A 57,052-nucleotide genomic window follows, 5' to 3' on the forward strand; every position below is an offset into this window, starting at 1 on the left:
CAGTTCCTTGACCAGGGAAGCAGTGATTTCCACGGGATTACCTCACGAAAGAAAGGGGTTGGGCCGGCATGGTGGCCGGCCCGTGTGACACGGTCCTGTCACGCGCCAAGGGCTGCGTGCAGGAGGGTGGACGCCGGGCGTCCACCCTGTGGCCTGGATCAGGCCTGGGCGTCGTCGCCCTTCTTGGCAGCCTTCTTGGCCGGAGCGCGGCGGGCCGGCTTCTCTTCGCCTTCGGCAGCGGCTTCAGCGAACTCTTCCTCACGCACCGAAGCGGCGTGCGGAGCAGCAGCCTTGCCTTCCAGCACGGCGTCGGCAGCGGCGCGGGCGTACAGCTGCACAGCGCGGATGGCGTCGTCGTTGCCCGGGATGGCGTAATCAACCAGTTCCGGGTTGTAGTTGGTGTCGACCACGGCGATGACCGGGATGCCCAGCTTCTTGGCTTCCTTGATCGCGATGTCTTCGTGGCCGATGTCGATCACGAAGATCGCGTCCGGCAGGCGGTTCATGTCCTTGATGCCGCCCAGCGAGGCTTCCAGCTTGTCGCGCTCGCGACGCAGGCCCAGCACTTCGTGCTTGACCAGCTTCTCGAAGGTGCCGTCGGTTTCACCGGCTTCCAGTTCCTTCAGGCGGGCAACCGACTGCTTGACGGTACGGAAATTGGTCAGGGTGCCGCCCAGCCAGCGCTGGTTCATGAACGGCATGCCGCAACGCTCGGCTTCTTCCTTGATGGTTTCGCGGGCGCTGCGCTTGGTGCCCAGGAACAGGACGGTGCCGCGCTTCTGGGCAACCGACGAGATGAAGTTCATCGCGTCATTGAACAGCGGGACGGTCTTTTCCAGGTTGATGATGTGGATCTTGCCGCGGGCGCCGAAGATGTACGGAGCCATCTTGGGGTTCCAGTAGCGGGTCTGGTGGCCGAAGTGGACGCCGGCTTCCAGCATCTGACGCATGGTGACCTGGGGCATTGCAATACTCCTGATATGGAACCAGCGATTCCGCCCGCGGGAATAGGTATGCGGGACGCGTGGAAGCGCGATCGGTTCCGGGGTTGGGCTTCCCTGTTGCCTCCGTGGCCGAACTCCTTGCGGAGCACCCCGGCACGGATGGGGGCAGCAGGTGTGGATTCACCGGTGACGTCCGGTGTGGACGGGTTCCCGCGCACGCAGGCGGCAGGAATCCGGACGATTATAGCCCGCTGCGGGCGCTCGCTGCAATTGCGGGGTCAGATGCGGCCAGATCGACCTCGCGGCCGTCCTGCAGGCGTGCCCGGAAGCGGCCACCTGCGTAACTGTCCGCGCGGGCGGGCAGGGGCCAGCGTCGTTCATGGCCGGCGAGGATGTAGCCGGCCAGCCCGCCCACCAGCACTGTCGATTGGCCGTCCGCCGCGATGAAGCGCAGGTCGTGCAGGCGGCCGTGCAGCGTACCGCAGTTGCTGAGTCGCAACACAGGCTGCGACCCCAGGGCCTCGATCCGACCCTGCAGGCGGGCGTGCAGCACTGGCGCCGCGGCGCCCCGGAACAGCGGTAGCGAGTAGCGCGGCAGCCCTGCCAGCGCCGGCGTCAGCACGATCCTGTAGGCCTGTTCACCCATTGCCGCGGCCGGATCGCGTGGCAGCAGCCAGACGCGCTGCGTACCGCCCGGGGCGAGATCCAGCCGCGTCGGGCTGACCCGGATCTGGTCGCTGGGCTGCAGTCGTTCGGCGTCCAGCTGCTGATCCCAGGCCAGCACCTGCACGTGGCCCTGCCAGCGGCCGGGCCCGGGATTGCGTAGCCACAGCTCGGCGCGGCCGCCTTCGGCCGGCAGCTGCAGGGTGGTAGGCAACACCTCAAGCGCCGCAGCCGGCTGCGCCAGCAGTGCAAGCAGGATCAGCAGCGCGCGCATCAGTAGATGAGGGTCACGGCGGGTGTTGCGTTCTCGTCCGTCGCCGGTGGTGCGAGCTCGCGCACCTGGGATGGCAGCTGGGGTGTATCGCTGCGCTGGTGCGGCGCCGTACAGCGCGCGCCACCGGTGTCGTCGCTGCAGGAGTCGACCACGGTCAGCCGGATCTGCAGGGAGCTGCTGGGTTCGGCCAAGGCCGGCGTACTGGCGACCAGCATCGCCGCGATCGAAAATGTGCGAACCACCTGCCATCCACCATGCTGAAAGACTTGCTGCGCGGTATCGGCGGGATGTGCCGGAACTGTAGCGCCGAGCCGGCGCTCGGCACGGCCTTCGTCCGGTGGGTGCCGACCGTTGGTCGGCACGCCGGTCAATAGGTGATCGTCACCGTCACCAGGTCGTTGTAGGTACCAGCCGGGGGCTGGCCGGTGACCGGCGGCACCCGGCCGTAGATGGTCAGCTGCTGTGCGCTGCCGGTGCCGGTGCCGCTGGCCGTGTCGACAGTCAACGTATTGCCCCAGCGCAGGCTCCGAGCCGAGTCCCGGTACAGCTCGTAGGGAAGGTAGTAGGTACTGCCGCCGATGGTGGTGGCCATGCGCCGGATGCTGGTCGCGGCAGGGTTGTTCCGGCCGTTGTTGAGTCCGACCTGGAAGGCGGTGTTCTTCAGGCAGGTCAGTGTCAGCGTGGCGGTCCGGTCGATGTTGGCGGGAATGCCGCCGGTGACGTTGCCGAAGTTCATGTCGGTGGTGACGTAGCTGCCGCATTGCGGCAGCACATTGGCGGTGGCGGTGAAACTGAAGGCTGCGCTTGCGCTGTTGGTGCCGGTGGCGCCGCCGTTGCAGGTGGCGGGCACTGTGGCATTGCCGAGCAGGACCTCGTTCCAGGCCCAGGTCAACACCACGTCGGCGCCGCTGAAGGTGCTGCTGTAGGCCCCGGAGGCCAGGATCTGGTTGGCCGGAATCTGCCCGAACAGCTGCACGGACTGCGCACCGCTGCCGCCGGCGACCAGCGGCACGCTGTAGGTCATGGTCAGTTCCTGTGCCGGGGGCGTGCCGCGCGGGACCAACCCCGTCACCTGGCTGAAGTCCGAGGAGTTGTAGAGCTGGAAGTTAATGCTGTCGCTGCTGCTGGTCTTCATCGTCCGCCAGCTTGAACTGCTGCCGCCACCACTGCCTGCGCCGATGCCGACGCAGACGCGCACACCGGTTGTGGCCAGCGCGCTCAGCGCGGCGGTGGTGCATGTCACCGTGATGTTGAGGTTGGCCGTGCTCGGGCCAGGCGCATTGCTGTTGATGTTGCCGAACGGCAGCGTTGGATTGGCGATCGCGGTGCAGACCGCGACGGCGCGGGCCGGTGCTGCCGCCAGCAGGCCAGCGAACAGCAGCAGGCCGAGCAGCAACGTCCTCATGGCGCCACCTCCGGAATGCACTGCAGCGGCGCCGGTTTCGGCCGCGCGCCGGTCGCCACCACCCTGGGCGGGTCGGGGACCTTCACCCGGCAGGGGCCGCGGCTGGTGGTGACGTACAGCACGCTGCCGGCGGCAACGTCTTCCAGGTACAGCAGGCCGTCATAGCCGACCGTGGCCTGGCGGCCATCGGGCAGCTGCACCTCGCTGCCCACCTCCAGCGGCTGCCCGTCCATTGCCAGCAGGGTCAGGCTCAGCGACGGTCGCGAGCGCAGCTCGAAGGCAATCCGGGTGCCGGCGCGCTGGCGCGGGGTCACCCAATTCTCGATGCGGTCGGCACGCATGTCCTCGGGCAGGTCCAGGGTGTCGATCGAGACCCGGTTGCGCTGCCAGGACAGCAACGGGCTGACCAGCAGCAGGCCGCGATCATCGGTGACGCCGATCAGGCGGTTTTCCAGCCGCACCGGCACGCCGCCGACGCCACTGGTGCTGATCACCGCGAACGCGTCCGACACTTCGCGCGTGGCGAAGGTGTGGCCACCCATCCACACCACGCTGCCGCTGGCGCTGGCGTAGGCATAGTTCAGCCCGCCCTGGCGCGAGGCGCCGAACGAATAGCGGCCGGTATCGTTGAGGATGCCGACCTCGGCCAGGCCGCCATTGCCGTCCTCGCCATGGCGCAGCTGTGCGCGCCAGCCGACGCCGCCGGCACTGCCATCGCCGGGCACCGGCTGGGTCACGTCCGCGACCCAGCTCTGGCTGTCGCCGTTGCGTTGGCTCGAGAGGCTGGCCTGGCGGTTGTTGCCCAGACTGGCGGTCAGCGACAGGTAGATGCTGCGGTCGTCGCTCTGGTCCAGGTTCTGGTTCAGCGACAGGTAGGCCGACCAGCGCTGGCTCCAGCTGCGCGACCAGAACAGGCTGGCGTAGCGGTTGTCGTCGCCGTCGGGGTAGCGCAGGCGCAGGTAGCTTGCGCTGAGCGTGCCCAGCCGCAGCAGGTCCAGGCCGAGGGTGGCCTGCTCGCTGATGCTCGGTGGCAGGTTGCCCTGCAGTGCGCCCAGGTCGCGGTAGTCGCCGTGGCTGCGCACGCTGCGCAGATTGACGTTGAAGCGGCGGTTGTTCCAGCTGTAGCCCAGCGCCCATTGCCCGCCCTGCAGGCCGTGGTAATCACTGCGTGCATAGGCCGCATTGAACACGCCGGCAGCGCCGAGCAGCCACCAGCCGCCGATGCCGGCCTGGGCCAGGCCGCCGCCGCCTTCGGCATGCGCCTCGCCAGTGAAGGCATCGCTGATGCCGCCGCGCCAGCTGGCACTGGCCACCGTGCGATCGTCGTAGCCGAAGGAGCGCTGGCCGAAGTCCTCGCGCAGCTGGCCGACGCCGACCGACCAGTCCGAAAGGCCCTTGGCCAGCAGTTGCTGGGTGCCATAGAAACTGAAATCCAGTGTCTGCATGCGGCCGAACGCATCGGTTACCACCACCTGCGCATTGCCGGTGCCGCTGATACCAGGCTGTGCCGCCAGCTGGAAGGGACCGACCGGGACCTGTCCGCTGTACTGGCGCAGGCCATCCACGTACAGCTCGACCGTGGAGGGCACCACGGCCTGGCCGAGGAAGCTCGGCGTGGGCGTCAGTACGCGATAGGGCTGCAGCCCGTAGTTGCGACCGATCTGCACGCCACCCAGGCGCACTGGCCGGGTCCAGTCGACGAAGCCGCTGTAGAAGTCGCCGACCTCCAGCGTCGTTGCGCTGTCGGGGAAGTCCAGGCTCCAGCGGGTGTCCAGGCGCACGCTTTCGCCGCGCCAACGGCGATCACCGGGTTGCTGGTAGCGGCGGCTGATGGCGGTGTTCTCAAAAGTCCCGTTGCCGATGCCGAACACGCGCAGCTCCGAGCTCAGGCTGAGGTTGCCGAGCGTGTCCACCCGGCTGCCGTATACGTCGTAGTTGAGCAGCACGCCCGGCGAGGCAGTGCCAGTCGGCGCACGCGCCTGCGGCCGGCTGAGCACCGTGGTCGGCAGGGTCAGCTGGTCCAGCGGCACATCCAGCGCCAGGGTCTGCATGTGCGCGTCGTAGCGCACCACCGCGCCACTGATCTGGTCCAGGTAGACCGGTACCTCGCCGCTGGCATTGAAGCCGAGCTGGCGCAACACCTGGGGGCTGGCCTGAAGCCGGCCGCGGTTCTCGATGAACGGCAGCAGGCCGCGTGGCGTGCTGTTGAGCGACACATCCAGGTACAGCGTCTGGCTGGCGGTCAGTGGGGTCGGGGGCGGCAGGGTGGCATCGGCCGACACGCCGGAGACATCAACGGCCGCGCCGGACGCATCGGCGGCCTCGGTCGCCGCGGGAGCCAGGGCAGCCAGCAACGCGCCCATCAAGGCCTCAGCGAGCCGGTGGGGGCGACAGTGGCGTCTGTTCCGACTCGCCATTGAGCTTGGCCGTGATCTGGTCGTTGTCGCGGTCGATCGCCACGCGCTCGATCGGCCAGCGCATCACCTGGCCCGGCAGCACGTAGCCCAGCAATCCGGGATGGACGATGCGCGGACGCGTGGCGCTGCCCAGCGCAAGATCGGCGATCTGCGCGTAGCTGTCACCCGTATTGGCCACCTCCACGCCATTGCGGCCATCCGCCAGTGTCACCAGGCGAGCCTGCAACTGTGGGGCGAGGGCGCCGGCCGAAGGCTGCACGAACACGGGGATCGAATAGCGCAGGACGAACTGCATGCCCTCGGCACGCGTGGCCAGGTCCGGGATCTGGTCCACGATCAATCGGTAGTGCCGTTGTGCAGGCGGTGGCTCGTTGTCCGGACGCATCACCCGCACCAGTTGCTGCTGGCCCGCAGCCAGTTCCTGCATGGGCGGTGTGGCCATCAGCTCATCGGTGGGCAGCAGCCGTTCCTGGCCGTCCTGCTGCACCCAGCGGAACACGCGCACCTGCAGCTTCACCGGCGCGGTGCCGCTATTGGTCAGCCATAGCTCAGCCGCACGCTGGCGCGCCTCCAGCTGCAGGCTGGTCGGCGCGACCTGCAGGCTGGTGGCGCCGGCGGTGGCGGTGGCCAGCAGGCACAGGGCGAGCAGCGCCACGCCGGTGGCGCGCCACGGGCGGAGTCCGGCCATGCGGGCGTGCTCCATCAATAGGTGATCGTGGCGGTAACCGTATCCAGGTAGCTGCCGGTGGCCGGGTTGTTGGTGCTCAGGTTCAGGATCTGGCCGTAGACGACGTACGGCACGGCCAGGCCGGTGCCGATGCCGGCCTGGGTATTGGTGCCGGTTGTGGATCCCCAGACCAGGGTATGCGCGGCATCCTGGTAGAGCTGGTAGCCGACATAGTTGTTGGCGGTCACGGCGGCATTGGTGTTCTTCATGCGCCGCGTGGTGACGTCGTTGGCGGTGCCCGCGTTGGCGCCCGCATTCAGCGCGATCGTGTACGGCGTCAGCGCCGAACACTGCGCGGTGACCGTGCCCTGGCCGAGGGTGGGCGTGGCGGTGGTCGACGCCGCCGTGCCGAAGTCGACGTTGGTAGCGGCCGCGGCCGTGATGGTGCAGGCCTTGGTGACCACCAGCGTGACGTTGAAGGTGGTGGTATCTGCGGCCAGGGCCGGGCTGGACAGCAGGAGGCCGGCGAAGGCCCAGGCAAGCGGAGAACGAAGCGCGGATCGCATGGACAACCTCCCTGACCCGAAGGTCCGTTGAACAAGGCGAAGGCGGCACGATCGGCACCGCTTCGGCGACGGTGACCCCAGCTTAGGTGGCGTAAGTGTCTGTAATCCGTGATAAACAGGCGGGCGAAAGGGTGGAGGGCATCACGCTTTCATTTTCCTTGCCGAAAGCGTGCATGGCCCGGTGCATGGCCCGGAATGCCAGTTGGGTGGCGTTCGTTCAGATTGCGGCCGGATCGGCGATAATGGGTGCCATGAGCGTGAATCTGAAAACCCCGCAGGAAATCGAGATGATGCGCATCGCCGGCCGCTTGGCCAGCGAAGTGCTGGACATCGTCACCCCCCACGTCAAGCCCGGTGTCACCACCGAGGAGCTGGACCGCATCTGCCACGACCACATCGTCAACGTGCAGGGCGCCATTCCGGCCAACGTCGGCTACCGCGGCTTCCCGAAGACCGTGTGCACCTCGGTCAACAATGTCATCTGCCACGGCATCCCCAGTGAAGGGAAGGTGCTCAAGGATGGCGACATCATCAATATCGATGTCACCGTCATCAAGGACGGTTGGCACGGCGACACCAGTCGCATGTACTTCGTCGGCACGCCGTCGGTGATGGCCCGCCGCCTGGTGGAAACCACCTACGAAGCCATGTGGCGCGGCATCCGCGCCGTGCGTCCGGGCGCCACCCTGGGCGACATTGGCCATGCCATCCAGAGCTATGCCGAAGGCGAGCGTTTCAGCGTGGTGCGCGAGTACTGCGGCCACGGCATCGGCAAGGTCTACCACGATGAGCCGCAGGTGGTGCATTACGGCCGCCCGGGCCAGGGCCTGGTGCTGCAGCCGGGCATGACCTTCACCATCGAACCGATGATCAACGAGGGCACCCGCTACAACAAGGTGCTGCCGGATGGCTGGACCGTGGTGACCAAGGACCGCAAGCTGTCGGCGCAGTGGGAGCACATGGTCGCGGTCACCGAGACCGGCGTCGACGTGCTGACCCTGTCGCCGGGCGAGTCGCAGGTTTCCTGACGATGCTGCCGGCGAGTTCGCTGCTGGACACGCCGGCCGCGTCGCTCAACGACCCGGACTGGGCCGCTGCGGCGCGGCAGGCGCTGCAGCAGGCCGACGCACGCCTGTACCGCCGCTTCGACCAGGGCGACAACATCGAGCGCCTGCTGGCGTTGCGTGCGCGCGCTGCCGACCACTTGATCCGCCTGGCGTGGCAGCGTTGCCTGCCGGCCGGCAGCGGCCTGTCGCTGTTCGCGGTGGGCGGCTATGGCCGCGGTGAACTGTTCCCGCGATCGGACATCGACCTGCTGGTGTTCGGCGATCCGCCGGCGCAACTGGCGCACGAAGCGGCCCTGGCGCGGCTGTTCGCGCTGCTGTGGGACTGCGGGTTGGCGGTCAGCCATGCGGTGCGTTCTGCATTGCAGTGCCGCGAGGCGGCGGCTGACCAGACCGTGCTGACCGCGCTGATCGAGGCGCGTCCGATCCTGGCCGATGACGCCGCCCGCCGCGCGCTGCGCGAGGCCATCGACGATCGCGAACTGTGGCCGGCACGCACTTTCTTCCTGGCCAAGCTGGAAGAGCTGCGCAACCGTCACCAGCGCTTCGGTGATACCGCCGACAACCTGGAGCCGGACCTGAAGGATGGCCCCGGTGGCCTGCGCGATCTCAACACGCTGGGCTGGATGGCACTGCGCGCGTTCGGCGTGCGCGACCTGGAAGCCCTGGTCGGGCTCGGCCATCTGGGTGCCGACGAAGCCGCGGCGCTCAAGCGCGAACGTGCCGTGCTGGCGCGACTGAGGTTTGGCCTGCACCTGGTAGCACGTCGCCCGGAAGAGCGCCTGCGTTTCGATTACCAGAAGACCCTCGCCGCGCGCCTGGGCTTCGAAGACGACGCCGAGAGCCTCGGTGTCGAGAAAATGATGCAGGGCTTCTACCGCGCCGCGCTGGTGGTGCGGCGGATCAGCGACCGCCTGCTGCAGCGCTTCGAGGAGCAGTTCGACGGCGAGGCGCAGCCGGAGCCGCTGACCGTGGGCTTTTCCCTGCGTCGTGGCTACCTGGCCGCCAACGAGGCCGACTGGCCGCAGGGCGACATTGGCCAAGTGTTCGCGCTGTTTTCCAGCTGGGCCAACAACCCGCAGGTGCGCGGCCTGCACTCGCTGACCGCGCGTGCACTGGCCGAGTCGCTGCCGCTGCTGCCGGCCTATGACCAGGCCGACGCCGACGCACGCGAGCACTTCCTTGCCCTGCTGCGTGGCCAGCGCCCGGTCGACACGCTTTCGCGCATGGCGCGGCTGGGCGTGCTTGGCCAGTGGATTCCCGCGTTCGCCCAAGTCAGCGGGCGCATGCAGTTCGACCTGTTCCATGTCTACACCGTCGACCAGCACACGCTGATGGTCCTGCGCAACATCGGCCTGTTCGCCAGCAGCCGTGCCGACGAGCGCTTCTCGATCGCGCACGAAGTGTGGCCGCGCCTGCGCAAGCCGGAGCTGCTGCTGCTGGCCGGCCTGTTCCATGACATTGCCAAGGGCCGCGGCGGCGACCACTCCGAGCTGGGTGCGGTGGACGCGCGCGCGTTCTGCCAGGCACATGCGCTCAGTGGCACCGATACCGAACTGGTCGCCTGGCTGGTCGAACAGCACCTGCGCATGTCGGTGACCGCGCAGAAGCAGGACATTGCCGACCCGGTGGTGATCCATCGCTTCGCCACCCTGGTCGGCAGCCGCGACCGCCTGGACTACCTGTATCTGCTGACCTGTGCCGATATTGCCGGCACCAGCCCGAAACTGTGGAACGCCTGGAAGGATCGCCTGCTGGCCGACCTTTACTTCGCCACCCGGCGCGCGTTGCGCGAAGGGCTGGAGCATCCGGTGCCCGCCGCCGAGCGTGTGGCCGAGGCGCGTGACAGCGTGCGCGCACTGGTGCGCGAGCAGGGTTACGACGATGCCACCATCGACCGCCAGTTCGCGGTGATGCCCGATGAGGGCTTCATCCGCCTGCGCCCCGAGCAGCTGGCCTGGCAGGCCGCTGCGCTGGTGCCGGTGAAGCAGGGCCAGACCCTGGTCAAGGTCCGCCGGATCAGTGTCGACGACCCCGCGCTGGAAGTGTTCGTGCACTCGCCCGACCGCGACGGCCTGTTCGCCGCGATCGTGATGACCCTGGACCGCAAGGGCTACGGGATCCACCGTGCACGCGTGCTGGACGGCCCGGCCGACACCATCTTCGATACCTTCGAAGTGAACCCGGCCGACACGTTTGCCGATGGCAACAGTGCCAATCTGGAAGCGGCGCTGCGCGAGGCCCTGAGTGGCGACCTTGCGCGGCTTCGGCCGTCACGCCGGGTGGTGCCGCGGCAGCTGCGTCATTTCCGTTTTGCGCCGCGCATCGAATTCCGCGATGAACCGGGCGCAACCCGTTTTGCCCTGGTCGCCCCCGACCGTCCCGGCCTGCTGGCCGATGTGGCGTTCGTGCTGCGCAACCAGGGCCTGCGCGTGCATGATGCGCGCATTGCGACATTCGGCGAACGCGCCGAAGACACCTTCGTGATCAGTGACGAACACGACCTCCCCCTGACTGAACCTGCCCGGCAGCAGCTGCATGACGCGATGCTGGCCTGCCTGGACCCTGATCGAAACGCCGGAGACCCCGCCTGATGGCCACCAAGCCTGTTAAGAAGACTGCTGCCACCGCCAAGAGCGCAGCGGCCAAGAAAACTGCCGCCGTGCCGGCCGCGAAGAAGGCTGCCGCGCCGAAGAAAGCCGCGATGGTGAAGGCGCCGGCGAAGAAGGTGGCGGCACCGAAGAAGGCCCCGGCCAAGAGCGCAGAAGCCGCACGCGCCGAAACCATCGCCCGCAAGTCGCTGCGCAAGCCGGCCGCGCCGGGCGTGGAAGAACTGAAGTTCGGCATCGAAAGTGCCTTCGAACGCCGCGCCACGCTGACCCTGCACGAACTGGAAGGCTCGACCAGGCCGCTGGTCAACCGTGTGATCGACGGCCTGGAGAGCGGTGAATTCCGCGTCGCCGAGCCGGACGGCCAGGGCGGCTGGAAGGTCAACGAGTGGCTGAAGAAGGCGGTGCTGCTGTATTTCCGTGTCAACGACATGGCGGTGGTCGATGCACGCCCGGCACCGTTCTGGGACAAGGTCGAATCGCGCTTCGCCGGCTATGACGAAGCGAAGTTCCGCCGAGGCGGCGTGCGCGTGGTGCCGGGCGCGATTGCTCGCCGTGGCACGTATTTCGGCAAGGATGTGGTGCTGATGCCGAGCTTCACCAACATCGGCGCCTATGTCGGCGAAGGCACCATGGTGGACACCTGGGCCACGGTCGGTTCCTGCGCGCAGATCGGCCAGCACTGTCATCTGTCCGGCGGTGCCGGCATCGGTGGCGTGCTGGAGCCGCTGCAGGCCAGCCCGACCATCATCGAGGACCATTGCTTCATCGGTGCCCGCTCGGAAGTGGTTGAGGGTGTGGTGGTCGGCCACCACAGCGTGATCGGCATGGGCGTGTTCCTCAGCCAGAGCACCCGCATCTACAACCGCGCCACCGGTGAGATCAGCTACGGCTACATCCCGCCGTACAGCGTGGTGGTGTCCGGCTCGCTGCCGAGCAAGGACGGTACCCATTCGCTGTACTGCGCGGTGATCGTCAAGCAGGTCGATGCCAGGACCCGCAGCAAGACCAGCGTCAACGACCTGCTGCGCGGCCTGGCCGACTGAAGGTGACTGCGCCGGAGGATCCGGCGCAGTACGCGAGCTACCGGCATCCTCCCGACGTCCTGTTCGGGCGGATGCTGCCGCGCCTGCCGCGTGCGCCGCGCTGTGGCAGGCGACCCACCGTGCCGCGCCGTTCCGGGTCGTGTCCGAGCGCCTGTTGTGAGATTCTGGCCCTCTGTTTTCCAGCATCACAGATGGCCATGAGCACCACTGTCTACGGTTTGAAGAACTGCGATACCTGCAAGAAGGCGACCAAGTGGCTGGACCGCTTCGGCGTGCCGTACACCTTCGTCGACTACCGCGACAACAAGCCCAGCCCGGAAACGCTGCTGGAATGGGCCGCGCAGCTGGGGGGGCTGGCGGCGATGGTGAACAAGTCCTCCACCACCTGGCGGCAGCTGCCGGACAACCGCAAGGCCGCAGACTCCGAGGCCGAATGGAAGCTGCTGCTGCGCGAGTACCCGCAGCTGATCAAGCGCCCGCTGGTGGTCACGGCCGACGGCAAGGCCAGCCAGGGTTTCAGTGACAACGGCTTCAAGGCCCGCTTCGGCGTGGGCCAGTCATGAGTGCCGTCCTCGACCTGGCCTGCGAGCTGATCGCGCGCCCCTCGGTTACCCCGGACGACGCCGGCTGCCAGGCACTGCTGGCGGCGCGGTTGAAGCAGGCAGGGTTCCACTGTGACCAGCTGCGTCTGGGTGAGGTCGACAACCTGTGGGCGACCCACGGCCAGGGTGCGCCGGTGCTGGTGCTGCTGGGCCATACCGACGTGGTGCCCACCGGCCCGCGCGAGGCCTGGACCAGCGATCCGTTCACGCCGCAGATCCGCGATGGCGTGCTGTATGGCCGTGGCGCCGCCGACATGAAGGGCAGCGTGGCCGCGTTCGTGGTGGCCGCCGAGCAGTTCGTCGCCGCGCATCCCGATCACCCCGGCACGCTGGCGGTGCTGCTGACCAGCGACGAGGAAGGCGACGCGATCGATGGCGTGCGCCACGTCGCGCGCCTGTTCGCCGAGCGCGGCCAGCGCATCGACTGGTGCATTACCGGCGAGCCATCATCGACAGCAGCGCTGGGCGACCTGCTGCGCGTCGGGCGTCGTGGCAGCCTGTCGGCCAAGCTGCGCGTGCAGGGCGTGCAGGGCCACGTGGCGTATCCGGAAAAGGCACGCAACCCGATCCACCAGGCGGCTCCGGCCCTGGCCGAACTGAGTGCGCGGCGCTGGGACGAGGGGTACGAGAGTTTCCCGCCGACCAGCCTGCAGATCTCCAACATCCGTGCCGGCACCGGCGCCAACAACGTGATTCCCGGGGAGCTGGAGGTCGATTTCAACATCCGCTACAACCCGCACTGGGATGCGCCGAAGCTGGAAACGGAGATCACCGCGCTGCTGGACCGGCACGGCCTGCAGTACGCGCTGAAGTGGCATCGCAGTGGCGAGCCGTTCTACACCCCGGAAGGCACGCTGCGCGCCACCGCACGCGCGGTGCTGGCCGAGCACATCGGTCGTGCCCCTGAGGAAAGCACCGGTGGCGGCACCTCCGATGCACGCTTCATCGCGCCGCTGGGTGCGCAGTGCATCGAAGTGGGGCCAGTCAACGCCAGCATCCACCAGGTGGATGAGAACGTGCGCGTGGATGATCTGGAAGCGTTGCCGGGGCTTTACCAGCGCCTGGTGGAACGGCTGCTGGCGTGAGGCATGGCGCCGGGCACGGCCCGGCGCTCCCCCTGTGAGTGCCGACTGCTGGGTGCCGACCGTTGGTCGGCACACCTTCACCTGGTTGCCAATGCAACGGTTGCGCAGCGCCGGAATCCGGGGTAGGGTCGATGCCATGTCGATCCGCCTGGCCACCGCCGTCAATAGCAACAACCGCAATAATCTGCGCGCGAATAATCGTGCGCGGCCGATGCGGGACTGCGCCCTGGGTAGATAGACAGCAACACACGCCCGGACACCAGAAAACCCGCATCGGTCGATGCGGGTTTTTTTGTGCCCGGGCGCAGCCCCACCCGGGCCTGGATGGCCGGTCGAACACCCTCCCACCCGTGAAATTCCCCCAACAGGAGCTCCCCCCATGTGTTCGATATTCGGAATCTTCGGCCTGCAGGCCGGTGACGATCTTCCGGCTCTGCGCCGCCATGCGCTGGAACTGTCGCAGCGCCAGCGCCACCGCGGCCCGGACTGGAGCGGCGTGTATCTTGACGAAGGTGCGCTGCTGGTCCACGAGCGGCTGGCCATCGTCGACCCGGCCGGTGGCTCGCAGCCGCTGCTGTCGGCCGATGGCCAGCTGGCGCTGGCGGTGAACGGCGAGATCTACAACCACCAGCAGTTGAAGGCCACGCTGACCACCGCCTACGACTTCCAGACGGGTTCGGACTGCGAGGTGATCAACGCGCTTTACCGCCAAGGCGGATCGCCGGCGCAGTGGCTGGAGCAGCTCAACGGCATCTTCGCCTTCGCGCTGTGGGACCGTGATGCCGGCCGCGTGCTGGTGGCGCGCGATCCGATCGGCGTGGTGCCGTTGTACTGGGGCCACGATGCCCAGGGCCGCCTGCGCGTGGCCTCGGAAATGAAGGCGCTGGTCGATACCTGTGCCGATGTCGCGCAGTTCCCGCCGGGCCACTATTTCGACAGCGCCAGTGGCGAGCTGGTGCGCTACTACCAGCAGTCGTGGCGCGCCTACGCTGACGTGCAGGGGCGCCAGGCCGATCTGGCCGAACTGCGCCAGGCCTTCGAGCATGCGGTGGAACGCCAGTTGATGAGCGACGTGCCATACGGCGTGCTGCTGTCCGGTGGCCTGGACTCGTCGCTGGTGGCGGCGGTGGCTGCGCGCTATGCACGTCGCCGCATCGAGGATGGCGGGCAGACCGAAGCCTGGTGGCCGCGCCTGCATTCGTTCGCGATCGGCTTGAGGGGCTCGCCCGATCTGGCTGCCGCTGCCATTGCTGCCGAAGCGCTGGGTACCGTGCATCACGGCTTCGAGTACACCTTCGAGGAAGGCCTCGATGCGTTGCCGGAAGTGATCCGCCACATCGAAACCTACGACGTCACCACCATCCGCGCCTCGACGCCGATGTTCCTGCTGGCGCGGCGGATCAAGGCGATGGGGGTGAAGATGGTGCTCTCCGGCGAGGGCAGCGACGAGATCTTTGGTGGCTACCTGTATTTCCACAAGGCGCCGGATGCGCGTGAATTCCACGAGGAGCTGGTGCGCAAGCTCGACGCGCTGCACAACTACGACTGCCTGCGTGCCAACAAGTCGATGATGGCCTGGGGCGTGGAGCCACGCGTGCCGTTCCTCGACCGCGAATTCCTCGACGTGGCGATGCGCTTCGATGCCGCGCACAAGATGGTGGGCGCCGGCTTTGGCGGTCGCCGCATCGAAAAGGCGGTGCTGCGCGAGGCGTTCGACGGCTACCTGCCGGACAGCATCCTGTGGCGGCAGAAGGAACAGTTCAGCGATGGCGTCGGCTACGGCTGGATCGACGGGCTGAAGGCACATGCCGAGGCGCAGGTGAGCGACCGTGTACTGGCTGCGGCCGACAAGCGCTTCCCGCACAACCCGCCACAGACCAAGGAGGCGTACTACTACCGCCACCTGTTCGAGCAGTTCTTCCCCAGCCGCGCAGCCGCAGAGACCGTGCCGGGTGGCAAGTCCATCGCCTGTTCGTCGCCCGCGGCCATTGCCTGGGACGCCAGCTTCGCCGCGGCTGCAGATCCCTCGGGCCGCGCGATCGCCGGCGTGCACGAGCAGGCACTGGCGTAATGCTTCCGCCGGGCACGGCCCGGTGCTACCGAGCGATGGTAGCGCCGGGCCATGCCCGGCGGGCACAAACGACTTAATCCCCTCCGTCCCCTTTTTGTATGATCGCCCCCTGCGCATTGGGGAATGTTCATGGACGCACAGCGCGGGGGGCACCCGTCGCCGACGAAGTGGGGATGGCGCTACCTGGCCTGGGCTGGGGTGCCGTTGCTGGCCGGCGTGCTGCTGGCGCGCTATGCCGGGCCGGCCGCCCCCGAGGCGGTTGCGCGTACCACGGTCGCTGCCGAAGGCAGCTGGGCACGGCATCTGGCGTCACCGCTGGGCCTGTTCCTGCTGCAGCTGCTGGTGCTGTTGCTGGTAGCCAAGGGCGCCGGTGCGCTGCTGAAGCGGCTGGGGCAGCCGGCGGTGATCGGCGAGATGGCCGCCGGCCTGATGATGGGGCCGCTGGTGCTCGGCAGCCTGCTGCCGCAGCTGCAGGGTGCGCTGTTCCCGGCCAGTTCGCTGGGCCCTCTGGGCATGCTCAGCCAGCTGGGCGTGCTGATGTTTCTGCTGGTGGCCGGCGCCGAACTGGACCTGGCGGCACTGCGCGGCCGCCGGCGTTTCGCCTTCACGGTCAGCCATGCCGGCATCGCGGTGCCGTTCGTGCTCGGCGTCGCGTTGGCGATCTGGCTGTACCCGCAGCACGGCCCGCAGGGCGTGGGCTTCACCGCATTCGCGCTTTTCGTTGGCATATCGATGAGCATCACCGCGTTCCCGGTGCTGCTGCGCATCCTCGCCGACCGTGGCATCACGCAGACGCCGCTGGGCCAGACCGCCATCGCCTGCGCGGCTTTGGGCGATGCCACCGCATGGTGCCTGCTGGCACTGATCGTGGCGGCGGCACAGGCCAGCGGCTGGCTGCCGGCCAGTCTCAATCTGCTGTGCGTGGTCGCCTTCGTGGTGCTGATGCTGGGGCTGGTGAAGCCGTGGTTCGCTCGCCAGGAGATTGCGCCGGGCCGTGAGGGGCGCTGGCTGCTCGGCATCCTGCTGCTGTCGCTGGGTAGTGCCCTGATCACCGAAATGCTGGGCATCCACGCGCTGTTCGGTGCGTTCGCTGCGGGCGTGGCGGTGTCGTCCAACGCGCAGCTGCGCGGCCTGTTGATGGCCCGCGTCGAACCGTTCGCGGTGACCCTGCTGCTGCCGCTGTTCTTCGCCATGACTGGCCTTCGCATGCGCGCCGACGCGCTGCAGGCCAGCGACATCGTGCTGTGTGGTGTGGTGATCGCAGTGGCCGCGACCGGCAAGCTGCTGGGTACCTTCAGCGCCGCGCGCAGTGCCGGCATGCCCACCCGTGAGGCGTGGCGGCTGGGTGCACTGATGAACACCCGTGGCCTGATGGAGCTGATCGTGCTCAACCTGGGTTACGAACTTGGCCTGCTCGGTGACCGCCTGTTCGCGGTGCTGGTGATCATGGCGCTGGTGACAACGGCGATGACCGGGCCACTGCTGAACCTGATCGAGCGGCGCAGGGGCTGAGCGTCGAACGGTAGTGCCGGCACCAGCGTCATCGTGTGCTGCGGCTTGCCCGGCAGGAACGGCGTCGGCCGCCCATGCACCCAGTCTTCGTGGCCGGCGCCCCAGTACGGCGACAGCGGGTGCCCGCTCTGGCCGCCGGGCATATGCACGATGCCGTCGGCCTCGTGCCCGGGCGAAACCACCATGCGCTCGGAAGCACCGAAGCCCGGCGTCTGCACGCGCGGCATGTCGCGGTCGCCGGGCAGGCGGTCGGCCGGCATGCACAGCCAGTGTTTGGCGATGTCCGGCAGCGCCCGTGCGATGGGGTGGCAGATCGCCGCCGTATTGCGTTCGCCCCAGCTGCGCTTGGCCAGTGGGCCCTGCCTGGCCAGCTCGCTCTCGGTGCGGCGTGCGGCGTCGATCAGCAGCGCATCCCAGCTGTCGAAGGCCGGTGGCAGCAGATTGGCCGGACGCTGCTGCAGCATCGGCCAGGCCACGCCTTCCAGCTGCGCCAGGCGCGGCTCCAGATAGTCATCGCCCAGCTGCGCATTGGCCGGTGCCAGCAGTGCATTGGACAGTGTTGTCATCACCTGCGTACGGAACTCGCGCACCACCCGGTAGCTGACCGAGCTGGCCGAGGCACGGCCGTCCCATTGATGGCTGGCCTCCTTCAAACGCTTCAGTGCAGGGTCGTCACTGCGCTCGATGACGTCGTGCAGCAGGGCCCACCAGCGCTGCAGGAACACCGCGCGATCGTCGAGCTGGATCGCCAGCAGGTCGTGCTCGTCGAAGCGCTCCTGGATCGCCAGCAGGTCACGGATCTGCCGCGCCCGTGCTCCCAGGTCATAGCCACCGTTGCCGACGCTGGCCAGTGCCTCGCCGTCGAGGACGCGGCCGTTGGCGGTCCACAGGCGGTGGTTGGGAGGATCGATCAATGCCGGTGAAGCATCGCTGCGGATCGGCCACGGCGCACAGTCCTGGTTGTTGCCGGCACTGAAGCCGGCCGGCGCGCAGCCCGGACCGCGATCCGGGCGGGCGCCGATCAGCCGCCAGGCGATGCGTCCGCTGCGGTCGCCGACCACCAGGTTCTGCGCGGGGATGCCGGCGCGGTCGGCGAACTTCAGTGCAGCGTCCAGATCGCCAGCGCGGGCCAGGTCACCGAAGTCCAGCCGCACCGCGCCGGGCAGGTGGGCGACCCAACGCAGCGCGTCACCGCTGCCATCGGCATGGGCGTGCAGGATCGGGCCCCAGGCGGTTTCGCGTACCGGGAACAGCACGTCGGCCTGGCCGGCCACCGCAATCCGCTCTTCATGCACGGTCACCTCGGCATTGGCCGGTTCCGAGCGGTAATCGGCGGTGTCGATGTAGCTGTTGGTGAAGCCCCAGGCGACGTGCCCGTTGCTGCCGACGATCACCGCCGGCAGGCCGGGCAGCGAGAAGCCGGTGACGTCGACCTGGCCGCCGGCAGCTTGTGGGTCGGGGTAGCGCAGGCGCACGCGGAACCACAGGCCGGGTGCACGCAGGCCCAGGTGCATGTCGTCGGCAACGATGGCGCGGCCGTCGGCGGTGAGTGCACCGGCCACCGCGAAGTTGTTGCTGCCGATGACGTCGGCTTCTTCCTGTTCTGTGCCCGACTTTCCCTTCAGCGTGCGCAGGTCCAGCTGGCTGGCATCGGGCAGGGGGGCATTGCCGGTGGGTTCGCCGAACAGCGGGGCATCCCATTCGGTGCCATCGTGGGCAATCAACGCATACAGCGCCGGAGGTACCACTGCGCGGATGCGGCTGAGCGCAAGCTCGGTCTGGTTGCCGGGGTCCTGCAGGTCGGCGTACATGGCCAGCCCGGTCAGCACGCTGTCGCTGGCCTGCCACGGTTGCGGCGGTTGCCGCAGCAGCAGGTAGGCCCACGGGCGCACGGAGAGATCGGCCAGGCCTTCGTTGACGCCGTCCACGTAGGCACGCACGGCATCGCCGTTGTCGCCCAATGCAGCGTCCAGCTGCGCTTCGGTGCGTGCACGCAGGCGATGCACGCGCATGCGTTTGTCGGCGTCGATGGCCTTCGGCCCGAACAGCGCCGACAGTTCGCCGGCGGCGCTACGGCGCATCAGGTCCATCTCGAAATAGCGTTCCTGCGCATGCACGCGGCCCAATGCGCGCATCGCGTCGGCCTGGCTGCCGGCGGTGATGGTGACCACGCCCAGCGCATCGCGCTCGATGGTGACCGGCGCGGCCAGCCCCAGCAAGGCATGCTCGCCGTCCAGGTCGGCCAGGCTGCCCCGCAGCAGGAGCCACAGGACCAGTGCGGCGATCAGCACGATGGCGATCACTATGCCCAGCACCCAACGCCATGTACGTCGCATCGCACGTCCTTTCCGAACTCGTGGGCCGATTGTAGCCGCAGGCGCAACTGCGACTGATTCCGATTAGATCACCGTACTTTGAAATGCGGCACCCTATGCCGCATCGATTCACAGGAGCCCCCCATGAAAGGCAACCCGGACGTCATCGCCTGCCTGAAGGAACTGCTGCGCGGCGAGCTCGCTGCCCGCGACCAGTACTTCATCCATTCCCGCCGCTACGAGGACCAGGGCCTGTTCGCGCTGTACGAACGCCTGAACCACGAGATGGAAGAGGAAACCCAGCATGCCGATGCGCTGCTGCGCCGGATCCTGTTCCTGGGGGGCGACCCGGACATGCGCCCGCATGCCACCGAGCCGGGCAAGACCGTGGAGGAGATGCTGCAGAAGGATCTCGACACTGAATACGCGGTTCGGAACAATCTCGCCGCCGGCATGAAGCTATGCGAGGAGAAGGGCGATTACGTGAGCCGCGACATCCTGCTGGCGCAGCTGAAGGACACCGAGGAAGACCATGCCTGGTGGCTGGAACAGCAGCTGGGCCTGATCAAGCGCATCGGCCTGGAGCTGTACCAGCTGAGCAAGATCGACGGCAACGGCGCCCCGGCGCACTGACCGGCACCGCTTTTTGTAGAGCCGAGCCAATGCTCGGCTGCCTTCCGGTAGAGCCGACCGCTGGTCGGCCGCTTTTCGGTAAAGCAGCCGACTGACAGTCGGCTCTACCAAGAGCAAAGAGCAGCCGACCAGCAATCGGCTCTACCAGAAGCACGGCGTTCTGTCGCCCGCCAGCACCGGAGCATCGCCAGCCAGCCTTCGCCAGCCAGCTGCTCCACCGCCCGCCAGCCGACAACGAAAAAGCCGGGGAATGCCCCGGCTTTTTCGTGTCTGATCCCCGGCGAGGCGTGTCAACCAAGGTTGACACCCGCCAGGGGCAGGGCCCCAGCTCTCACTCCACCGACAGCCCTTCCACCTTCTGCCAGCCGCGCGGCAGCAGGTGGCCGCGGGTGGCGCGGGCGCCGAGGTAGGCATCCAGCTCGTTGAACTTCAGGCCCATGGTGCGCTGGCCGCTGCGCACCTGCAGGGTCTGCCCCGGGCTGATCGCCACGATGGCGACCACGCGTTCGGTGGCGAGCTTGGCCTTCGGGATCTCGATGATCTTGTTGCCCTTGCCCTTGTCCAGTTCCGGCAGGTCGTTGGCGGCGATCGCCAACAGGTTGCCCGAACTGGTCACCGCCACGATGCGGTCGGTGGCGACGTTGGCGACCACCGACGGGGTCAGCACCGACGAGCCCGCCGACAGGTTCAGCATCGCCTTGCCGGCCTTGTTGCGGCCGATCAGGTTCTCGAAGCGGGTGACGAAGCCATAGCCGTGGCTGGAAGCCAGCACGAAGCGGGTGTCCGGTTCGGCGCTGGCCAGGGTCACGAAGCTGGTGCCCGGTGCCGGCGAGAAGCGGCCGGTCAGCGGTTCGCCATTGCCACGCGCGGAGGGCAGGGTGTGCACCGGCGTCGAGTAGGCGCGGCCTTCGCTGTCGAGGAACGCGACCTGCTGGGTGCTGCGTGCGCGCACCGCGCCCTGCAGCCCGTCGCCTTCACGGTACGACAGTGCGGATGCATCGACGTCGTGGCCCTTGGCGGCGCGGATCCAGCCCTTCTCCGACAGCACCACGGTCATCGGTTCGCTCGGCACCAGCTCGGTCTCGTCGATGGCCTGCGCCGCCTGGCGCTGCACCAGCGGCGAACGGCGTGCGTCGCCGAACTTCCTGGCGTCGGCGGTCAGTTCATCGCGGATCAGCTTCTTCAGCTTGGCCTTGCTGTCCAGGATGCCGAGGATCTTCTCGCGCTCCTTGGCCAGTTCATCCTGCTCGCCGCGGATCTTCATTTCCTCCAGGCGGGCCAGCTGCTTCAGCTTGGTTTCCAGGATGTACTCGGCCTGTTCCTCGGACAGGCCGAAGCGCGCGATCAGCGCGGCCTTCGGCTCGTCTTCGGTACGGATGATATGGATCACCTCGTCCAGGTTGAGGAAGGCGACCAGCAGGCCTTCCAGCAGGTGCAGGCGATGCTCGACCTTCTGCAGGCGGTGCTGCAGGCGGCGGGTGACGGTGTTGCTGCGGAAGGTCAGCCATTCGCTGAGCAGCATCTTCAGGTTCTTCACCTGCGGACGGCCGTCCAGCCCGATCACGTTGAGGTTGACGCGGTAGCTGCGCTCCAGGTCCGTGGTGGCGAACAGGTGGCCCATCAACTGGTCGGCGTCGACGCGGTTGGAACGCGGCACCAGCACCACGCGCACCGGATTGGCGTGGTCGGATTCATCACGGATGTCCTCCAGCCACGGCAGCTTCTTGGCGCGCATCTGCGCGGCGATCTGCTCGATCACCTTCGACGGCGACACCTGGAACGGCAGCGCCGTGATCACGATGTTGCTGGCTTCCTTGGTGAAGGTCGCGCGTGCACGCACGCTGCCGTTGCCAGTCTCGTAGATGTTGCGCAGGTCATTGGCCGCGGTGATGATCTCGGCGCTGGACGGGTAGTCCGGGCCCTGCACGTGTTCGCACAGGTCGCGCACGGTGGCGTCGGGGTTGTCCAGCAGGTGCAGCAGCGCACTGACGATCTCGTTGAGATTGTGCGGCGGCACGTCGGTGGCCATGCCCACGGCGATGCCGGTGGTGCCGTTGAGCAGCAGGTGCGGGAGCCGCGCCGGCATCCAGGTCGGTTCCTGCAGGGTGCCGTCGAAGTTCGGTGCCCAGTCGGTGGTGCCCTGGCCCAGTTCGCCCAGCAGCACTTCGGCGATCGGGGTCAGCTTGGATTCGGTGTAACGCATCGCCGCGAACGACTTGGGGTCGTCGCTGGAGCCGAAGTTGCCCTGGCCCTCGATCAGCGGGTAGCGGTACGAGAACGGCTGTGCCATCAGCACCAGCGCCTCGTAGCACGCGCTGTCGCCGTGCGGGTGGTACTTGCCGATGACGTCGCCGACGGTGCGCGCGGACTTCTTCGGCTTGGACGCGGCATTCAGGCCCAGCTCGCTCATCGAATAGATGATGCGGCGCTGCACCGGCTTCAGGCCGTCGCCGATGAACGGCAGGGCGCGGTCCAGGACCACGTACATCGAGTAGTCGAGGTAGGCGCGTTCGGCGTACTCGCGCAGCGGCAGTTGTTCGAATCCGTGGAACACGGGACGGGCAAGTTCGGTCATGCGGCGTTGTTACCTATGTCGGGAGGCGGCGACGGCGGTCGCCGCTCGCAATCCTGTGATTATCCGGATGCGGCGGGGGATGCCAAGCCGCGCGCAGGGTCCAGCCCGGTTTCCAGGCCGTGGCCGGCCCGCGCCAGGTAGCGCCCCGGCGGCAGCCCGAAGTGGCGGCGGAACACGGTGACGAACGCGCTGGCGCTGCTGAAGCCCAGTGCGTGGGCGATGTCGGCCACGCTGCGGCCCTCGGTCAGCTGGCGCAACGCCTCGGACAGGCGGGCCTGTTGCCGCCACTGGGCGAAGCTGAGCGTGGTCTCGTCGCGGAAGTGACGGGTCAGGCTGCGCGGCGACAGGCCGGCCCAGTGGGCCCATTCGGCCAGGCTGCGCTCGTCGGACGGGTCGGCCAGCAGCTGCGAGGCGATCTTCAGCAGGCGCCGGTCGTGGGGCATCGGCAGATGCATGCGCTGACGCGGCGCGGTGCGGATCTCGTCCAGCAGCACCTCGATGATGTGCTGGCGCTCGGGCGTGGTGTCATAGCCCAGCGGCCATTCGCAGATGCGCTCGGCCAGCGCCTGCGCCAGCTTGGACAGGCCCAGCACGCAGGGGTCGGCGGGCAGGGTGGCACAGGCGGGTGCGGCCAGCGCCATGCCCCAGCCACGCAGCGGCCCGTCGAGGGTGACCGTGTGCGGCTCCAGCGGCGGCATCCAGCCGGCCGAACCCGGCGCCAGCGACCAGGTGCCGTGCGAGGTGCGGGTGGTCAGCAGGCCACGCTCCACGTAGATCAGTTGCGCGCGCTGGTGATGGTGCCAGTCCACCTCACGGACCAGTCCCTGCGGGCTGTCGAAGCGGTAGGCGACCACCGATGGGCCGTCGTTGCGCTCGAACCAGTCCAGCGCGTCGTCGCGCAGCAGGCGCTTGGGAGGGGGGATTTCTGCCTTGTTCATCATATCCGCTGGCTGAAATGTGTCATCCATTGGCTGAATTGTACTACCGGGCCAGCTGACCAGGTCATTAAGGTAGGCGCCTTCACCGATCCAGCCCATTGCTGCAACACAGCATTCGATGCCAGATCGAATATTTCCATTGAGAAATATTTTTTTTGGAAGAGAATGCTCCCCCATGATCTGTCCTGCAACCACTCCTCCCAGCTTCGGCCTGCTGCTGCGCCAGGTGCGCGACGGGCTGGTCCGCCAACTCGACGCGTCCATGGCGGAAGAAGACCTGGGCATCGGCTTCACCCACTACATCGGGTTGAAGGTGCTTTCCAACATGGCGCCGTGCACCGCCAACGAACTGGCCCAGGCCATCGACCAGGTGCCCAGCGCCGTGACCCGGCTGCTGGACAAGCTGGAGGCACTGGGCTGCGTCCGTCGCCAACCGCATGCCCAGGACCGTCGTGCGCTGCAGATCGTGCTGACCGATGAAGGCCGCGCGTTGTGGGCGCGGCTGAAGCTGCGCGGCGACGCGGTGATGGATTACGCCCTGCGTGATCTCTCAACCGACGAGCGCACGCTGCTGCTGTCCCTCCTTACCCGAATCCGCGATTCCTTGACGACCCCATGAACCCGATCCCGCATTTCACTTTCCGCCGGTCCGGGCGCACGCTGCTGGTGTCAGCGCTGGCCCTGGCCCTGGGCGCCTGTGCCAGCAGTCGTGGCCTCAATCCGCAGGGCCACGTGCTGGATGTGGACAGCCTGCACAGCGAACGCACCCTGGCCGACACCGACCTGAGCGCCACCGGCTTCCCGGCGCAGGACTGGTGGAAGGCGCTGGGCGATGCGCAGCTGGACGCGCTGGTCGCCGAGGGCCTGGCCGGCCACCCGAGCCTGGACGCCGCCGACGCGCGCCTGCGCCAGGCCCAGGCCCAGGTCGGCACTGCGCGTGCCGACGAACTGCCGAGCCTGTCGGTGTCCGGTGGCTACACCGGCCTGCGCCTGCCTGAGTCGATGGCAGGCAGCGAGATCGGTGGCCATTACGCCGGCAGCAGCCAGGTCGCCTTCGACTTCAGCTACGGCGTGGACCTGTGGGGCGGCAAGCGCGCCGCCTGGGAAGCCGCCGTGGACGGTGCGCACGCCGCCACCGTTGAAGCGCAGGCCGCCCGCCTGAACCTGTCCACTGGCATCACCCAGGCCTATGCCGACCTGGCCTACGCGTGGCAGCTCAACGACGTGGCCGAGGAAGAGCTGAGCCGTTCGCAGAAGTCACTTGAGCTGACCCGCCAGCGCCGCCGCGCCGGCATCGACAGTGATCTGCAGGTGCGCCAGGCCGAGGCCCGCGTGCCGGCCGCGCAGCAGCAGGTGCAGGCCGCCCAGCAGCGTATCGACGCCGCCCGCACCGCACTGGCCGCGCTGGTCGGCAAGGGCCCGGACCGTGGCCTGTCGATCCAGCGCCCGCAGCCGCTGAATCCGGTGGCACTGCAGCTGCCGGGCGTGCTGCCCAGCGAACTGCTTGGCCGCCGCCCCGACATCGTGGCCGCACGCTGGCGCGTTGAAGCGGCCGACAAGCAGATCAAGGTTGCCAAGACCAGGTTCTACCCGAGCTTCAACCTGACCGCGCTGGCCGGCGTGGTCGCCCCGAATGTGGGCGACCTGCTGAAGAGCAGTTCCACCTTCGCCTATATCGGCCCGGCGCTGAGCCTGCCGATCTTCGAGGGCGGCAAGCTGCGCGCCAACCTGGCCAATACCGATGCGCAGTACGACCTGGCGGTGGCCAACTACAACCAGACCGTGCTCGATGCGCTGCGTGATGTGGCCGACCAGGTCAACGCGGTGCGCTCGCTGGCACAGCAGGCGCAGTCGCAGCAGCAGGCGGTGGACACCGCACGCGCTGCCTTCGACCTGGCCCAGCAGCGCTACCGCGCCGGCATCGGCAGCTACCTGGACGTGCTGACCGCGCAGTCCACCCTGCTGCAGTCGCAGCAGCAGCTGGCCGGCCTGCAGTCGCAGCAGGTGCAGTCCTCGGTGCGCCTGAGCAAGGCGCTGGGCGGTGGTTTCCAGCCCACTGACGCCGACCGCGCACCGATCGCCTCCCATTCCGATTCCTCGCATTCCTGAAGATCTCCGACATGAGCCAGACCCAAGACACCGCGGCCCCGGCCGCCCCCAACCGCCGCGGCAACCTGCTGCGCGGCCTGTTCGTGATCGTCGTGCTGCTGCTTGCCGCACTGGCGCTGTGGTACTTCATGTTCGGCCGTTGGTTCGAAGAGACCGACGACGCCTACGTGCAGGGCAACCAGGTACAGATCACCCCGCTGGTGGCCGGTACCGTGGTCGCCATCAACGCCGATGACGGCATGCGCGTGGAGCGCGGCCAGCTGCTGGTGCAGCTGGACCCGTCCGACACCGCAGTGGCGCTGCAGCAGGCCGAAGCCAACCTGGCCAAGACCGTGCGCCAGACCCGCGGCCTGTACCGCAGCGTGGAAGGCGCGCAGGCGGACCTGAACGCCCGCCAGGTGACCCTGAAGCGCGTGCGCGAAGACTACGCCCGCCGCAAGGACCTGGCCGCCACCGGCGCCATCTCCAACGAAGAACTGGCCCACGCCCGCGACGAGCTGGCCGCGGCCGAAGCGGCCGTGGCCGGTTCGCGCGAGACCGTCGAGCGCAACCGCGCGCTGGTCGACGACACCGTGATCGCCACCCAGCCGGACGTGCAGGCCGCCGCCGCACAGCTGCGCCAGGCCTTCCTCAACAACGCCCGCGCCGGCATCGTCGCGCCGGTCTCCGGCTACGTCGCCCGTCGTTCGGTGCAGGTCGGCCAGCGCGTGCAGCCGGGCAATGCCCTGATGGCCGTGGTGCCGACCGAACAGATGTGGGTCGAGGCCAACTTCAAGGAAACCCAGCTGCGCCACATGCGCCTGGGCCAGGAAGTGGAGCTGAAGTCGGACCTGTACGCCGGCGACGTGAAGTACAAGGGCCGCATCCAGAGCCTGGGCCTGGGCACCGGCTCGGCGTTCTCGCTGCTGCCGGCGCAGAACGCCAGTGGCAACTGGATCAAGATCGTGCAGCGCGTGCCGGTGCGCATCGCCATCGATGCCAAGCAGCTGGCCGAACACCCGCTGCGCATCGGCCTGTCGATGAAGGCTGAAGTGAGCCTGCGCGACCAGAAGGGCGAAGTGCTGCCGAGCACTCCGGCCAAGGGCACGGTGTTCGACACCGACGTGTATGCCAAGCAGCTGCATGATGCCGACGAGGTGATCCACACGATCATCCAGGGCAACCTGCCGCAGCAGCAGGCGAAGGTGGGCTGAGGTCGCCATGTCCGCACAAGCTCCAGCCGCGCCCGGCGCTCCGGGCGCACCGGCGGCGCCAGGTGCGGCCTCCGGGTTCCTGCCGCCCAGCGTCGCACTGTGCACTGTCGGCCTGGCGATGGCCTCGTTCATGCAGGTGCTCGACACCACCATCGCCAACGTCTCGCTGCCGACCATCGCGGGCAATCTCGGCGCCAGTTCGCAGCAGGCGACCTGGGTCATCACCTCGTTCGCGGTCAGCACGGCCATCGCGCTGCCGCTGACCGGCTGGCTCAGCCGCCGCTTCGGCGAACGCAAGCTGTTCGTCTGGGCCACGCTGGCCTTCGTCATCACCTCGCTGCTGTGCGGCCTGGCGCAGAGCATGGGCATGTTGGTCGTGTCGCGTGCACTGCAGGGCTTCGTGGCCGGCCCGATGTACCCGATCACGCAGTCGCTGCTGGTTTCGATCTACCCGCGCGAGAAACGCGGGCAGGCATTGGCGCTGCTGGCGATGATCACGGTGGTTGCGCCGATCTGCGGGCCGATCCTCGGTGGCTGGATCACCGACAACTACAGCTGGGAATGGATCTTCCTGATCAACGTGCCGCTGGGCATCTTCGCTGCGCTGGTGGTGGGCAACCAGCTGAAGGGGCGGCCGGAGCAGATCGAGAAGCCGAAGATGGACTACGTCGGCCTGATCACCCTCGTGATCGGCGTCGGTGCGCTGCAGCTGGTGCTCGACCTGGGCAACGACGAGGACTGGTTCGCGTCGATGAAGATCGTGGTGCTGGCCTGCGTGGCCGTGGTGACGCTGACGGTGTTCCTGATCTGGGAGCTGACCGACAAGGATCCGATTGTCGACCTGAAGCTGTTCCGGCACCGCAACTTCCGCGCCGGCACGCTGGCGATGGTGGTGGCCTACGCAGCGTTCTTCAGCGTGGCGCTGCTGATCCCGCAGTGGCTGCAGCGTGACATGGGCTACACCGCGATCTGGGCGGGCCTGGCAACGGCGCCAATCGGCATCCTGCCGGTGATCATGACCCCGTTCGTGGGCAAGTATGCATCGCGCTTCGACATGCGCATGCTGGCCACGATCGCCTTCATCGTGCTGTCGATGACCAGTTTCCTGCGCTCGAACTTCAACCTGCAGGTGGACTACATGCACGTGGCCGGCGTACAGCTGATCATGGGCATCGGCGTCGCGCTGTTCTTCATGCCGGTGCTGCAGATCCTGCTGTCGGACCTGGATGGGCGCGAGATCGCGGCGGGCTCCGGCCTGGCCACGTTCCTGCGTACGCTGGGCGGCAGCTTCGCGGCGTCGCTGACGACGTGGCTGTGGGCGCGGCGCACCCAGGTGCACCATGCCGACCTGACCGAGCATATCTCGGCCTATCAGCCGGGCATGCAGGACCAGGTCACGGCGATGGGGCAGGGCGACCTGCAGCACGGCGCAGCGGTACTGAACAACATGATCAACCACCAGGCATCGCAGATGGGCTTCAACGACATCTTCTTCCTGCTGGGCTGGATCTTCCTGGCGATCATTACGTTCCTGTGGCTGGCCAAGCCGCCATTCGGCGCAGGTGCGGGTGCGGCCGCCGGTGGTGGGCACTGAAAACTCCCTGGAAACACGTGCTGTATTTTGACCCCGCCGCAAGGCGGGGTTTTTGTTTGTGCAACGTGGGTCGCACGGGCCCTGCCGTTGGGGGAGTGCAGCGGCGCAGGTTCAGCGCGTGCGATAGACGCGCTTGAACACCACCCGATCACGGAACAATCGGGAAATGGCCCACATTCCCGCCACAAGTACGGCGCCGCACGTGATCCAGCCGGCAGTGGCCTGCAATCGGCTGCCGACCAGTGCGCCGCAGATGATGGCGGCGACAAAGACGAACATTACGGCCTCCTTCGATGCGCCGTAGTGGACCTCGGCCTGGCATCCCACGCATACGCGTACGCCGTGGTTCGAGCCGGTGTGGCAGTGAGGGCAGATGATGCTGCGCTGCATTGGGGCGTCCTTTGGGGAAAGGGGGGGGCGCTGGTCCGGTCGTGTCGATAGACCTGCAACCGGCTCCGGTAAATCTGCCTCCCACCGAAAAGGAATCGGGTGGATCTCGACTAGGAAAAGTACGAATTGAACGGGGAACGTGAAATGCGCCCCAAAAGGGGGGCGTTCAAGGTCTGGTGACGGCGCGCCGGGAGGAGGTATACACCCGCAGGCGACGCCCGGGTGGTGCGAGATACGACAGTCCGAGTGGCGGTTGCGATGCCACGCTCGCCAGGCCCCGGAAACGAAAAAACCCGCTTTCGCGGGTTTGATCATCTTGAGTCGTGGTGCCCAGGAGAGGACTCGAACCTCCACGGTTTTACCCGCTAGTACCTGAAACTAGTGCGTCTACCAATTCCGCCACCTGGGCGACTCAGGAGATGAATTGTGCGGGACGGCAGAGGATGTGTCAACAACATTTCACAGCTTTTTCTGTGGCTGTACGCCCAGGTGAAGCAGCAGGCTGCGCATTGCCGATGACAACTGCGCCCACTCGGCAAAACAGGCGCACAGGCGACGCTGTGCCCACGCATCGGCGAGCGGTACGGCGACGGTATGCGTGCTGCGCCGGTGCTGGCGGGCGATGGTCCGCGGCACGATGCCGATACCAATGTCGTGGCCGACCATGATGCACACCCCTTCGAAGGTCTTCATGCGGATGCGCACGTCCAGGCGCCGCCCGATGTCGCGCGCCTGGTCTTCGATGTAGGCCTGCAGTGCATTGCCGTCGGCCAGCGCGACGAAGGTCTCGCCGGCAACATCGGCGAAGGCCAGGCTGCGCCGCGATGCGAGGCGATGGTCTGCGGGCAGCAGCATCACCAGTGGATCTTCGGCGACCACGTGCTGCTGCAGGCCGGCAGCGTCGACCGCATCACTGATGATGCCGGCCTCGGCCTGGCCAGCGTTGATCGCACGCACTACTTCGGGGCTGGTGCGCTCCAGCAGTTCCACGTGCAGGCGCGGGCGTTCGGCCAGCCACGGTGCCAGCCGCGAAGGCAGGTAGTTGGTCAGTGCTGCGGTGTTGGCATACAGATGCAGTGTGCCGCGCGCGCCGTGCGCGAACGCCTGCAGTTCACCGCGCAGCTGCGCCTGCTGCTGCAGGATCAATCGTGCATGGTGGGCGAGGGCGGCGCCGGCTTCGGTCAGGCTGACGCCGCGGGGGGGCCGGTTCAACAACGCGGTGCCGGCATCGGCTTCGATCGTGCGCAGGCGTTCGCTGGCCGACGCCAGTGCCAGGTTTGCCTGCGCTGCGCCGGCCGTGATGCTGCCCGCCTCGGCAATCGCCAGGAACAGGCGCAGGTCGGCGATATCCATCCGCATGTGATGCCCTCATCGCAACGGCTGCGCCTTCGGATCAGCCGAAGGCAAGGCCGGAAACACCGCATTGTGCGCCGAGCGGCCGGCCGATCCAATGAAGGCATGAATGAATCGATGTACTTCTACGTGCTGCTGGTGGTGGTGTTCGTGCTGGCCGGTGTGGTCAAGGGCGTGACCGGCATGGGGTTGCCGACGGTGGCGATGGGGCTGCTGGGCAGCACGCTGTCGCCGGTGTCGGCGGCGTCGATGCTGTTCATTCCCACCTTCGTCACCAATGCGTGGCAGCTGTTGTCCGGGCCGTCACTGGACCGCATCGTGCGGCGCCTGTGGCCGATGATGCTGGCCGTGGTGGTGGTGACGCTGGGCTCGGCGGCGCTGCTGGTGCGGGTCGATCGCACTTGGTCGCGCGTTGCGCTGGGCGTGGCATTGGTGGTCTATGCCGCCTATGCGTTGCTTGCGCCGGTGTTCCGCGTGCAGCAGCGGCGCGAGCGTTGGCTGGGGCCGCTGGTGGGGGCGTTGTCGGGCGTGGTGACCGGCGCCACCGGCGTGTTCGTGATGCCGGCGGTGCCATACCTGCAGTCGCTGGGGTTGCAGCGCGAGGAGCTGGTGCAGGCGCTGGGGCTGGCGTTCACGGTGTCAACGATTTCGCTGACCGCCGGCCTGGTGCTGCACGGCGCATTCGGCATCCAGCAGCTGGGGCTGAGTGCGCTGGCGGTGCTGCCGGCATTGCTGGGCATGTGGCTGGGGCAGGTGATCCGGCAGCGCATCAGTGCGCGGGTGTTCCGGGGCTGCTTCCTGGGTTTCCTGCTGTTGCTCGGGCTGGAGCTGGTGCTGCGGCCGCTGCTCTGATGCCGGATTCCGGGCATGAAAAAACCCGCTCTCGCGGGTTTTTCTCATTCTCGACGTGGTGCCCAGGAGAGGACTCGAACCTCCACGGTTTTACCCGCTAGTACCTGAAACTAGTGCGTCTACCAATTCCGCCACCTGGGCGTCGAGGAGCGAGATTATGGGGCGTTGTTATGGGGGTGTCAACACTTTTTCTGGATCCGGTGTCGGACCCCGTTTCGCGTGCGGAGCGGGCTCTGACTCCATCTCAATCGCTTGGGTCGGAGCCCTTTCCTTCGGAAAGGAATTCGGCCCCGCTGCTGGATTGCAGGCAAAAAAAATCCCCGCCGAAGCGAGGAGTTTTTTCGTTGGTGCCCAGGAGAGGACTCGAACCTCCACGGTTTTACCCGCTAGTACCTGAAACTAGTGCGTCTACCAATTCCGCCACCTGGGCGTTCCAGAGGCGCAATTGTGAAGATGAATCCGCAGGCTGTCAACGACTTCCTGAATATTTTTCACGCAAGGCCTTCAAGACGGCCACTGACCCGTTCTGCACGCCGTCAACGGCTACCATGTAGGGCGATGACTACCAAAAAACCAAGCAAGGGCGGGAGCACCTCCCGCGGCCAGGCCCCGAAGAAGGGCGCCAAGGCGGGCACGGCCCGCACCACCAAGCCGGGCAAGCCGTTGCCGGGCTGGTTCCCCGAATTGAATGAAGGCGGCGCACCGCCGCGTGGCCGCAAGGTCCGCAGCAGCGACGCACCGGGCCCGGCGCCGGGCCGCAAGTTGCCGCCGACCGGCAAGGTGATCGACGATCCCTATGCCGCCCGCGAAGCCGAGAAGTACGAACAGCCCATCGCCAGCCGCGAAGCCATCCTGGCCCTGCTGGAGCGTTGCGAAGGGCCGCAGACGGCAGAGGAACTGGGCGCACGCTTGGGCCTGACCGCACCGGACCGGGCCGAGGCGCTGTCGCGCCGGCTCGGTGCCATGGTCCGTGATGGCCAGCTGGTGCAGAACCGCCGTGGCGGTTTCGCCCCGATCCAGACCCTGAACCTGGTCACCGGCGTGGTGATCGCCAACCCGGAAGGATTTGGCTTCCTGCGCCCGGTCGAGGGTGGCGACGACCTGTTCCTGCCACCGTATGAAATGCGCAAGGTCATGCATGGTGACAAGGTGCTGGCCCGTGTGACCGGCATCGACCACCGTGGCCGCCGCGAGGGCAGCATCGCTCGCGTGCTTGAGCGCGGCATGACCCGCCTGATCGGCCGTTTCAGTGTCGAGATGGGCATCAACTACGTGGTGCCCGATGACAAGCGCGTGCAGCGCAACGTACAGGTGCCGCCGGACCAGATCGGTGGCGCGCGCGACGGCCAGCTGGTGGTCTGCGAACTGACCCAGGCGCCGGACAGCCGCCGTCCGCCGATCGGCCGCATCATTGCCGTGCTCGGCGACAAGCTGACCGCCTCGCTGGTGGTGGAGACCGCCATCCACGGCCATGAACTGCCGTTCGAATTCCCGCAGGAAGTGCTGGATGAAGCGGCCTCGGTGCCGCTGGTGGTCGAACCGGCGATGATCGGCGACCGCGTCGATCTGCGCAGCATGCCGCTGGTCACCATCGACGGTGAAGATGCCAAGGACTTCGACGACGCGGTGTACTGCGAGCCGAACGTCGATGGCTTCCGGCTGGTTGTGGCGATTGCCGATGTCTCCAACTACGTCCGGCCCGGCACGCCACTGGATGAAGAAGCGCAGAAGCGCGCCACCTCGGTGTACTTCCCGGGCTTCGTGGTGCCGATGCTGCCGGAGACGCTGTCCAACGGCATCTGTTCGCTGATGCCGAAGGTCGACCGCATGTGCTTCGTCTGCGACATGCAGATCGACCGCGACGGCCTGGTCACGCATTCGCGCTTCTACGAAGCGGTGATGAACTCGCATGCGCGCCTGACCTACACCCAGGTGTGGAAGGCGGTGGGCGAGGACGATGCCGATACCAAGGCCTGGATGGGTGACCTGCTGCCGCAGGTGCAGCGCCTGCACCAGCTGTACAAGGTCCTGTCCAAGGCGCGTGCCAAGCGTGGCGCCATCGAGTTCGAGAGCAGCGAAGTGCGCTTCGTGCTGGACAACCGCGGTGAAGTGACCCAGGCCGGCATGCTGGTGCGCAACGACGCGCACAAGCTGATCGAGGAATGCATGATCGCGGCCAATGTGGAGGCGGCGAAGTACCTGCTGTCGCGCCATGTGCCGGCCCCGTACCGCATCCACGAGAAGCCGCCGGAAACCAAGTACGCCGACCTGCTCGAATTCCTCAAGGAGTTCAAGCTGAGCCTGCCGCCGTGGTCGAAGGTGCGCCCGGGCGATTACACCAAGCTGCTGAAGAAGATCCGCGACCGCCCCGATGCCACGCTGCTGGAATCGGTGCTGCTGCGCAGCCAGAGCCTGGCGATCTACAGCCCGGAAAACCACGGTCATTTCGGCCTGGCACTGGAGGCGTACGCGCACTTCACCTCGCCGATCCGCCGTTACCCCGACCTGCTGGTACACCGCGCGATCAAGCACGCGTTGTCCGGCAAGCCGCTGGACAAGTTCACCTACAACGCGCGCGAAATGGCTGCGCTGGCGCTGCAGTGTTCCGAGCGTGAGCGCCGTGCCGACGAGGCCGAGCGCGAGGTCGACGAGCGTTACCGCGCGGCGTGGATGGAAAAGCACGTGGGCGGCCAGTTCGACGGCGTGATCAGCGGCGTGACCAGCTTCGGCCTGTTCGTCGAGCTGGATGAGTCGAAGGTGCAGGGCCTGGTGCACGTGACCCAGCTGCCGCAGGACTATTACAAGTTCGACGCGACCCGCAAGACGTTGACCGGCGAGCGCCGCGGCGGCAGCTACCGGTTGGGCGACCGCGTGCGCATCCTGGTGCTGAAGGCCAGCATGGAAGAGCGCAAGATCGACTTCCGCCTGGTCGAGCACAAGGGTGAGGACGAGGGCGATGGCCTGCCGCCGCTGCCGGAGCGTGGCAAGCCGGCCAAGCGTACGAAAAAGCAGTATTGAGAGACGTGCCGACCAACGGTCGGCACTCCACGTTACCTGGTAGGTGCCAACCGTTGGTTGGCACGACGCTTTGGAGGAACGCACCATGCAGGGCCAACCCGAATACAGCGGCGGCTGCCAGTGCGGCGCGATCCGCTTCCAGGCCCGTGGCGAGCTGACCCACAGCTCGATCTGCCACTGCCGCATGTGCCAGAAGGCCTTTGGTGCGTACTACGCGCCCTTGGTGTCGGTGCGGGGCGTGCAGTTCAGCTGGACCCGCGGCCAGCCGCGCTATTTCCAGTCCTCCAACGTGGTGCGGCGCGGGTTCTGCGCCGACTGCGGCACGCCGTTGACCTACGAAGCGCCCGATGGCGTGGCGGTGGCTGCCGGTGCGTTTGACGAACCCGAACGCCTGCCGCCGACGATCCAGTACGGAGTGGAGCGCAAGCTGCCCTTCGTCGACAGCCTGGCCAGCCTGCCGGCGCGACGTACCGAGGAAGACATCGCCGCGCTGGATTTCCTGGCCAAGATCGTGTCCCACCAGCACCCCGACCACGACACCCCGCACTGGCCGCCGCGCAGCCGTTCAGCCGGGGGATGAACGGCCGGTAGCGCCGGGCCATGCCCGGCGAGCGCGAAGCGCGGCCGCCGCCGATGCTCTACCATAGCCACCCCCTTTCCGGTCCCCGCCCGCATGAGCAAGAACAGCCAGTGGATTGTCGGCGTCAACGCCGTCGCCTCCTCCATCGAGAACGACGCCGAGAACGTCCGCGAAGTGCTGGTCGAGGCCGGTGCGAAGAACCCGCGCCTGACCGAGATCGAGGAAAACGCCCGCCGCAAGGGCATCGACGTGCGCAAGGTGAACAGCCAGGCGCTGGACGGTGTCGGCGGTTCGGTACGCCACCAGGGCGTGGCCGCGCGCTATGCCGCCGCCCGCACTTACAGCGAGAACGAGCTGGAAGGCCTGGTCACCGCAGCCGAGGGCAAGGCCCTGCTGCTGGTGCTGGACGAAGTGCAGGACCCGCACAACCTTGGCGCCTGCCTGCGCTCGGCCGCTGCGGCCGGTGCAACCGCAGTGATCATCCCCAAGGACAAGTCGGCCACGGTGAACGCGACCGTACGCAAGACTTCGGCCGGTGCCGCCGATCTGATCCCGGTGGTGGCGGTGACCAACCTGTCGCGCTGCCTGAAGGACCTGCAGAGGCAGGGCGTGTGGATCTATGGCCTGGCCGGCGAAGCCACCGCTTCGCTGTACCAGCTGGACCTGAAGGGCAACATCGCCCTGGTGCTGGGGGGCGAGGCCGATGGCCTGCGCCGCCTGACCCGCGAGAACTGCGATGGCCTGGTCAAGATCCCGATGCCGGGTGAGATCGAGAGCCTGAATGTCTCCGTCGCCGCCGGCGTCAGCCTGTTCGAGGCCGTGCGCCAGCGCGGCTGATCTGTAGAGCCGAGCCCACGCTCGGCGATCGCATACCCGATCAAGGAAGCAGCCGAGCATGGGCTCGGCTCCACAGTAGCCGCTACCCCGCGCTGCCGCCCAGCGCCTTGAACAGGGTCACATCGTTGTTCAGCTGGCCCTGCCGCGCGCGCGCCAGTGACAGCTCGGCATCGCGCCGGGTCTGCTGCGCTTCCAGCCAGGTGCGCAGGTCGGTCGCGCCCACGCGGTAACGCACTTCCTGCGCGCGTTCCACTTCCACCGCTTCGTCATACGACGCCTGCGAGGCCGCCACCTGCCGCGCCAGCTGCTCGCGTGCCGACAGCGCGTTGTCCACTTCCGAGAGCGCGGTGTACAGCGTCTTGCGGAAGTTGGCCGCGGCGATCTGGTAGGCGGTGCCGGCGATGTCGGTATCCAGCTGCGTGCGCTGCAGGTTGAGGAACGGCAGTGACAGGCCCGCGCCCAGCGTGGCCACCGGATTGCGCAGCACATTGCCTAGCGAGGTGGCGCTGGAACCGAGGCTGCCGGTCAGGCTCAACGCCGGGTAATACTGGGTTGCCGTGACCTTGATCGTCTTCAGGCTGTTGCGCAGGCGCAGCTCGGCCGCGCGCAGGTCGGGACGGCGGCCCAGCAGGTCGGCCGGCAACCCCTCGACGATGTCCGGGCTGCGTGCGCCCAGCAGGTCCTGCGGTTCGTCCTGCTGCGGCCAGGGCGTGCCATCCAGCAGTACGGTCAGTGCATTGCGCACTTCCACCCGCTGCTGTTCCAGCGCGCTCTGCGCCGAGCGCTGCGACTGCAGGTTCTGCAGCGCCTGGCGCACTTCCAGGCGCGATACCGCGCCGGCGTCGAAGCGGGCCTGCACCAGTTCGCGGGTACGTTCCAACCGCTCCAGGTTGGCCTGGCCGGTGGCGATGGACTGGTTGAGATAGGCCAGGTTCCAGTACTGGGTGATGGTGTCGCCGATCACCAGCAGCGCGGTGTTCTGCCGGTCTTCCTCGCTGGCTTCGGCTTCCCAGCGGGCGATGTCGCGCTGGGTGCGCAGGCGCCCCCACAGGTCCACTTCCCAGCCCAGCGAGACGCCGGTGGAATAGCTGCGGCGCCAGTCATCGGCCTGGTCGGTGGCGCGGCTGGCACTGCCGCTGACGCCCGATGACGAAGGCTGCGGCCACAGCGCATTGCTGGCCAGGCCGGCCTGCAGGCGTGAACGCTGCACGGCCAGGCCGGCGGCGGCCAGATCGCTGTTGGCGGCCAGCGCCTGCGCCACCAGACGGTCGAGGCGTTCATCGCCGAAGCCGGTCCACCAGGTGTCCTGCCGGATGTCGCGGCCGGGTGTATCCAGGCTGCTGCGCGGGCCGTCGGCCGGTGCATTGAGGGTGGCATCGCCACGCCCATACTGCGCCGCCACGGCCGGGTCATGCACCGGATAGCGGCCGACGGAGGCGCAGCCGGACAGGGCGAGTACAACCGCACCGGCCGGCAGCAGGTGCCGGGGAGCGGGGAAGGGCAGTCGGATCATCTTCTTCATTCGCGGGCCAGGGCCTCCACCGGATCGAGTTGCGCGGCGTTGCGTGCGGGCAGGAAGCCGAACGCCACGCCGATCAAGGTCGAGCAGGCGAACGCGGCAACGATCGAGGCGGTGGAGAACAGCACCTGGAAATCGCTGGCGAAGCGGCCGATCATCGAGCCCAGCAGCAGCGCCAGGCCGATGCCGAGCACGCCGCCGAGCAGGCACACCAGCACCGCCTCGATCAGGAACTGCTGGCGGATATCACTCTGCCGTGCACCCACCGCCATGCGCACCCCGATCTCACGGGTGCGCTCGGTCACCGACACCAGCATGATGTTCATCACGCCGATGCCACCGACCAGCAGTGCGATGGCGGCGATGGCACCGATCAGCAGGGTCATCGTGCGCGTGGTCTGCTCGATGGTCTGGCGGATCTCCGCGCTGTTGCTGAGGAAGAAGTCCTCGGTGCCATGGCGCAGGGTCAGCAGGCGGGTGATTGCTTCCTGCGCCGCATCCATCGGTGTGTCGTCGTCCACGCGTACGGTGATGCTGGAGACGTGGCTCTGGCCGAGCATGCGCGACATCACCGTGGTGTACGGCACCCACACGCTGAGGCTGGTACTGCCACCGAAGCCGAAACTCTGGCGCTTGGCCACGCCGACCACGCGTGCCGGCACGTTGCCGAGCAGGATCACCTGTCCGACCGGGTCGACATCGGGGAAGAACTGGGCCTGGGTGTTCTCGTCGATCACCGCCACCTGGCCCAGGCCCTTGACTGCATCGGCATCGAAGAAGCTGCCGCTGAGCAGAGTCACGCCCTTGACCCGGAAGAACTGCTCGCCGACGCCGCTGACCTGGGCGGTCGACGACTGGTTGCGATAACGCGCGGTGACCGAGGTCGATACGCTGGGAGTGGCGCTGTCCACGTAGCTCTGCTTTGCCAGTGCATCGGCATCGCTGGCCTTGAGCGTCTGCACCCGGGCCGAGCGCATGTCGCCGAAACCACGGCCGGGATAGACGTCGATGGTGTTGGTGCCGAGCGCGCTGATGTTCTGCAGGATCTGCTGCTGCGAGCCGTTGCCCAGCGCCACCACCGACACTACCGAGGCGATGCCGATGATGATGCCGAGCATGGTCAGGAAGGTCCGTAGCCGATGGGCGTTCATCGCCAGCAGCGCCATGCGGAACGCTTCGGTGAAGCGGTCTCGGGCCGCCCGCCAGCTGTTGCCGTGGGCGGCCCCGGTACTGGCTTCGCGCTGCGCACGGTAGGCCGGCGCATTCCGGTTGGCGCGGTCGGCGATGATCTCGCCATCGCGGATCTCGATGATGCGCTGTGCGTGCTGGGCCACGCTCATGTCGTGGGTGACGATGATGATGGTGTGGCCTTCGGCATGCAGTTCGCCGAGGATCGCCATCACTTCCTCACCGGATTTCGTATCGAGCGCGCCTGTGGGTTCGTCGGCCAGGATCACCTCGCCGCCGTTCATCAGCGCGCGTGCGATCGACACGCGCTGCTGCTGGCCACCTGACAGCTGGCCGGGCTTGTGATGCATGCGGTCGCCCAGGCCCAGGCGTTGCAGCAGCTGCTCGGCACGCGCATTGCGCACTGCGCCCGGGCTGCCGGCGTACACCGCCGGCACTTCCACATTGCCGCGTGCGTCGAGGTCGCCGAGCAGGTGATAGCGCTGGAAGATGAAACCGAAATATTCGCGGCGCAGTTCGGCCAGTTCGTCCGGCGCCATCTTTCCGGTCTCGCGGCCGGCCACCTGGTAGCTGCCGCGGGTGGGGCGGTCGAGGCAGCCGAGGATGTTCATCAGTGTCGACTTGCCCGAGCCGGACTGGCCGACGATGGCCACCATCTCGCCAGCATGGATGTCGAGATTGACGTCGCGCAGCACGGCGATCACATCATCACCGGCCGGGAACTCGCGTCGCAGGTCGCGCAGGCGCAGCAGCGGCGCCGTCGTGCTCATCGGCGCGGCCCCATGCCCGGGCCGCCGACCCGCATCTGCATGCCGCCTCGGTTACCGCCACCGGCACCGGCACCGGCGGCGCTGGCTTCGCCGACCACCACGCGCTCGCCTTCCTTCAACCCGGACAGGATCTCGGCGGAGGCGCCATTGTTGATGCCCACCGTGACCTTGCGCGGCTGCGGCTGGCCCTTGTCGTCCAGCACCCGCACCATGCGCTCGTCGCCACGGCGCTTCGGCCCCAGCGCCACCGCCGGCACCATCAGCACGCCCTTGGCCTGCTTGAGCAGTACCGAGACCTGCGCGGTCATGTCGATGCGCAACGTGCCGTCCGGATTCTCCACGTCGAACAGCGCGTTGTAGTAGACCGCGCTGCTGGAACTGGAACTGGACGAACTGCTGGAGCTGGAGGAGCTTTCGTTGGCGATCGAGGCCGGCGCCGGATTGATCTGGCGCAGCGTGGCGTGGTACTTGCGGTCCGGGTCACCCAGCGTGGTGAAGTACACCGGCATGCCGGGCTTGATCTTGACCACGTCGGCCTCGGAGATCTCGGCATTGACGGTGACCACGTCCAGCCGCGCCAGCATCACGATGGTCGGTGCGGTCTGGTTGGCGTTCACGGTGCGGCCTTCCTCCGCCACCACCGCCACCACGGTGCCGTCCATCGGCGCGGTGATGCGGGTGTAGGCCAGGTTGGCGCGGGCGGTGCCCAGTTTTGTTTCGCGGCCCTTGATCTGCGCCTCGTAGGACTGCAGCTGGGCACGGGCGGTCTTCAACTGCGCCTCGGCGGCATCATATTCCTGGCGCGAGGTGGCTTCGGCAGCCAGCATCTGCTGCTGCCGCGCGAATTCCAGTTCGGCCTGGCGCAGGGTGGCCTGCTGCACGGCGCGCTGCGCGGTGACCTGGTCCAGCGAGGCCTGCGCGTTGAGCACCTGGTTCTGCTGGGTGGTGGCATCGATCTCGGCGATCAGGTCGCCTTCCTTCACGGTGTCGCCCAGCTGTACCTTCAGCGACTTGATCTGGCCCGAGGCCTGGGCGCCGACGCTGACCAGCTTGTAGGCGTCGATCACACCGGTGGCCTCCACTGTCTGCTCGATGTCACCACGGCTGACGGGCGCGGTCGCCACCGCCGGGACGGCCGGCTTGCGCAGCAGCCACCAGGCGGCTGCAACGACGGCAAGGGCAAGCAGGGCGACCAGTATCAGGCGACCCCGGCGGGTCGCGGGCAGCAGGCGGAACATCACGTCGTGGCTTCACTCTCGGGGCCGCGTGGGCGGCGTTGGCGGGCATTGTGAAGACCGGGCGACAGGCGGCTCAATCCTCGGGGTATGTCTCTATGTAACACTGTCGGCAAATAGGCGTAACCACAGGTATCCCGACCATCGGTGGATACACTGGTACGCATTGCCCCGGATGCGGTTCAGCTGCCGACACGGGATGATCGCGACATGGAGACTGAAAACACGATGCATCGACTGCTGATCGTCGACGACGACAATGACATCCGCACCCTGCTGGCCGAGCAGCTCGGCCGCGCCGGCTACCAGGTGAGCACGGCGGCTGATGGCACCGCCATGCGCCAGCTGCTGGACCGTGAGCACGTGGACCTGATCGTGCTCGACCTCAACCTGCCGCGTGAGGATGGCTTGACCCTGTGCCGCGACCTGCGCGCGCGCTCGAACACGCCGGTGATCATGCTGACGGCTCGTGCCGAGCCGATTGACCGCGTGCTGGGCCTGGAGATGGGCGCCGATGACTACCTGGCCAAGCCGTTCGAGCCGCGCGAGCTGCTGGCGCGCATCCGCAATGTGCTGCGCCGGACCGAGGCGCTGCCGGCCAACCTGGAGCCATTGGCGATTCGCCGTGCGCGCTTCTCGCGCTGGGTGTTCGACCTGGAACACCGCCATCTGGTTGACCCGGACAACCGCGTGGTGGTGCTGTCCGGCGCCGAGTTCCGGCTGCTGCGGGTGTTCATTGCCCATGCCAACAAAGTGCTGTCGCGCGAGCAGCTGGTCGCGCTCAGCAGCGGGCGCAATTACGAGGCACAGGACCGTGCCATCGATCTGCAGGTCAGCCGGCTGCGCAACAAGCTGGGCGACGACGGTGGCCCGGATGGGCTGATCAAGACCGTTCGCAACGAAGGCTATGTACTGGCCTCCTCGGTGAACCTGGAATAGGCCGCGATGAAACGCCTGCGCCATTTCCTGTCCTCGATGGTCGGGCGGTTGTTCGTGATCCTGCTGCTGGGCATGAGCGTGGCCGCGATCGGCGCGACCATGCTCGCCACCTCCAAGCGGCAGCAGGAGTTCGAGCGGCAGAACCTGAACCGCATCGCCGACCGCCTGCAGGGTTACGTCAACCTGCTGGACGGCAATCCGGAACTGCGCGAGCGCCTGCTCGAGATCGGTGGGCCCAGCGTCCGCGCCCTGCAACCCGGCGCGCGCCTGGGGCGGGCCGATACAGCTCTGATGGAAGTGCTGGATGACCGGCCAGGCCCGGTCGCACGCGCGCACGTGCACTTCGCTTCATTCCGCTCCTGCATCCCCAAGCTGCAGGAACTGCTGCCGCCGCCGCCGCCCGGGCATCGCAAGCACCCGCGCGAGCGTGATCCGGCGTTCATTCCGCCCAAGTGCCGCGCGGTGGACGTAACGCTCACCGATGGCACGCTGCTGAAGCTGGCGCTGGATTCGCCGGCGGTAGCGCACAACGGCATCCTCGCCGTTGACCCGTGGTTCCTGACCCTGCTGGTGTTGGCGATCGCGGTGCTGGCCTATATCGTCGCGCGCATTGCAAGCGCGCCGCTGCAGGAGTTGGCCGCTGCCGCCGAAGACCTGGGCGACGACCTGCAGCGCGATCCCTTGCCGCTGCGCGGGCCGCGCGAAGTGCAGCGCGCCGCCGAAGCCTTCAACGCCATGCAGCACCGGCTGCAGCGGCACCTGGCCGAGCGCACGCAGATGCTGGCAGCGATCACCCACGATCTGCAGACGCCGCTGACGCGGCTGCAGCTGCGGCTGGAGAATGTCAGCGACGAGGCCCTGCGTGAGCGCCTGATTGGCGATCTGGCCGCGATGCAGGCACTGGTGCGCGAGGGCCTGGAGCTGGCCCGCAGTGCCGAGAGTGCCGAGCAGCGTGCAGCACTGGACCTGGATTCGCTGCTGGAGAGCATTGTCGAGGACACCGCCGAAGGCGGCGCCGATGTGGTCTTCGAAGGCGGCAGCGGGGCGGTGCTGATGCTGCGCCCGCTGGCCATGCACCGCCTGTTCTCCAACCTGGTGGACAATGCGGTGATGTATGCGCAACGGGCGCGGGTACGGGTCGAGCGCAGTGGGGGTGCGATCACCGTGGTGGTGGCCGATGATGGCCCGGGCCTGGCCGAGGAGCAGCTGGAGGCGGTGTTTGATCCCTTCGTGCGGGTGGAAACCTCGCGTTCGCGCCAGACCGGCGGGGCCGGGCTGGGCTTGACCATCGCCCGCGCCCTGGCCGAGAAGGATGGGGCGCGGCTGTGGCTGCGCAACCGTGCCGAAGGCGGGCTGGAGGCGGTGGTGCAGTGGCCGGCCAGCGCCCAGGTGACGCCGCCGGGGCGCGCCGGCTGAGCCTTCGCAGCTGGCGATGGTGACGCGGTGGGCCGGCTTTGGCCTATCATCTGCCCAACTTCCCAGTACCCCCCCGATGAGCCAGCCCGTTCCCGCCGGCATGCCGCTCCGCGCTGCCCGGCCGTTCCCGCACGCTGCCAGGCACGGCAGCCCTGCCTGGCCGCCGCCGCTGCACTGATGGCCGCACAGGGGGACATCCGGCGCTGGGCGGAGCGCCGCGGATCAGATATCGGTCGATGGCTGCGACAGGGCCTGCTGTGCCTGCTGCTGGCCCTCGCGCTGCCGGTGGCTGCGCAGGAAGGGGCGCCGCCGCTGCGCGACTATGCCATTGATGTATGGACCTCGCGCAATGGCCTGCCGCACAACTCGCTGCGTGACATCGCGCAGACCCCCGAAGGCCACCTGTGGTTCGCGACCTGGGAAGGCCTGGTGCGCTACAACGGCCTGGATTTCACCGTGTTCGACCGCAGCACCCGCCCGGGCCTGCGCGACAACGGCATCGGCGCGCTGTTCGTCGACCGCCAGGGTGGCTTGTGGATCAGTGATTCGCGCGGCAACGTCAGCCACCGTGGCAGCGATGGCCAGTGGCGCGTCTGGGAGCACCAGGCCGATACGCCGCAGGTGCTGATACAGTCCATGCAGATGGACAGCCAGGGCCGGCTGTGGCTGCTGTACGAGGGCAAGGGCATCGGCTATCTGACACCGGACAATGGCATCGTCTACCAGGCGCCGGCGGCGGACCTTCCGATGGCGATGAGTTTCACCAAGCTGGTGGTCGATGCGCAGGACCGGGTCTGGGTCGGTACGCTGGACGGGCTGGTGCTGCGCGACAACGACGGCGTGCTCAAACGCGCGCCCGCAGCCTGGGGACTGGGGGCCGGCAGTGGTCTTTCATGGCCCTACCGTGCGCCGGATGGTGCGCTGTGGATCGTCGCCGGCGAGCGCCTGTACCGGGTGGAAGATGACCAGCTGGTGCTGATGCACCGTCTGCCGGGACAGCTGCACATGACCTCGATGCTGCAGGATCGCCATGGTGACCTGTGGCTGGGCACCGAGAACCAAGGCCTGCTGCGCATCTCCGCACATGGCCTGGAGCGGCTGCCGGCGGGCCTGAACCTGCCGGGCGGACGCGTGGTCAGCCTGCGCGAGGACGCCGAGGGCAGCATCTGGGTGGGCGCCAACGGCGGGCTGTACCGCCTGCGCGAAACGCTGTTCAGCAGTTACACCGAGCGCGATGGGCTCAGTGGCGACTATGTGCGCACCGTGTTCGAGGACCGCGACCGCCAGCTCTGGGTGGGCAGCGCCAGCGGCCTCGATCTGCAGACGGCCGACGGCCGCTTCCGTGCGATGCCCCTGCACAACCGCGGTGGCAAGGCACCTTCGGTGCTCAGCCTGGCGCAGGGACCGGACGGTGACCTGTGGGTCGGCACGTTCGGCGATGGCGTCTACCGTCTTGGTCCCGACGGCCGGCTGCGGCACAACTACGCCGCTGCCGATGGCATGCCGGGCGGCAACATCCGCGCGATCAGCGTAGACCCGCAGGGCGTGGTCTGGGCCGGCACGCAGAAGGGCGTGGTCCGCATCGACGGCGACCGTGTGCAGGTATCAAGCATGGCGGGCATGCCCGGCGGCCTGATCACCGCGCTTGAGCACGATCATCAGGGCAACCTGTGGATCGGCACCATCGAGGGAATCCGCGTGCTGCGCGGCGACCACGTGCAGTCGATCGACCTCGCGCCGATGGGCGGTGGCCGCAGCGTGTTCGGCTTCCACCAGCTGGGCGACGCGATGTGGATCAGCAGCGACCGTGGCCTGTACCGCTGGCGGAACGGGATGCTGGCGCGGGTGGGGCTCGAGCAGGGTATGCCGGTGGACGCGGTGTTCCAGCTGGTGCCTGATCGTCTTGGCAACGTGTGGGTCAGCAGCAACCGAGGCGTGCTGCGCACCGACATGGCTACCCTGAACGCGGTGGCCGATGGCCGAGCACCCCGGGTGATGGTGGAGCGCTACAACGAGATCGACGGCATGGCCAATGCGCAGGCCAACGGCAGCTCTGGGCCTTCGGCGATCCTGCGCCAGGACGGCACGTTCTGGGTGGTGACTGCCGGTGGCCTGAGCACGGTTGATCCGCAGCGCCTGCAGCGCTTCCGCGAGCGGCCATCGCCGCCCGCCGCGATCGAGAGCGTGCAGGTGGATGGCGCGCCGGTGCATTGGGAAGGACCGGATCGCAACGCCATTCCCGGTGGCCGCCGCCTGGCGGTCAGCTATGTCGGCCTGAGCTACCTGATGTCTGACCGGATCCGTTACCGCACGCGGTTGGATGGGCTTGATGCCGGCTGGGTCGAGCGCGGCCCGCAGCGCAGCGTGGAGTTCGTCGGCCTGCCGCCGGGCGAATACACCCTGCACGTGGCGGCGGCACATCCCGGTGGCAGCTGGGGCCAGCAGGAGGCGGTGTGGAGCTTCACCGTGGAGCCGTTCTGGTGGCAGCGACGCAGCGTGCAGGTGCTGGGGGCACTGGTGCTGCTGACCGGGCTGGTGGCGCTGTACCGCTTGCTGCTGCAGCAGTTGAAGGCCAGCAACCTGCGCCTGGCCCGTCGGGTGGACGAAGCAACTTTCGACCTGCAGGCCAAGACCGTGCACCTGCAGGCGTTGAACCAGGAAAAGACCGAACTGGCCGAGCGCCTGGCACGCCAGGCTGAGGCATTTGAACGGCAGGCCCGCGAGGATGCACTGACCGGCCTGCCCAATCGCCGCGCCTTCGACGAAACCCTTGCCCGCGACTTCGCCCGTTCGCAGCGCAGTGGTCATCCACTGTGCCTGGTGGTGCTGGATATCGACCACTTCAAGGACGTCAACGACCGCCACAGCCACAGCATCGGCGATGCCGTGCTGGTGCAGGTGGCGCGCTTGATCGCTGCGGCCTGCCGCGATTCGGACCTGCCGGCGCGCACCGGCGGTGAAGAGTTCGCGCTGCTGCTCAACGACACCCGCCTGGAAGAGGCCGCACAGCTGTGCGCACGCCTGCGCGGCCTGTTCCATGACCACCCGGACTGGGCCGGTGTGGAAGGCCTGCGCGTGACCTTCAGCGCGGGCCTGGTGGAGCTGGATGCCGACGACCGCACCCCGGCGCTGCTGTACCAGCGCGCAGACCGCGCACTGTACCGCGCCAAGAGCGATGGCCGCGATCGTACGAGTATTGGTTGATCGCATCCAGGCGTGGCGTGGATCTACCGTGCGGTGAGTGGTGGGTGCGGACCGTTGGTCCGCACTGCGTGGATGCGGTTGCGCCGTTGGCTGCCTTACCGCGGCCAGGCGTTGGCGATGGTGCAGAACAGCCGCGCGGTCTGTTCGGTGTCATACACCGCGCTGTGTGCCTCGTTGGCATCCCAGCCCAGCCCGGCGGCCGTGGCGGCGCGCGCCAGCACGGTCTGCCCGTAGGCGATGCCGGCCAGGGTGACCGTGTCGAACACGCTGAACGGATGGAACGGGTTGCGCTTGTGACCGGTGCGGGCCACGGCGGCGTTGACGAAGCCAAGGTCGAAATGGGCGTTGTGGCCGACCAGGATCGCGCGCTGGCAGCCGTATTTCTTCATTGCTGCGCGCACCGGGGTGAAGATGTGGTCCAGTGCGGCCTTTTCTTCCTTGGCCAGCCGGAACGGATGGTCGAGGATGATGCCGGTCACTTCCAGCGACTTCGGGTCGATCTCCAGGCCTTCGGCCGGCACTACATGGGCGCTGGCGGTCTGGCCCGGGTACAGCAGGCCGTTCTCGTCCATCTCGATCGGCACTGCGGCTATTTCCAGCAGCGCGTTGCGCTGGCTGTCGAAGCCGCCGGTTTCCACATCCACCACCACCGGCAGGAAACCGCGGAAGCGTTGTGACATCGCGCGCTGCGCCTGGGATACTGCGGAATCGGGAGCGGCGGCAGGTGCGGGAATGGGGTCGGTCATGCGTGAATTCTAGCAGAGCGACCCTGAGCGCCCGGCCACGCAGCCCATGCCCGCCACCGTGGCAGAACCCGGTAGGTGCCAGCCTTGGTTGGCACGCGATGCGCCGACCAAGGTCGGATCTACCGGACCGCGGGACGTGCCGTCGTACCCGACGGATGCCACGGCCACAGCAACGCATCCACGCTCAGCCTGCCTGCGCCGGTGAAGACCAGCGGCAGCAGCATCGCCATGAACAGCACCGGCAGCTTGAAGTTGCCGTAGCCCTGGTCGCTGATCGCATACCCCATCGCGAGGTCGCCCAGCGAGTTCCATTGCATCGGCCAGTGCACGGCGTAGGTGGCCACCACGGTCAGCACCAGCAGGCTGGCAGCGGCAAAACGGGTACCAAAACCGAACAGCAGGCAGGCTGCGCCGAGCAGTTCAAACCAGGTGGCCAGTTGCCAGTTCAGGGCAGCGGGCAGCTGGTTGAACGGAAACGGGAAGGCGTCCTGCAGATCGGCGAACCAGTTCTGGCCTTGCAGTTTCTCGCGGCCGGATTCGAAGTATTCCCAGGCCAGCAGCAGCCGCAGGCCGAGCGGGGCCAACCAGGGGGCGAGACGGTCCAGCTGGCCACGCGCGGTGGCCAGGGGCGGGAGCTTCATCGGTGCATCTCCGGGGCGGGGAAGGGAGGTGTCAGGCAGGTGCGGTCAAAGGGCCGATCACGCCGGCCCGCAGGAACTGCTGCAGCAGCGCGGCACCGGGTTCGGCCAGCGCCTGTTCGGCCAGGTCATGCGCGGCGGCCAGTTGCTTCAGATAGGCATGTCCATCGAGGCCGGGCTGCTCCCCGATGCTGGACAGCAGGTACACCGCCAGCGGGCTGAGTACGGCGAAGCGCACCTCGCCATCGGCCTCGCGACGCACCAGCAGGCCGGTCGGCTCGGCCGGCAACTGGGTAGGTGCGTCCTCGGCGCCGAGGCGGTGCACCGGCCATTGGTACAGCAGCGGCCACGCCAGCAGTGAGCGCTGCAGCGGCACCCGCAGCGGGTCGATGTCCGCTACGACCGGCAGCGGTTCGGCGTCCAGTTGGTACAGCGCGGTTTCCACCCACTCGTAGTGGGCCAGTTCGGCCAGCGCAGGGTGTGGCAGCTGCGGCTGTGCCTGCAGCCACTGCACGAATTCGGCGGCCAGTTCGGTGAACAGCGGCGTCTGGCAGCGATGGGTTGCGAAGTAGTGGCGCACCAGTCCGCTCCAGGCTGATACGCCGAGCAGGCGCACGCAGACCGGAAAGCCGTTGCTCAACAGGCCGAGCAGGTTGTTGAACAGCAGCCGCTGGTAGACCGCGACGCGCCGTGGCTCCAGCCCGCCCGGTGGCGGCACGCCCTGGGGATCTCGCAGAAAGGCGGTGAATGCGTGCTGCTGCGCACGCAGCGTGGCGGGGGTATCAGCCATATGCCGCCTCCGCGTGTACGGCCTGCAGGCGGCGGATGGTCTGCAGTTCGCCGCGCAGTTCGGCATAGGGCGGGAAATTGAAATCGCGTTCGAGCAGGGTGGGGCGAGCGCCGATGCGCGCATAGGTGCGTGCCAGCAGCTCCCAGACCGGGTCGATCACCGCGCTGCCGTGGGTATCGATCTTCAGGTCCGGTGCCTCGTCCAGGTGCCCGGCCACGTGCAGGCAGACGATGCGGTCTGCGGGCAGGCCAGCGATGAACGCGTCGGCGTCGTAACCGTGGTTGCAGGCGTTGACGAAGACGTTGTTGACGTCCAGCAGCAGGTCGCAGTCGGCTTCGGCAAGCACGGCGTTGGTGAAGGCCAGTTCGTCCATCGCCGGTTCCGGTGCCAGGTAGTAGGACACGTTTTCCACTGCGATGCGGCGACCCAGCACGTCCTGCACGCGGGCGATGCGTGCGGCGGTATGGCGCACCGCTTCATCGGTGAAGGGGATCGGCAGCAGGTCGTACAGGTGGCCGTCGTCGCTGCAGTAGCTCAGGTGTTCGCTGTACAGCGGCACGCGGTGTTTTTCCAGGAACTGGCCAACCTGCTCCAACAGCTGCGTATCCAGTGGCGCAGTGCCGCCCAGCGACAGGGACAGGCCGTGGCAGCTCAGCGGATGGCGCTGTGCCAGCTCGGCCAGTGCGTCACCGGCGGGGCCGCCGACATGGATCCAGTTCTCCGGCGCGCATTCGAGGAAATCGAAATCGCTAGCCGGTGCATCGCGCAGCTCCTGCAACAGCGCCCGGCGCAGCCCCAACCCGACGGCCGCCGCACGAAGCGGCGACCGCAGGTTGGCGACGCTGGCGCGGACCTCAGTGCTTGCCACCGCACTTGCCTTCGCCACACTTGCCTTCGGCGGCCTTCTTGTCGCCGGCCTGAGCCTTGGCGCCTGCTGCCGCACCGGCAGCCTTGCCCTTGTCGGCGCCGCACTTGCCTTCGGCGGACTTGCCATCTGCGCCACACCTGCCTTCGGCATGCTTGGCGGCCTCTGCGGAGGTCTTGGCTTCGGCGCCCTTGGCATCGGTGCTGGCCTTGGCAGCCTGGCCAGCCACCAGATAGCCCTGGGCCAGGTCGCTCATGCTCAGCGCCGAGGCATTGGCGGTGATGCCAAGGCCGGCGGCCAGGGCGGTAGCAGTCAGCAGGGACAGGGTCTTGTTGGAACTGCTCATCGGTCGTGCTCCTGGGTGGTGTGGGCGGGTGCCCGGGTGGCCGGCAGGGATGCCGGTGGAAACGATGGTGCAGCGATCCTACTCAACGAATCCTCGCCAAGACCTCAAATTTTCGTGAGGTTTGTTACAGAAGGGGAACACGGTTCCCGGTGGATCCACGCCATGCGTGGATGAATCGCCGGAACGCCCAGAAACCAGGTGGCCGCTGTCACCAGGACAGCGGCCACCTTGGAGTCGACTCCGGTGTTGCAGTGCAGCGTCAGGGCTGGCCGGTGCTGGAGGTCTCGTCGCGCTTCTCGCGCGGCGGCAGCGGCTGCTCCCCGTGCACCAGGAACCATACGTTCTCGGCGATGTTGGTGGCGTGGTCGCCCACGCGCTCCAGGTTCTTGGCCATGAACAGCAGGTGCGTGCACGGGGTGATGTTGCGCGGGTCTTCCATCATGTAGGTCAGCAGCTCGCGGAACAGCGCGGTGTACTGTGCGTCCAGGCGGGCGTCGTCCTCGCGCAGTTCCAGTGCGGCGTCGGCGTCATTGTCGCGGTAGGCGGCAATGGCACGACGGACCTGCTGCGCGGCCAGGCGGCCCAGCGCACGCAGGCCCTGGATCTGCGGCAGCGGCGGCACCTTGCCCAGCGCGATCGAACGCTTGGCCACGTTCGCTGCATAGTCGCCGATGCGTTCGATGTCGGCCGGGATGCGCAGGCCAGCGAGGATCTCGCGCAGGTCGCGCGCCATCGGGCCACGCAGGGCCAGGCGCATCACGTCATGGCTGATCTGCTGCTCCAGCGCATCAATGGCTTCGTCGTTGGCGATGATGCGATGGGCGGCGTTCTCGTCGCGCTTCTCGATCACGTCCATCGACGCTTCGAGCTGGGCGACGGCCATCTCGCCCATGCGCACGATTTCGGCCACCAGGCGCTGCTGCTCTTCGTCGTAGCTCTTGACGATGTGGTCGTTGGGAAGGTTCATGGTCTGCAATCCGGGTGGAGCCAAGCCGTGCCTGGCTGGGACATGTGGCGAAGGATCAGCGTCGATCAGCCGAAGCGACCGGTGATGTAGTCCTCGGTCTGCCGCTGCGACGGCTGCGAGAAGATCACTTCGGTGCGGTCGTGCTCGATCAGGTCACCCAGGTACATGAAGGCGGTGTAGTCGGAAACGCGCGCGGCCTGCTGCATGTTGTGGGTGACGATGACGATGGTGTACTCGTGCTTGAGCTCTTCCACCAGCTGCTCGATGCGGCTGGTCGAGATCGGATCCAGCGCCGAGGTCGGCTCGTCCAGCAGCAGCACCGACGGGCGCAGCGCCACGGCACGGGCGATGCACAGGCGCTGCTGCTGGCCACCGGACAGGCCCAGCGCGCTCTGCCCCAGCTTGTCCTTCACTTCGTCCCACAGTGCACCCTGGCGCAGTGCCTGCTCGACGCGGTCGGCCATGTCGGCCTTGCTCAGCTTCTCGTGGTGGCGGATGCCATAGGCCACGTTCTCGAAGATGGTCATCGGGAACGGCACCGGCTTCTGGAACACCATGCCGACCTTGCTGCGCAGGCGGTTCATCGGGTACTTCGGCGACAGGATGTTCTCGCCGTCCAGCAGCACTTCACCGCGCGCTTCCAGCTTCGGGTACAGCGCGTAGATGCGGTTGAAGATGCGCAGCAGGGTCGATTTGCCGCAACCGGAAGGACCGATCAGCGCGGTCACGCGCTTTTCCGGAATTTCCAGGTTGATGCCCTTCAGGGCGTGGAACTTGTCGTAGTAGAAGTCCAGTCCACGCGCAGCCAGCTTCACCGGCGACGGTGTGTGCAGGCTCTCGTGCGAGGACGGCACGGCGATGCGCTGCATCGGCACGGCGTTGGAAAGGTCGTTCATGGCGTTGTCCACGGAAAGGTCAGTCATGGGAGATACGGTTGCGCAGCAGGATGCCGCGGGCGGCAAGGCTGACCAGCAGCACGAAGACAGTCAGCACCAAGGCACCGGCCCAGGCCAGTACCTGCCAGGATTCGTACGGGCTGCCGGCGAACTGGTTCATCACCACCGGTACCGAAGCCATCGGCTGGAAGATGTTGTTGTTCCAGTACTGGTTGCCGAAGGCGGTGAACAGCAGCGGAGCGGTCTCGCCGGAGATGCGGGCCAGCGCCAGCAGGATGCCGGTGATGATGCCGGCCGAGGCACTGCGGTACAGCACCTGCACGATCACCTTCCACTGCGGGATGCCCAGCGACAGGGCCGCTTCGCGCATCTGCGAGGGCACCAGGCGCAGCATCTCGTCGGTGGTGCGCACCACCACCGGCAGCACGATGAAGGCCAGCGACAGGGCGCCGGCGAACGCCGAGAAATTGCCGCCGGTCTGCATTACATACAGCGTGTAGACGAACAGGCCCAGCACGATGGACGGCGCCGACAGCAGGATGTCGTTGACGAAGCGGACCACGGTGCCGGCCTTGCGGGCGTTGCCATACTCGGCCAGCCAGGTGCCGGCCAGCACGCCCAGCGGGGTGCCGATGCCGATGGCCAGTGCACACATCACGGCACTGCCGAAGAAGGCGTTGGCGAGGCCGCCGTCCTGCATCGGCGGTGGCGTCATCTTGGTGAACAGATCCCAGTTGATGCCGGCCAGGCCCTTGGCAGCCAGGGTGAACAGGATCCAGCCCAGGAAAAACAGGCCGAACAGGGCGGTGGCGCAGGACGCAGTGATCGCAACGACGTTGCCGATGCGTCGGCGCAGGTACAGCGAATCAGCGGTGGTGGACATCAGTTGCCCTCCTTGCGGGACAGGCGCATCAGCATCAGGCGGGCGATGGCCAGCACCACGAAGGTGACGATGAAGAGGACGAAGCCGAGCAGCAGCAGGGCCGAACGGTAGGTCTCAGTGGCTTCGCCGAAATCATTGGCGATCAGCGCAGCGATGGTGGTGCCCGGTTCCAGCAGCGACGGCGACAGGCGCACGCTGTTGCCGATCACGAAGGCCACCGCCATCGTTTCGCCCAGCGCGCGGCCCAGGCCGAGGAAGATGCCGCCGATGACCGCCGAACGGGTGTAGGGCAGGACGATGTCCCAGCTCACTTCCCACTTGGTGGAGCCCAGCGCATAGGCCGATTCCTTCAGGCGGGTCGGCACGGTCAGGAACACTTCGCGCATCACCGAGGAGATGAACGGAATGACCATGATGGCCAGCACGAAACCGGCGGTGAGCATGCCGATGCCCAGCGGCGGGCCCTGGAACATCGGGCCGATCACCGGCCATTCGCCCAGGGTCTCGTTGAGGAACGGGGTGACGTACTCGGTCATCACCGGCACCAGCACGAACAGGCCCCACATGCCGTAGATGATCGAAGGGATGCCGGCCAGCAGTTCGATGGCGGTACCGACCGGGCCACGCAGCCAGCGCGGCGCGACTTCGGTGAGGAAGAAGGCGATGCCGAAGCTGACCGGCACGGCGATGACCATCGCGATGACGGCGGTGACCAGGGTGCCGTAGATCGGAGCCAGAGCGCCGAACTTGTTTTCGACCGGATTCCAGTCGGCGGAGAAGAAGAAGCTCAGTCCCTGCATCTGCAGGGCATGGCGACCGCCCCACAGCATCGACAGCGCGGCGCAGGCCAGGGCGATCAGGACGAAGATGACGGTGCCGACCAGCACCCATCGGAACAGTGTGTCGTTGCGGGCATCACGCGCATCACGCGTGGACGGGGCGGCTACAGGCTGGGCGATGGCATTCATGGGGACGGCTGGGCCAGGAAGGGGCGGGGCGGCACGGCGTGGAACAAGCGGTGCCCGCGCGGGGCGGGCACCGTCGTGTCCATCACTTCAGGTCGGTCGCCCAGTAGGCCTCGATCTGCTTGACCAGTTCGGCCGGCAGCGGCACGTAGTGCAGCTCGTTGGCCTGCGCCTGGCCGTTTTCGAAGGCCCACTTGAAGAAGGCCAGGGTGTCCTGGTTGCGCTTGGCATCCTTCGGCTTCTTCTGCATCAGCATGAAGTTGGTGGCGGTGATCGGCCACGCCTGCTCGCCCGGGGCATTGGTGATGACCAGGTTGAAGTCCTTGGCGCTGGCCCAGTCGGCGCTGGCGGCCGCGGCGGCGAAGGTCTCCGCGCTCGGCTCGACCCAGTTGCCGGCCGCGTTCTGCATGGCGGTGTACGGCATGCCGTTCTGCAGCGCGTAGGCCAGTTCGACGTAGCCGATCGAGCCCTTGATCTGCTTCACATAGGAAGCGACGCCTTCATTGCCCTTGCCACCGACGCCGTCCGGCCACTGCACCGAGGTGCCTTCGCCGACCTTGCTCTTCCACTCCGGGCTGACCTTGGACAGGTAGTTGGAGAAGTTGAAGGTGGTGCCCGAACCGTCCGAACGGTGGACCAGGGTGATCTTGCCGTCTGGCAGCTTCACGCCCGGGTTGGCGGCGACGATGGCCGGGTCGTTCCAGGTCTTGACCTTGCCCAGGAAGATGTCGGCCAGCAGGGCGCCGCTCAGGCGCAGCTTGCCGGCTTCCAAGCCTTCGATGTTGACCACCGGCACCACGCCGCCGATGGCCGACGGGAACTGCGCCAGGCCGGCCTGGGCCAGCTCCTCGCTGCTCAGCGGCTTGTCGGACGAACCGAAGTCGACGGTGCCGGCCTTGATCTGGGCGATGCCGCCGCCGGAGCCGATCGACTGGTAGTTGATCTTGGCGCCGGTGCTGGCGTTGTAGTCAGCCGACCACTTGGAGACCAGCGGGAAGATGAAGGACGCGCCGGCACCGGACACTTCGGCGGTCACCTTGGCACCGGCAGCGGCCGGGGCAGCGGCAGCGTCGGTGGCCGGCTGCTGCGCGGCCTGCTTGTCGCCACCGCAGGCCGACAGGCCCAGGGCGATGGCCAGGGAAAGGGCGGCAAGGCCGGCCGAGTGCAGTTTCATGGTCACTCCATAGCGGGGAAGAGCCGACGTGGTCGGCGGATGCGGCTATGAAATGATGTTTTTGTTACAGCCGTATTACGACCATGACAGAGGTGCCCTGGATCACGTTCTGACAAGGGTTTCACAGGATTGGCGCCGATCCGGCAGGTGCCTGGAAACCCCCGATCTGCGCACCGATATGACGGTCGGGGCAAGGTAGAGCCGAGCCCGCGCTCGGCTGTTCCCTGCCCTCGGTAGCTGCGGACCGTTGGTCCGCACGCTCCAGAGCGCAGCCGAGCGTGGCTCGGCTCTACAGAGTCAGGCGCATCCCCAAGAACAAGAAGAGCGCGAGATCTCGAGGATCTCGCGCCCGGGTGGGAGCGGCGGGGGAGAGAGGACCCGCCGCCCCCGTTCCTGCGGGGGAACGCGCTTACTTCAGGTTCTGCGACCAGTAGGTCTCGATCTGGCGGACCAGGCTGTCCGGCAGCGGCACGTAGTCCAGCTGGCGGGCCTGGGCATCGCCGTTCTTGTAGACCCAGCGGAAGAATTCCTGGGTCGCCTTGCCATTGGCAGCATTCTTCGGCGTCTTCTGCACCAGGATGAAGTTGGTGGCAGTGATCGGCCAGGACTCGGCGCCCGGCGCATTGGTCATCACCAGGTAGAAGTCGCGGGCGCTGGCCCAGTCGGCACTGGCGGCAGCGGCAGCGAACGAGGTGTCGCTCGGCTGCACGAACTTGCCGGCGGCATTCTTCATCGCGGTGTAGGAGAGCTTGTTCTGCAGCGCGTAGGACAGTTCGACATAGCCGATGCCGCCCTTGATCTGCTTCACATAGGCGGCAACACCTTCGTTGCCCTTGCCGCCGATGCCGGCCGGCCACTGCACCGAGGTGCCTTCACCGACCGAGCTCTTCCACTCCGGGCTGACCTTGGACAGGTAATTGACGAAGTTGAAGGTGGTGCCCGAGCCGTCCGAACGATGCACGACGGTGACCTTGGCGTTGGGCAGGGTCACGCCCGGGTTCAGCGCGGCGATGGCCGGGTCGTTCCAGGTCTTGATCTTGCCCAGGAAGATGTTGGCCAGCACGGCGCCGTCCAGCTTCAGCGCGCCCGGCGCGATGCCGGCCACGTTGACCACCGGCACCACGCCGCCGATCACCGACGGGAACTGCGCCAGGCCCGCAGCAGCCAGGTCTTCCGGCTTCAGCGGCGCGTCGGAGGAGCCGAAATCAACGGTCTTGGCCTTGATCTGGGCAATGCCGCCGCCGGAACCGATGGACTGGTAGTTGACCTTGTTGCCGGTTGCGGCGCTGTAGTCGGCCGACCACTTGGACATGACCGGGTAGATGAACGATGCGCCCGCGCCGGTGATATCGGCGGCGTTGGCGGCGAACACGGACGATGCAGCCAGGATGGCGACAGCGGCGCGCGACTTGAAGGCGTGGATCACGGGGAGACTCCTGGGGTGGTGGTCGAAGGGCGGTTGCCCGACGTTTCGGTGCACATTCCATAACGGTTGCGTGACACGCCCGCGTCTGTCATATGACGCGGGCGTGACATGCGTCATGAGGGATGTCACGTCCGCTGCGCCGGCTGGGCAGCGCGGGTGCCGATGCAACGACGAAGGCACGGCCGGTGCCGTGCCTTCGCGGTTCAATGCAGGTGGCGGGACTTACCAGAAGAACTGCGCGCGGGCTTCCAGGATGTTGGGATCGTCGTTGACGAAACCGCGCGCCGTGGAGCTGTACTTCTTGCTGTCGACCATCACGTAGTTGAGCATCAGCTTGAAGTTGGAACGCAGGTACCAGTTCGCGCCCACGGTCCAGATGTCCATCTTGCCACCCAGCACGCCATCGACGATCGGCGGGCGACCGGCGACCGGGTTGGCGGCGAGGTTGCCGTCATTGAGGTCCATGTGGTCGTAGCGCACGCCCAGCTGCCACTGACCGCCGGCCGGGTTGTTCGGCAGGCCGGTGCCCGGGGTGCCGCCCTTGTAGCTCCAGGTCTCGCCGGTCACGTTCCACACGCCGCTGATGTAGTAGCCGTCGCTGGTGTAGTTGTCGTGGTCGTAGCGCTTGGCCTTGCTGGTGTAGTACTCGGCCTGGGCCTTGAAGGGACCCTGGAAGTACATCGCTTCGGCACCGATGGTGCTGACGCGGTCGGTGTCGGTCAGGTTGCCGCTGTCGACCAGGCGGGCAGTGGCGAGGTCGGCATTCGGACGCGCACGCACGCGCAGGGTGTCGGCGTCGGCGTCGTAGTTGACGTAGCTCAGGCCGAAGTGCAGGACCTGGCCCTTTTCATTGATCGGGGCCCAGGTGCCACGCGCGCCGTAGCCGCTGCCGTGGGCCAGATTGCGGGTCAGCTCGCGGCCGAAGGCGCTGGCGGTCACCGACCAGTTGTCCTGGCCGTAGCTGTACGCGCCGCCCAGGCGGCGAGCGATGGCATAGGTATTGGTGACCGCTGCCTTGGAAATGAAATCGTTGTTCTTGGTGCTGGACAGTTCTTCCAGGCTGTTGGGCTGCTTGAACTGGCCCAGCTGCAGGAAGTGGTTGGCGTTGCCCAGCAGCTTGTACTTCACGTTGGTGTCGAGGAACTTGTCGGCCTTGGCGTCATAGCCGACCACCCACTCCACGTTGCCCGGGCCCTTGCCCTTGAGCACCAGCTCGGCGCGACGAAGTTCGAATTCGCTGTTCTTGCCGTTGCCGGCGTCGCCACCGTTGAGGTCCACCACATCGTTGTGGAACCAGTTGCCGTCGGCCTGGACCAGGCCTTCGAAGGTGATTTCCGAACCGCCGATCACGTCGATGGCGACTTCGGCGTGTGCAGCCGGCACATACAGCGCAGCAGCCACGGCCACCGTCAGGAGTTGGTGATGCAGTTTCATGGAGAGGAGCCTTGCAGGCAGGTGGGAAGATGCGCGCAGGCTAGAAGGTAAAGATTGCGTAAATGTGACAGTTCACGCGCGGCAGACATCCACCGCAGGCCCCGTCACGGCAGGGCCTGCCATTGAAACCGCTTGCGTATGACGCCCGGATTGCGCCTTGGTTGCAGTCGATCCACGCCCTGCATGGATGTGGCCGTCACTCGGCCGCGGTCTTGTCCTTGAACCGGCACAGGTCGGCGATCACGCAGCCCGGGCAATCCGGCTTGCGCGCCTTGCACACGTAACGTCCGTGCAGGATCAGCCAGTGATGCGCGTCGAGCAGGAACTCGGCGGGGATCA

Annotated in this window: 46 protein-coding genes, 3 tRNA genes and 2 pseudogenes (2 of these 51 running past the window's edge); 20 read left to right on the plus strand and 31 right to left on the minus strand. The window is 67.3% G+C overall.

What is annotated here, in order from left to right:
- The 3 genes from tsf to ACTXG9_RS05805 form a co-directional block, all read right to left on the minus strand.
- On the minus strand, positions 1-33 hold the beginning of the coding sequence (gene tsf, locus ACTXG9_RS05795) for a translation elongation factor Ts (RefSeq protein WP_019659120.1). It extends 843 nt beyond the left edge of the window; the window shows 33 of its 876 coding nt (coding positions 1-33); the start codon lies at positions 31-33; its stop codon lies beyond the left edge, outside the window.
- Positions 34-158: 125 nt separating this feature from the next.
- Complete coding sequence (rpsB, locus tag ACTXG9_RS05800) at positions 159-965, minus strand: 30S ribosomal protein S2 (RefSeq protein ID WP_005408748.1); 807 nt, start codon at positions 963-965, stop codon at positions 159-161.
- Positions 966-1,185: 220 nt separating this feature from the next.
- Positions 1,186-1,881, minus strand: a complete 696-nt coding sequence (locus ACTXG9_RS05805) for a fimbrial biogenesis chaperone (RefSeq protein ID WP_111097795.1) — start codon at positions 1,879-1,881, stop codon at positions 1,186-1,188.
- Between the two features lie 6 nt (positions 1,882-1,887).
- Here ACTXG9_RS05805 and ACTXG9_RS05810 point away from each other — a divergent pair, with 6 nt between their 5' ends.
- Positions 1,888-2,142 (plus strand): hypothetical protein, encoded by a 255-nt coding sequence (locus tag ACTXG9_RS05810; RefSeq protein ID WP_164143964.1) that lies wholly within the window; start codon positions 1,888-1,890, stop codon positions 2,140-2,142.
- Positions 2,143-2,248: 106 nt separating this feature from the next.
- On the opposite strand, the gene ACTXG9_RS05815 is transcribed toward ACTXG9_RS05810, so the two are convergent.
- From ACTXG9_RS05815 to ACTXG9_RS05830, 4 genes are read right to left on the minus strand one after another with little or no spacing between them, the layout of a single operon-like run.
- Positions 2,249-3,286 (minus strand): Csu type fimbrial protein, encoded by a 1,038-nt coding sequence (locus ACTXG9_RS05815; protein WP_111097794.1) that lies wholly within the window; start codon positions 3,284-3,286, stop codon positions 2,249-2,251.
- A complete protein-coding gene (locus tag ACTXG9_RS05820; protein ID WP_456115416.1) occupies positions 3,283-5,649 on the minus strand; it encodes a fimbria/pilus outer membrane usher protein in 2,367 nt (788 codons plus the stop codon). The genes ACTXG9_RS05815 and ACTXG9_RS05820 overlap by 4 nt, the downstream gene beginning before the upstream one ends.
- Positions 5,650-5,656: 7 nt before the next feature.
- A complete protein-coding gene (locus tag ACTXG9_RS05825; protein ID WP_134729442.1) occupies positions 5,657-6,406 on the minus strand; it encodes a fimbrial biogenesis chaperone in 750 nt (249 codons plus the stop codon).
- Positions 6,406-6,936: a Csu type fimbrial protein gene (locus tag ACTXG9_RS05830; protein ID WP_019659113.1), complete on the minus strand. Its 531-nt coding sequence runs from the start codon at positions 6,934-6,936 to the stop codon at positions 6,406-6,408. The genes ACTXG9_RS05825 and ACTXG9_RS05830 overlap by 1 nt, the downstream gene beginning before the upstream one ends.
- Positions 6,937-7,178: 242 nt before the next feature.
- Between ACTXG9_RS05830 and map the strand changes: the two genes are divergently transcribed.
- The 7 genes from map (at position 7,179) to ACTXG9_RS05865 (ending at position 16,925) form a co-directional block, all read left to right on the plus strand.
- Positions 7,179-7,964, plus strand: coding sequence for a type I methionyl aminopeptidase (gene map / locus ACTXG9_RS05835; RefSeq protein WP_032955117.1), 786 nt, complete (start codon positions 7,179-7,181; stop codon positions 7,962-7,964).
- 20 nt (positions 7,965-7,984) lie between these two features.
- Positions 7,985-10,594 carry a [protein-PII] uridylyltransferase gene (locus tag ACTXG9_RS05840; protein WP_026346923.1) on the plus strand — a complete coding sequence of 870 codons (2,610 nt, stop codon included), beginning with the start codon at positions 7,985-7,987 and terminating at the stop codon, positions 10,592-10,594.
- Positions 10,594-11,655 carry a 2,3,4,5-tetrahydropyridine-2,6-dicarboxylate N-succinyltransferase gene (dapD, locus tag ACTXG9_RS05845; RefSeq protein ID WP_111097791.1) on the plus strand — a complete coding sequence of 354 codons (1,062 nt, stop codon included), beginning with the start codon at positions 10,594-10,596 and terminating at the stop codon, positions 11,653-11,655. Before ACTXG9_RS05840 ends, dapD begins: the two co-directional genes overlap by 1 nt.
- Positions 11,656-11,846: 191 nt before the next feature.
- Positions 11,847-12,218 carry an arsenate reductase gene (locus ACTXG9_RS05850; protein ID WP_021204138.1) on the plus strand — a complete coding sequence of 124 codons (372 nt, stop codon included), beginning with the start codon at positions 11,847-11,849 and terminating at the stop codon, positions 12,216-12,218.
- On the plus strand, positions 12,215-13,342 hold the full coding sequence (dapE, locus tag ACTXG9_RS05855; protein ID WP_111101732.1) for a succinyl-diaminopimelate desuccinylase: 1,128 nt from the start codon (positions 12,215-12,217) through the stop codon (positions 13,340-13,342). Before ACTXG9_RS05850 ends, dapE begins: the two co-directional genes overlap by 4 nt.
- Positions 13,343-13,721: 379 nt before the next feature.
- Positions 13,722-15,413, plus strand: a complete 1,692-nt coding sequence (gene asnB / locus ACTXG9_RS05860; RefSeq protein WP_111097789.1) for an asparagine synthase B — start codon at positions 13,722-13,724, stop codon at positions 15,411-15,413.
- A gap of 123 nt (positions 15,414-15,536) precedes the next feature.
- Positions 15,537-16,925 carry a cation:proton antiporter domain-containing protein gene (locus tag ACTXG9_RS05865; protein ID WP_456115417.1) on the plus strand — a complete coding sequence of 463 codons (1,389 nt, stop codon included), beginning with the start codon at positions 15,537-15,539 and terminating at the stop codon, positions 16,923-16,925.
- Between the two features lie 17 nt (positions 16,926-16,942).
- Here the strand turns inward: ACTXG9_RS05865 and ACTXG9_RS05870 are convergent.
- Positions 16,943-19,261, minus strand: a pseudogene (locus ACTXG9_RS05870) (penicillin acylase family protein); the annotation flags it as partial.
- 123 nt (positions 19,262-19,384) lie between these two features.
- On the opposite strand from ACTXG9_RS05870, the gene bfr reads away from it, so the two are divergent.
- The gene (bfr, locus tag ACTXG9_RS05875) at positions 19,385-19,873 is read left to right on the plus strand and encodes a bacterioferritin (protein WP_005408763.1); all 489 of its coding nucleotides are present in this window, start codon (positions 19,385-19,387) and stop codon (positions 19,871-19,873) included.
- A gap of 331 nt (positions 19,874-20,204) precedes the next feature.
- Here the strand turns inward: bfr and parC are convergent, their stop codons facing one another.
- Positions 20,205-22,448 (minus strand): DNA topoisomerase IV subunit A, encoded by a 2,244-nt coding sequence (parC, locus tag ACTXG9_RS05880; RefSeq protein ID WP_111102056.1) that lies wholly within the window; start codon positions 22,446-22,448, stop codon positions 20,205-20,207.
- A 59-nt stretch (positions 22,449-22,507) separates the two neighbouring features.
- The gene (locus tag ACTXG9_RS05885; RefSeq protein ID WP_026346921.1) at positions 22,508-23,389 is read right to left on the minus strand and encodes a helix-turn-helix domain-containing protein; all 882 of its coding nucleotides are present in this window, start codon (positions 23,387-23,389) and stop codon (positions 22,508-22,510) included.
- A gap of 172 nt (positions 23,390-23,561) precedes the next feature.
- Here ACTXG9_RS05885 and emrR point away from each other — a divergent pair, with 172 nt between their 5' ends.
- The 4 genes from emrR to emrB are packed head-to-tail and all read left to right on the plus strand — an operon-like array spanning position 23,562 to position 28,282.
- The gene (emrR, locus tag ACTXG9_RS05890) at positions 23,562-24,005 is read left to right on the plus strand and encodes a multidrug efflux system transcriptional regulator EmrR (RefSeq protein WP_019659100.1); all 444 of its coding nucleotides are present in this window, start codon (positions 23,562-23,564) and stop codon (positions 24,003-24,005) included.
- The gene (gene emrC, locus ACTXG9_RS05895) at positions 24,002-25,495 is read left to right on the plus strand and encodes a multidrug efflux transporter outer membrane subunit EmrC (protein ID WP_197575493.1); all 1,494 of its coding nucleotides are present in this window, start codon (positions 24,002-24,004) and stop codon (positions 25,493-25,495) included. Before emrR ends, emrC begins: the two co-directional genes overlap by 4 nt.
- 11 nt (positions 25,496-25,506) lie before the next feature.
- Positions 25,507-26,688: a multidrug efflux MFS transporter periplasmic adaptor subunit EmrA gene (gene emrA / locus ACTXG9_RS05900; RefSeq protein ID WP_021204129.1), complete on the plus strand. Its 1,182-nt coding sequence runs from the start codon at positions 25,507-25,509 to the stop codon at positions 26,686-26,688.
- Positions 26,689-26,695: 7 nt separating this feature from the next.
- Complete coding sequence (emrB, locus tag ACTXG9_RS05905) at positions 26,696-28,282, plus strand: multidrug efflux MFS transporter permease subunit EmrB (RefSeq protein ID WP_019659097.1); 1,587 nt, start codon at positions 26,696-26,698, stop codon at positions 28,280-28,282.
- Positions 28,283-28,393: 111 nt separating this feature from the next.
- On the opposite strand, the gene ACTXG9_RS05910 is transcribed toward emrB, so the two are convergent.
- The 3 genes from ACTXG9_RS05910 to ACTXG9_RS05920 form a co-directional block, all read right to left on the minus strand.
- Positions 28,394-28,672, minus strand: coding sequence for a hypothetical protein (locus ACTXG9_RS05910; RefSeq protein ID WP_019659096.1), 279 nt, complete (start codon positions 28,670-28,672; stop codon positions 28,394-28,396).
- Positions 28,673-28,996: 324 nt separating this feature from the next.
- A tRNA-Leu gene (locus ACTXG9_RS05915) sits at positions 28,997-29,081 on the minus strand.
- Positions 29,082-29,131: 50 nt separating this feature from the next.
- A complete protein-coding gene (locus ACTXG9_RS05920; protein ID WP_456115419.1) occupies positions 29,132-30,031 on the minus strand; it encodes a LysR family transcriptional regulator in 900 nt (299 codons plus the stop codon).
- Positions 30,032-30,130: 99 nt separating this feature from the next.
- On the opposite strand from ACTXG9_RS05920, the gene ACTXG9_RS05925 reads away from it, so the two are divergent.
- Positions 30,131-30,877, plus strand: a complete 747-nt coding sequence (locus ACTXG9_RS05925; RefSeq protein ID WP_087803314.1) for a sulfite exporter TauE/SafE family protein — start codon at positions 30,131-30,133, stop codon at positions 30,875-30,877.
- Positions 30,878-30,933: 56 nt separating this feature from the next.
- On the opposite strand, the gene ACTXG9_RS05930 is transcribed toward ACTXG9_RS05925, so the two are convergent.
- Together ACTXG9_RS05930 and ACTXG9_RS05935 are read right to left on the minus strand one after the other, a co-directional pair.
- A tRNA-Leu gene (locus tag ACTXG9_RS05930) sits at positions 30,934-31,018 on the minus strand.
- A 204-nt stretch (positions 31,019-31,222) separates the two neighbouring features.
- Positions 31,223-31,307: transfer RNA gene (locus ACTXG9_RS05935), tRNA-Leu, on the minus strand.
- 359 nt (positions 31,308-31,666) lie between these two features.
- Between ACTXG9_RS05935 and rnr the strand changes: the two are divergent.
- The 3 genes and pseudogenes from rnr to rlmB all read left to right on the plus strand — a co-directional run.
- Positions 31,667-33,895, plus strand: a pseudogene (gene rnr / locus ACTXG9_RS05940) (ribonuclease R); the annotation flags it as partial.
- A gap of 85 nt (positions 33,896-33,980) precedes the next feature.
- Positions 33,981-34,475: a GFA family protein gene (locus tag ACTXG9_RS05945; RefSeq protein WP_111097784.1), complete on the plus strand. Its 495-nt coding sequence runs from the start codon at positions 33,981-33,983 to the stop codon at positions 34,473-34,475.
- Between the two features lie 93 nt (positions 34,476-34,568).
- The gene (gene rlmB / locus ACTXG9_RS05950) at positions 34,569-35,312 is read left to right on the plus strand and encodes a 23S rRNA (guanosine(2251)-2'-O)-methyltransferase RlmB (protein ID WP_019659091.1); all 744 of its coding nucleotides are present in this window, start codon (positions 34,569-34,571) and stop codon (positions 35,310-35,312) included.
- A gap of 82 nt (positions 35,313-35,394) precedes the next feature.
- Here rlmB and ACTXG9_RS05955 read toward each other — a convergent pair whose 3' ends face one another.
- Genes ACTXG9_RS05955 through ACTXG9_RS05965 form a run of 3 tightly spaced genes read right to left on the minus strand, consistent with a single transcriptional unit; the run spans position 35,395 to position 40,030 of the window.
- Positions 35,395-36,834 (minus strand): efflux transporter outer membrane subunit, encoded by a 1,440-nt coding sequence (locus ACTXG9_RS05955; RefSeq protein ID WP_456115420.1) that lies wholly within the window; start codon positions 36,832-36,834, stop codon positions 35,395-35,397.
- Positions 36,831-38,789, minus strand: a complete 1,959-nt coding sequence (locus ACTXG9_RS05960; RefSeq protein WP_111102054.1) for a MacB family efflux pump subunit — start codon at positions 38,787-38,789, stop codon at positions 36,831-36,833. The genes ACTXG9_RS05955 and ACTXG9_RS05960 overlap by 4 nt, the downstream gene beginning before the upstream one ends.
- Positions 38,786-40,030: an efflux RND transporter periplasmic adaptor subunit gene (locus tag ACTXG9_RS05965; RefSeq protein WP_456115421.1), complete on the minus strand. Its 1,245-nt coding sequence runs from the start codon at positions 40,028-40,030 to the stop codon at positions 38,786-38,788. Before ACTXG9_RS05965 ends, ACTXG9_RS05960 begins: the two co-directional genes overlap by 4 nt.
- Before the next feature lie 204 nt (positions 40,031-40,234).
- On the opposite strand from ACTXG9_RS05965, the gene ACTXG9_RS05970 reads away from it, so the two are divergent.
- The 3 genes from ACTXG9_RS05970 (at position 40,235) to ACTXG9_RS05980 (ending at position 45,583) form a co-directional block, all read left to right on the plus strand.
- Positions 40,235-40,963, plus strand: coding sequence for a response regulator (locus ACTXG9_RS05970; protein WP_019659087.1), 729 nt, complete (start codon positions 40,235-40,237; stop codon positions 40,961-40,963).
- 6 nt (positions 40,964-40,969) lie between these two features.
- The gene (locus ACTXG9_RS05975) at positions 40,970-42,379 is read left to right on the plus strand and encodes an ATP-binding protein (RefSeq protein ID WP_456115422.1); all 1,410 of its coding nucleotides are present in this window, start codon (positions 40,970-40,972) and stop codon (positions 42,377-42,379) included.
- Positions 42,380-42,556: 177 nt separating this feature from the next.
- Positions 42,557-45,583 carry a ligand-binding sensor domain-containing diguanylate cyclase gene (locus ACTXG9_RS05980; protein ID WP_021204121.1) on the plus strand — a complete coding sequence of 1,009 codons (3,027 nt, stop codon included), beginning with the start codon at positions 42,557-42,559 and terminating at the stop codon, positions 45,581-45,583.
- A gap of 95 nt (positions 45,584-45,678) precedes the next feature.
- On the opposite strand, the gene rnt is transcribed toward ACTXG9_RS05980, so the two are convergent.
- From rnt to nth, 13 genes are all read right to left on the minus strand, one after another.
- A complete protein-coding gene (rnt, locus tag ACTXG9_RS05985) occupies positions 45,679-46,263 on the minus strand; it encodes a ribonuclease T (RefSeq protein WP_005408782.1) in 585 nt (194 codons plus the stop codon).
- A 185-nt stretch (positions 46,264-46,448) separates the two neighbouring features.
- Positions 46,449-46,970: an HvfX family Cu-binding RiPP maturation protein gene (locus ACTXG9_RS05990; protein ID WP_021204120.1), complete on the minus strand. Its 522-nt coding sequence runs from the start codon at positions 46,968-46,970 to the stop codon at positions 46,449-46,451.
- Positions 46,971-47,001: 31 nt separating this feature from the next.
- A complete protein-coding gene (locus ACTXG9_RS05995; protein ID WP_456115423.1) occupies positions 47,002-47,757 on the minus strand; it encodes an HvfC family RiPP maturation protein in 756 nt (251 codons plus the stop codon).
- Positions 47,750-48,625 (minus strand): HvfB family MNIO-type RiPP peptide maturase, encoded by an 876-nt coding sequence (locus ACTXG9_RS06000; RefSeq protein ID WP_197575506.1) that lies wholly within the window; start codon positions 48,623-48,625, stop codon positions 47,750-47,752. The genes ACTXG9_RS05995 and ACTXG9_RS06000 overlap by 8 nt, the downstream gene beginning before the upstream one ends.
- A complete protein-coding gene (locus tag ACTXG9_RS06005) occupies positions 48,612-48,968 on the minus strand; it encodes a hypothetical protein (protein WP_021204117.1) in 357 nt (118 codons plus the stop codon). Before ACTXG9_RS06005 ends, ACTXG9_RS06000 begins: the two co-directional genes overlap by 14 nt.
- A 259-nt stretch (positions 48,969-49,227) precedes the next feature.
- On the minus strand, positions 49,228-49,935 hold the full coding sequence (gene phoU, locus ACTXG9_RS06010; protein WP_005408787.1) for a phosphate signaling complex protein PhoU: 708 nt from the start codon (positions 49,933-49,935) through the stop codon (positions 49,228-49,230).
- A gap of 65 nt (positions 49,936-50,000) precedes the next feature.
- On the minus strand, positions 50,001-50,831 hold the full coding sequence (pstB, locus tag ACTXG9_RS06015) for a phosphate ABC transporter ATP-binding protein PstB (RefSeq protein WP_005408788.1): 831 nt from the start codon (positions 50,829-50,831) through the stop codon (positions 50,001-50,003).
- 19 nt (positions 50,832-50,850) lie between these two features.
- Positions 50,851-51,714, minus strand: coding sequence for a phosphate ABC transporter permease PstA (gene pstA, locus ACTXG9_RS06020; RefSeq protein WP_005415894.1), 864 nt, complete (start codon positions 51,712-51,714; stop codon positions 50,851-50,853).
- Complete coding sequence (pstC, locus tag ACTXG9_RS06025) at positions 51,714-52,682, minus strand: phosphate ABC transporter permease subunit PstC (RefSeq protein WP_019659079.1); 969 nt, start codon at positions 52,680-52,682, stop codon at positions 51,714-51,716. Before pstC ends, pstA begins: the two co-directional genes overlap by 1 nt.
- Before the next feature lie 82 nt (positions 52,683-52,764).
- On the minus strand, positions 52,765-53,853 hold the full coding sequence (gene pstS, locus ACTXG9_RS06030; RefSeq protein WP_019659078.1) for a phosphate ABC transporter substrate-binding protein PstS: 1,089 nt from the start codon (positions 53,851-53,853) through the stop codon (positions 52,765-52,767).
- A 409-nt stretch (positions 53,854-54,262) separates the two neighbouring features.
- On the minus strand, positions 54,263-55,279 hold the full coding sequence (gene pstS, locus ACTXG9_RS06035; RefSeq protein ID WP_019659077.1) for a phosphate ABC transporter substrate-binding protein PstS: 1,017 nt from the start codon (positions 55,277-55,279) through the stop codon (positions 54,263-54,265).
- A gap of 222 nt (positions 55,280-55,501) precedes the next feature.
- Positions 55,502-56,713, minus strand: coding sequence for an OprO/OprP family phosphate-selective porin (locus tag ACTXG9_RS06040; protein ID WP_049411264.1), 1,212 nt, complete (start codon positions 56,711-56,713; stop codon positions 55,502-55,504).
- Positions 56,714-56,909: 196 nt separating this feature from the next.
- On the minus strand, positions 56,910-57,052 hold the 3' end of the coding sequence (nth, locus tag ACTXG9_RS06045; RefSeq protein WP_021204114.1) for an endonuclease III. The gene runs 547 nt beyond the window's last position; only the last 143 of its 690 coding nucleotides appear in the window; its start codon lies off the right edge, out of view; its stop codon occupies positions 56,910-56,912.

It is taken from the genome of Stenotrophomonas maltophilia group sp. LNF247 (assembly GCF_054083135.1).

Bases quoted from the DNA above. Each gene is read 5' to 3' on its own strand.
- rpsB (WP_005408748.1), bottom strand. From the start codon at position 965: ATGCCCCAGGTCACCATGCGTCAGATGCTGGAAGCCGGCGTCCACTTC.
- ACTXG9_RS05805 (WP_111097795.1), bottom strand. From the start codon at position 1,881: ATGCGCGCGCTGCTGATCCTGCTTGCACTGCTGGCGCAGCCGGCTGCG.
- ACTXG9_RS05810 (WP_164143964.1), top strand. From the start codon at position 1,888: ATGAGGGTCACGGCGGGTGTTGCGTTCTCGTCCGTCGCCGGTGGTGCG.
- ACTXG9_RS05815 (WP_111097794.1), bottom strand. From the start codon at position 3,286: ATGAGGACGTTGCTGCTCGGCCTGCTGCTGTTCGCTGGCCTGCTGGCG.
- ACTXG9_RS05820 (WP_456115416.1), bottom strand. From the start codon at position 5,649: ATGGGCGCGTTGCTGGCTGCCCTGGCTCCCGCGGCGACCGAGGCCGCC.
- ACTXG9_RS05825 (WP_134729442.1), bottom strand. From the start codon at position 6,406: ATGGAGCACGCCCGCATGGCCGGACTCCGCCCGTGGCGCGCCACCGGC.
- ACTXG9_RS05830 (WP_019659113.1), bottom strand. From the start codon at position 6,936: ATGCGATCCGCGCTTCGTTCTCCGCTTGCCTGGGCCTTCGCCGGCCTC.
- map (WP_032955117.1), top strand. From the start codon at position 7,179: ATGGGTGCCATGAGCGTGAATCTGAAAACCCCGCAGGAAATCGAGATG.
- dapD (WP_111097791.1), top strand. From the start codon at position 10,594: ATGGCCACCAAGCCTGTTAAGAAGACTGCTGCCACCGCCAAGAGCGCA.
- ACTXG9_RS05850 (WP_021204138.1), top strand. From the start codon at position 11,847: ATGGCCATGAGCACCACTGTCTACGGTTTGAAGAACTGCGATACCTGC.
- dapE (WP_111101732.1), top strand. From the start codon at position 12,215: ATGAGTGCCGTCCTCGACCTGGCCTGCGAGCTGATCGCGCGCCCCTCG.
- asnB (WP_111097789.1), top strand. From the start codon at position 13,722: ATGTGTTCGATATTCGGAATCTTCGGCCTGCAGGCCGGTGACGATCTT.
- ACTXG9_RS05865 (WP_456115417.1), top strand. From the start codon at position 15,537: ATGTTCATGGACGCACAGCGCGGGGGGCACCCGTCGCCGACGAAGTGG.
- bfr (WP_005408763.1), top strand. From the start codon at position 19,385: ATGAAAGGCAACCCGGACGTCATCGCCTGCCTGAAGGAACTGCTGCGC.
- parC (WP_111102056.1), bottom strand. From the start codon at position 22,448: ATGACCGAACTTGCCCGTCCCGTGTTCCACGGATTCGAACAACTGCCG.
- ACTXG9_RS05885 (WP_026346921.1), bottom strand. From the start codon at position 23,389: ATGATGAACAAGGCAGAAATCCCCCCTCCCAAGCGCCTGCTGCGCGAC.
- emrR (WP_019659100.1), top strand. From the start codon at position 23,562: ATGATCTGTCCTGCAACCACTCCTCCCAGCTTCGGCCTGCTGCTGCGC.
- emrC (WP_197575493.1), top strand. From the start codon at position 24,002: ATGAACCCGATCCCGCATTTCACTTTCCGCCGGTCCGGGCGCACGCTG.
- emrA (WP_021204129.1), top strand. From the start codon at position 25,507: ATGAGCCAGACCCAAGACACCGCGGCCCCGGCCGCCCCCAACCGCCGC.
- emrB (WP_019659097.1), top strand. From the start codon at position 26,696: ATGTCCGCACAAGCTCCAGCCGCGCCCGGCGCTCCGGGCGCACCGGCG.
- ACTXG9_RS05910 (WP_019659096.1), bottom strand. From the start codon at position 28,672: ATGCAGCGCAGCATCATCTGCCCTCACTGCCACACCGGCTCGAACCAC.
- ACTXG9_RS05920 (WP_456115419.1), bottom strand. From the start codon at position 30,031: ATGCGGATGGATATCGCCGACCTGCGCCTGTTCCTGGCGATTGCCGAG.
- ACTXG9_RS05925 (WP_087803314.1), top strand. From the start codon at position 30,131: ATGAATGAATCGATGTACTTCTACGTGCTGCTGGTGGTGGTGTTCGTG.
- ACTXG9_RS05945 (WP_111097784.1), top strand. From the start codon at position 33,981: ATGCAGGGCCAACCCGAATACAGCGGCGGCTGCCAGTGCGGCGCGATC.
- rlmB (WP_019659091.1), top strand. From the start codon at position 34,569: ATGAGCAAGAACAGCCAGTGGATTGTCGGCGTCAACGCCGTCGCCTCC.
- ACTXG9_RS05955 (WP_456115420.1), bottom strand. From the start codon at position 36,834: ATGAAGAAGATGATCCGACTGCCCTTCCCCGCTCCCCGGCACCTGCTG.
- ACTXG9_RS05960 (WP_111102054.1), bottom strand. From the start codon at position 38,789: ATGAGCACGACGGCGCCGCTGCTGCGCCTGCGCGACCTGCGACGCGAG.
- ACTXG9_RS05970 (WP_019659087.1), top strand. From the start codon at position 40,235: ATGGAGACTGAAAACACGATGCATCGACTGCTGATCGTCGACGACGAC.
- ACTXG9_RS05975 (WP_456115422.1), top strand. From the start codon at position 40,970: ATGAAACGCCTGCGCCATTTCCTGTCCTCGATGGTCGGGCGGTTGTTC.
- ACTXG9_RS05980 (WP_021204121.1), top strand. From the start codon at position 42,557: ATGGCCGCACAGGGGGACATCCGGCGCTGGGCGGAGCGCCGCGGATCA.
- rnt (WP_005408782.1), bottom strand. From the start codon at position 46,263: ATGTCACAACGCTTCCGCGGTTTCCTGCCGGTGGTGGTGGATGTGGAA.
- ACTXG9_RS05990 (WP_021204120.1), bottom strand. From the start codon at position 46,970: ATGAAGCTCCCGCCCCTGGCCACCGCGCGTGGCCAGCTGGACCGTCTC.
- ACTXG9_RS05995 (WP_456115423.1), bottom strand. From the start codon at position 47,757: ATGGCTGATACCCCCGCCACGCTGCGTGCGCAGCAGCACGCATTCACC.
- ACTXG9_RS06005 (WP_021204117.1), bottom strand. From the start codon at position 48,968: ATGAGCAGTTCCAACAAGACCCTGTCCCTGCTGACTGCTACCGCCCTG.
- phoU (WP_005408787.1), bottom strand. From the start codon at position 49,935: ATGAACCTTCCCAACGACCACATCGTCAAGAGCTACGACGAAGAGCAG.
- pstB (WP_005408788.1), bottom strand. From the start codon at position 50,831: ATGAACGACCTTTCCAACGCCGTGCCGATGCAGCGCATCGCCGTGCCG.
- pstA (WP_005415894.1), bottom strand. From the start codon at position 51,714: ATGTCCACCACCGCTGATTCGCTGTACCTGCGCCGACGCATCGGCAAC.
- pstC (WP_019659079.1), bottom strand. From the start codon at position 52,682: ATGAATGCCATCGCCCAGCCTGTAGCCGCCCCGTCCACGCGTGATGCG.
- pstS (WP_019659078.1), bottom strand. From the start codon at position 53,853: ATGAAACTGCACTCGGCCGGCCTTGCCGCCCTTTCCCTGGCCATCGCC.
- ACTXG9_RS06040 (WP_049411264.1), bottom strand. From the start codon at position 56,713: ATGAAACTGCATCACCAACTCCTGACGGTGGCCGTGGCTGCTGCGCTG.